The 56,637-nt window shown below is 56.0% G+C and carries 53 protein-coding genes and 2 tRNA genes (1 of these 55 only partly in view); 11 read left to right on the forward strand and 44 right to left on the reverse strand.

Features of this window, described 5'->3' with window-relative positions:
- Window positions 1-214: 214 nt before the first annotated feature.
- A complete protein-coding gene (gene uvrB / locus FYJ63_RS08890; protein WP_154545884.1) occupies window positions 215-2,374 on the reverse strand; it encodes an excinuclease ABC subunit UvrB in 2,160 nt (719 codons plus the stop codon).
- A 306-nt stretch (window positions 2,375-2,680) separates the two neighbouring features.
- On the opposite strand from uvrB, the gene FYJ63_RS08895 reads away from it, so the two are divergent.
- Window positions 2,681-3,976, forward strand: coding sequence for an ATP-binding protein (locus FYJ63_RS08895; RefSeq protein WP_154545973.1), 1,296 nt, complete (start codon window positions 2,681-2,683; stop codon window positions 3,974-3,976).
- 18 nt (window positions 3,977-3,994) lie between these two features.
- On the opposite strand, the gene coaE is transcribed toward FYJ63_RS08895, so the two are convergent.
- From coaE to rpsA, 3 genes are all read right to left on the reverse strand, one after another.
- Window positions 3,995-4,732 carry a dephospho-CoA kinase gene (gene coaE / locus FYJ63_RS08900; RefSeq protein ID WP_229770096.1) on the reverse strand — a complete coding sequence of 246 codons (738 nt, stop codon included), beginning with the start codon at window positions 4,730-4,732 and terminating at the stop codon, window positions 3,995-3,997.
- Complete coding sequence (locus tag FYJ63_RS08905; protein WP_277027950.1) at window positions 4,722-5,897, reverse strand: glycerate kinase; 1,176 nt, start codon at window positions 5,895-5,897, stop codon at window positions 4,722-4,724. The genes coaE and FYJ63_RS08905 overlap by 11 nt, the downstream gene beginning before the upstream one ends.
- Window positions 5,898-6,107: 210 nt before the next feature.
- A complete protein-coding gene (rpsA, locus tag FYJ63_RS08910) occupies window positions 6,108-7,580 on the reverse strand; it encodes a 30S ribosomal protein S1 (protein ID WP_154545886.1) in 1,473 nt (490 codons plus the stop codon).
- A gap of 265 nt (window positions 7,581-7,845) precedes the next feature.
- On the opposite strand from rpsA, the gene FYJ63_RS08915 reads away from it, so the two are divergent.
- Entirely contained in the window at window positions 7,846-9,108 is a 1,263-nt protein-coding gene (locus FYJ63_RS08915; RefSeq protein WP_154545888.1) for a dicarboxylate/amino acid:cation symporter, read from the forward strand.
- Between the two features lie 80 nt (window positions 9,109-9,188).
- Here the strand turns inward: FYJ63_RS08915 and polA are convergent, their stop codons facing one another.
- On the reverse strand, window positions 9,189-12,062 hold the full coding sequence (polA, locus tag FYJ63_RS08920; protein WP_154545890.1) for a DNA polymerase I: 2,874 nt from the start codon (window positions 12,060-12,062) through the stop codon (window positions 9,189-9,191).
- Between the two features lie 33 nt (window positions 12,063-12,095).
- Here polA and FYJ63_RS08925 point away from each other — a divergent pair, with 33 nt between their 5' ends.
- Entirely contained in the window at window positions 12,096-12,491 is a 396-nt protein-coding gene (locus FYJ63_RS08925; RefSeq protein ID WP_154545892.1) for a PaaI family thioesterase, read from the forward strand.
- Between the two features lie 42 nt (window positions 12,492-12,533).
- Here the strand turns inward: FYJ63_RS08925 and FYJ63_RS08930 are convergent, their stop codons facing one another.
- A complete protein-coding gene (locus tag FYJ63_RS08930; protein WP_154545895.1) occupies window positions 12,534-13,142 on the reverse strand; it encodes an ANTAR domain-containing response regulator in 609 nt (202 codons plus the stop codon).
- Window positions 13,143-13,237: 95 nt separating this feature from the next.
- Here FYJ63_RS08930 and FYJ63_RS08935 point away from each other — a divergent pair.
- Window positions 13,238-13,311, forward strand: a tRNA-Leu gene (locus tag FYJ63_RS08935).
- A 680-nt stretch (window positions 13,312-13,991) separates the two neighbouring features.
- On the forward strand, window positions 13,992-14,789 hold the full coding sequence (locus FYJ63_RS08940; protein WP_154545898.1) for a CAMP factor family pore-forming toxin: 798 nt from the start codon (window positions 13,992-13,994) through the stop codon (window positions 14,787-14,789).
- A 74-nt stretch (window positions 14,790-14,863) separates the two neighbouring features.
- On the opposite strand, the gene FYJ63_RS08945 is transcribed toward FYJ63_RS08940, so the two are convergent.
- The 13 genes from FYJ63_RS08945 to FYJ63_RS09005 form a co-directional block, all read right to left on the reverse strand.
- On the reverse strand, window positions 14,864-16,147 hold the full coding sequence (locus FYJ63_RS08945; RefSeq protein WP_154545900.1) for a Y-family DNA polymerase: 1,284 nt from the start codon (window positions 16,145-16,147) through the stop codon (window positions 14,864-14,866).
- Window positions 16,129-16,569, reverse strand: a complete 441-nt coding sequence (locus tag FYJ63_RS08950; RefSeq protein ID WP_287847665.1) for a LexA family protein — start codon at window positions 16,567-16,569, stop codon at window positions 16,129-16,131. The genes FYJ63_RS08945 and FYJ63_RS08950 overlap by 19 nt, the downstream gene beginning before the upstream one ends.
- Window positions 16,570-16,620: 51 nt before the next feature.
- On the reverse strand, window positions 16,621-16,845 hold the full coding sequence (locus FYJ63_RS08955) for a hypothetical protein (protein ID WP_154545903.1): 225 nt from the start codon (window positions 16,843-16,845) through the stop codon (window positions 16,621-16,623).
- Between the two features lie 330 nt (window positions 16,846-17,175).
- On the reverse strand, window positions 17,176-18,072 hold the full coding sequence (gene lgt, locus FYJ63_RS08960; protein WP_154545905.1) for a prolipoprotein diacylglyceryl transferase: 897 nt from the start codon (window positions 18,070-18,072) through the stop codon (window positions 17,176-17,178).
- A complete protein-coding gene (locus FYJ63_RS08965; protein WP_154545907.1) occupies window positions 18,073-18,933 on the reverse strand; it encodes an indole-3-glycerol phosphate synthase TrpC in 861 nt (286 codons plus the stop codon).
- The gene (gene hisI, locus FYJ63_RS08970; protein ID WP_338106900.1) at window positions 18,933-19,379 is read right to left on the reverse strand and encodes a phosphoribosyl-AMP cyclohydrolase; all 447 of its coding nucleotides are present in this window, start codon (window positions 19,377-19,379) and stop codon (window positions 18,933-18,935) included. Before hisI ends, FYJ63_RS08965 begins: the two co-directional genes overlap by 1 nt.
- 87 nt (window positions 19,380-19,466) lie before the next feature.
- Entirely contained in the window at window positions 19,467-20,258 is a 792-nt protein-coding gene (hisF, locus tag FYJ63_RS08975) for an imidazole glycerol phosphate synthase subunit HisF (RefSeq protein WP_154545909.1), read from the reverse strand.
- Window positions 20,259-20,338: 80 nt separating this feature from the next.
- The gene (locus FYJ63_RS08980) at window positions 20,339-21,964 is read right to left on the reverse strand and encodes an FKBP-type peptidyl-prolyl cis-trans isomerase (protein WP_229770097.1); all 1,626 of its coding nucleotides are present in this window, start codon (window positions 21,962-21,964) and stop codon (window positions 20,339-20,341) included.
- On the reverse strand, window positions 21,961-23,349 hold the full coding sequence (locus FYJ63_RS08985) for a proteasome accessory factor PafA2 family protein (RefSeq protein WP_154545911.1): 1,389 nt from the start codon (window positions 23,347-23,349) through the stop codon (window positions 21,961-21,963). The genes FYJ63_RS08980 and FYJ63_RS08985 overlap by 4 nt, the downstream gene beginning before the upstream one ends.
- A gap of 9 nt (window positions 23,350-23,358) precedes the next feature.
- A complete protein-coding gene (locus tag FYJ63_RS08990) occupies window positions 23,359-23,544 on the reverse strand; it encodes a ubiquitin-like protein Pup (RefSeq protein ID WP_229770098.1) in 186 nt (61 codons plus the stop codon).
- A gap of 96 nt (window positions 23,545-23,640) precedes the next feature.
- On the reverse strand, window positions 23,641-25,200 hold the full coding sequence (locus tag FYJ63_RS08995; protein ID WP_229770099.1) for a proteasome accessory factor PafA2 family protein: 1,560 nt from the start codon (window positions 25,198-25,200) through the stop codon (window positions 23,641-23,643).
- Window positions 25,197-26,843: a proteasome ATPase gene (arc, locus tag FYJ63_RS09000; protein ID WP_154545915.1), complete on the reverse strand. Its 1,647-nt coding sequence runs from the start codon at window positions 26,841-26,843 to the stop codon at window positions 25,197-25,199. Before arc ends, FYJ63_RS08995 begins: the two co-directional genes overlap by 4 nt.
- The gene (locus FYJ63_RS09005; RefSeq protein ID WP_154545917.1) at window positions 26,836-27,942 is read right to left on the reverse strand and encodes a tRNA (adenine-N1)-methyltransferase; all 1,107 of its coding nucleotides are present in this window, start codon (window positions 27,940-27,942) and stop codon (window positions 26,836-26,838) included. Before FYJ63_RS09005 ends, arc begins: the two co-directional genes overlap by 8 nt.
- 69 nt (window positions 27,943-28,011) lie before the next feature.
- Here FYJ63_RS09005 and FYJ63_RS09010 point away from each other — a divergent pair, with 69 nt between their 5' ends.
- Window positions 28,012-28,866, forward strand: a complete 855-nt coding sequence (locus tag FYJ63_RS09010; RefSeq protein WP_154545919.1) for a RecB family exonuclease — start codon at window positions 28,012-28,014, stop codon at window positions 28,864-28,866.
- A 23-nt stretch (window positions 28,867-28,889) separates the two neighbouring features.
- Window positions 28,890-29,891, forward strand: coding sequence for an aldo/keto reductase (locus FYJ63_RS09015; protein ID WP_154545921.1), 1,002 nt, complete (start codon window positions 28,890-28,892; stop codon window positions 29,889-29,891).
- On the opposite strand, the gene FYJ63_RS09020 is transcribed toward FYJ63_RS09015, so the two are convergent.
- From FYJ63_RS09020 to FYJ63_RS09045, 6 genes are all read right to left on the reverse strand, one after another.
- Entirely contained in the window at window positions 29,888-30,247 is a 360-nt protein-coding gene (locus tag FYJ63_RS09020; RefSeq protein WP_154545923.1) for a DNA primase, read from the reverse strand. The two genes, FYJ63_RS09015 and FYJ63_RS09020, sit on opposite strands and share 4 nt — an antisense overlap.
- A gap of 97 nt (window positions 30,248-30,344) precedes the next feature.
- Entirely contained in the window at window positions 30,345-31,439 is a 1,095-nt protein-coding gene (locus FYJ63_RS09025) for an NAD(P)/FAD-dependent oxidoreductase (RefSeq protein WP_287847644.1), read from the reverse strand.
- 38 nt (window positions 31,440-31,477) lie between these two features.
- Window positions 31,478-32,596 carry a bifunctional GNAT family N-acetyltransferase/nucleoside triphosphate pyrophosphohydrolase family protein gene (locus tag FYJ63_RS09030; protein ID WP_154545925.1) on the reverse strand — a complete coding sequence of 373 codons (1,119 nt, stop codon included), beginning with the start codon at window positions 32,594-32,596 and terminating at the stop codon, window positions 31,478-31,480.
- Between the two features lie 50 nt (window positions 32,597-32,646).
- Window positions 32,647-32,736: transfer RNA gene (locus tag FYJ63_RS09035), tRNA-Leu, on the reverse strand.
- Between the two features lie 61 nt (window positions 32,737-32,797).
- Window positions 32,798-33,160: a hypothetical protein gene (locus tag FYJ63_RS09040; protein ID WP_154545927.1), complete on the reverse strand. Its 363-nt coding sequence runs from the start codon at window positions 33,158-33,160 to the stop codon at window positions 32,798-32,800.
- 51 nt (window positions 33,161-33,211) lie between these two features.
- Window positions 33,212-36,055 carry a DEAD/DEAH box helicase gene (locus FYJ63_RS09045; protein ID WP_154545929.1) on the reverse strand — a complete coding sequence of 948 codons (2,844 nt, stop codon included), beginning with the start codon at window positions 36,053-36,055 and terminating at the stop codon, window positions 33,212-33,214.
- Between the two features lie 176 nt (window positions 36,056-36,231).
- Between FYJ63_RS09045 and FYJ63_RS09050 the strand changes: the two genes are divergently transcribed.
- On the forward strand, window positions 36,232-36,693 hold the full coding sequence (locus tag FYJ63_RS09050) for a tRNA (cytidine(34)-2'-O)-methyltransferase (protein WP_154545931.1): 462 nt from the start codon (window positions 36,232-36,234) through the stop codon (window positions 36,691-36,693).
- A gap of 8 nt (window positions 36,694-36,701) precedes the next feature.
- Here FYJ63_RS09050 and FYJ63_RS09055 read toward each other — a convergent pair whose 3' ends face one another.
- The 3 genes from FYJ63_RS09055 to rraA all read right to left on the reverse strand — a co-directional run bounded on the left by FYJ63_RS09055 (window position 36,702) and on the right by rraA (window position 38,180).
- Entirely contained in the window at window positions 36,702-37,109 is a 408-nt protein-coding gene (locus FYJ63_RS09055; protein WP_154545933.1) for a HepT-like ribonuclease domain-containing protein, read from the reverse strand.
- Window positions 37,110-37,117: 8 nt separating this feature from the next.
- Complete coding sequence (locus FYJ63_RS09060) at window positions 37,118-37,609, reverse strand: helix-turn-helix domain-containing protein (protein WP_154545935.1); 492 nt, start codon at window positions 37,607-37,609, stop codon at window positions 37,118-37,120.
- Window positions 37,610-37,691: 82 nt separating this feature from the next.
- Window positions 37,692-38,180, reverse strand: coding sequence for a ribonuclease E activity regulator RraA (rraA, locus tag FYJ63_RS09065; RefSeq protein ID WP_154545937.1), 489 nt, complete (start codon window positions 38,178-38,180; stop codon window positions 37,692-37,694).
- Window positions 38,181-38,630: 450 nt separating this feature from the next.
- Here rraA and FYJ63_RS11240 point away from each other — a divergent pair, with 450 nt between their 5' ends.
- Together FYJ63_RS11240 and FYJ63_RS09075 are read left to right on the forward strand one after the other, a co-directional pair.
- The gene (locus FYJ63_RS11240) at window positions 38,631-38,819 is read left to right on the forward strand and encodes a type II toxin-antitoxin system RelE/ParE family toxin (RefSeq protein ID WP_229770100.1); all 189 of its coding nucleotides are present in this window, start codon (window positions 38,631-38,633) and stop codon (window positions 38,817-38,819) included.
- A gap of 128 nt (window positions 38,820-38,947) precedes the next feature.
- On the forward strand, window positions 38,948-39,238 hold the full coding sequence (locus tag FYJ63_RS09075; protein ID WP_154545939.1) for an addiction module antidote protein: 291 nt from the start codon (window positions 38,948-38,950) through the stop codon (window positions 39,236-39,238).
- A gap of 300 nt (window positions 39,239-39,538) precedes the next feature.
- On the opposite strand, the gene FYJ63_RS09080 is transcribed toward FYJ63_RS09075, so the two are convergent.
- The 15 genes from FYJ63_RS09080 to FYJ63_RS09150 form a co-directional block, all read right to left on the reverse strand.
- Window positions 39,539-39,832 carry a type II toxin-antitoxin system RelE/ParE family toxin gene (locus FYJ63_RS09080; protein ID WP_154545941.1) on the reverse strand — a complete coding sequence of 98 codons (294 nt, stop codon included), beginning with the start codon at window positions 39,830-39,832 and terminating at the stop codon, window positions 39,539-39,541.
- Between the two features lie 6 nt (window positions 39,833-39,838).
- Window positions 39,839-40,117 carry a type II toxin-antitoxin system RelB/DinJ family antitoxin gene (locus FYJ63_RS09085; RefSeq protein WP_287847629.1) on the reverse strand — a complete coding sequence of 93 codons (279 nt, stop codon included), beginning with the start codon at window positions 40,115-40,117 and terminating at the stop codon, window positions 39,839-39,841.
- A gap of 543 nt (window positions 40,118-40,660) precedes the next feature.
- Window positions 40,661-40,822 (reverse strand): BRO-N domain-containing protein, encoded by a 162-nt coding sequence (locus tag FYJ63_RS09090; protein WP_154545944.1) that lies wholly within the window; start codon window positions 40,820-40,822, stop codon window positions 40,661-40,663.
- A 209-nt stretch (window positions 40,823-41,031) separates the two neighbouring features.
- Window positions 41,032-41,175, reverse strand: coding sequence for a hypothetical protein (locus tag FYJ63_RS09095; RefSeq protein WP_154545946.1), 144 nt, complete (start codon window positions 41,173-41,175; stop codon window positions 41,032-41,034).
- A 59-nt stretch (window positions 41,176-41,234) separates the two neighbouring features.
- Window positions 41,235-42,008: a DUF4417 domain-containing protein gene (locus FYJ63_RS09100; protein WP_154545948.1), complete on the reverse strand. Its 774-nt coding sequence runs from the start codon at window positions 42,006-42,008 to the stop codon at window positions 41,235-41,237.
- Window positions 42,009-42,090: 82 nt separating this feature from the next.
- Window positions 42,091-42,447, reverse strand: coding sequence for a hypothetical protein (locus FYJ63_RS09105; RefSeq protein ID WP_154545950.1), 357 nt, complete (start codon window positions 42,445-42,447; stop codon window positions 42,091-42,093).
- Window positions 42,444-42,818, reverse strand: a complete 375-nt coding sequence (locus FYJ63_RS09110) for a polymorphic toxin type 50 domain-containing protein (RefSeq protein ID WP_154545952.1) — start codon at window positions 42,816-42,818, stop codon at window positions 42,444-42,446. The genes FYJ63_RS09105 and FYJ63_RS09110 overlap by 4 nt, the downstream gene beginning before the upstream one ends.
- A gap of 84 nt (window positions 42,819-42,902) precedes the next feature.
- On the reverse strand, window positions 42,903-43,508 hold the full coding sequence (locus tag FYJ63_RS11245; RefSeq protein WP_229770101.1) for an ImmA/IrrE family metallo-endopeptidase: 606 nt from the start codon (window positions 43,506-43,508) through the stop codon (window positions 42,903-42,905).
- Complete coding sequence (locus FYJ63_RS09120; RefSeq protein WP_154545954.1) at window positions 43,505-43,828, reverse strand: helix-turn-helix domain-containing protein; 324 nt, start codon at window positions 43,826-43,828, stop codon at window positions 43,505-43,507. The genes FYJ63_RS11245 and FYJ63_RS09120 overlap by 4 nt, the downstream gene beginning before the upstream one ends.
- A 70-nt stretch (window positions 43,829-43,898) precedes the next feature.
- Window positions 43,899-48,956: a DEAD/DEAH box helicase gene (locus FYJ63_RS09125; RefSeq protein WP_154545956.1), complete on the reverse strand. Its 5,058-nt coding sequence runs from the start codon at window positions 48,954-48,956 to the stop codon at window positions 43,899-43,901.
- 99 nt (window positions 48,957-49,055) lie between these two features.
- Window positions 49,056-49,445 (reverse strand): hypothetical protein, encoded by a 390-nt coding sequence (locus FYJ63_RS09130; RefSeq protein ID WP_154545958.1) that lies wholly within the window; start codon window positions 49,443-49,445, stop codon window positions 49,056-49,058.
- Entirely contained in the window at window positions 49,429-49,617 is a 189-nt protein-coding gene (locus FYJ63_RS09135; RefSeq protein ID WP_154545990.1) for a hypothetical protein, read from the reverse strand. The genes FYJ63_RS09130 and FYJ63_RS09135 overlap by 17 nt, the downstream gene beginning before the upstream one ends.
- Window positions 49,618-49,684: 67 nt before the next feature.
- Window positions 49,685-50,425, reverse strand: a complete 741-nt coding sequence (locus FYJ63_RS09140) for an ABC transporter ATP-binding protein (RefSeq protein WP_154545960.1) — start codon at window positions 50,423-50,425, stop codon at window positions 49,685-49,687.
- Entirely contained in the window at window positions 50,418-52,346 is a 1,929-nt protein-coding gene (locus tag FYJ63_RS09145) for an ABC transporter permease (RefSeq protein ID WP_154545962.1), read from the reverse strand. Before FYJ63_RS09145 ends, FYJ63_RS09140 begins: the two co-directional genes overlap by 8 nt.
- Window positions 52,347-52,562: 216 nt before the next feature.
- On the reverse strand, window positions 52,563-53,681 hold the full coding sequence (locus tag FYJ63_RS09150) for a thiamine ABC transporter substrate-binding protein (RefSeq protein ID WP_154545964.1): 1,119 nt from the start codon (window positions 53,679-53,681) through the stop codon (window positions 52,563-52,565).
- A gap of 288 nt (window positions 53,682-53,969) precedes the next feature.
- Between FYJ63_RS09150 and glnA the strand changes: the two genes are divergently transcribed.
- Window positions 53,970-55,391 carry a type I glutamate--ammonia ligase gene (glnA, locus tag FYJ63_RS09155; RefSeq protein ID WP_154545966.1) on the forward strand — a complete coding sequence of 474 codons (1,422 nt, stop codon included), beginning with the start codon at window positions 53,970-53,972 and terminating at the stop codon, window positions 55,389-55,391.
- Between the two features lie 81 nt (window positions 55,392-55,472).
- Here glnA and FYJ63_RS09160 read toward each other — a convergent pair whose 3' ends face one another.
- A protein-coding gene (locus tag FYJ63_RS09160; protein WP_154545968.1) for a hypothetical protein crosses the window boundary here: on the reverse strand, window positions 55,473-56,637 show its 3' portion. It continues 197 nt past the right edge of the window; only the last 1,165 of its 1,362 coding nucleotides appear in the window; its start codon lies off the right edge, out of view; it ends in the stop codon at window positions 55,473-55,475.

The raw sequence follows: 56,637 nt of genomic DNA on the forward strand, positions 1-56,637 counted from the left end.
CTTCAGAAAAATCAGCGACGACGACATCACAGAAATGCAACACCTTCTAAACATCCGCCCCCGCGAAACCCTCGGCTGGCAAAACCCCGCCGAAGCACTCAATGTTGCACTCACCACTTGACACCGCCCTATTTCCAGTGCGCGCCTAATTCTCCTGGGTTAGGACCGAGGACACCGTTTTGGAAACCGAATCTCGGGTGTTTCTGGCGCTAATTTATCCCCCAAGAGGTTTCCCTCTCCGGATTTCCTTTTTGAGGTCTTGTATTTCGTCGCGGAGGCGCGCCGCCAGCTCGAAACGGAGCTCGGAAGCTGCCGCGTGCATTTGCTCGGAGAGCTCTTGGACCAAGGCCACAAGATCGACGACTTCCTCACCTTGCTGGTTATCCTTTACCGAACCCGCACGCGCCTCGCTGATGACCTCAAGGGCCGCGCGGGCTGCCGCTGCGTCGCGAGCCGCGGTCGTGGCGGCCTGGCTCGGTTTCTTCGTGGGCTGGCGATAGCCGGTGGCGAGAAGTTCCTCGGTGTCGATGTCCTCGCGGGCGAGCATATCCGTGACGTCTGAAATCTTCTTCTGCAAGGGCTTCGGGTCGATTCCGTGCTCCTTGTTGAACGCGAGCTGTTTTTGGCGACGCCTCTCGGTTTCGTCAATCGCCGCCCGCATCGAATCGGAGATCTCATCGGCATACATGTGAACCTCGCCGTGAACATTACGCGCAGCGCGGCCGATAGTCTGGATTAGCGACTTGGTGGAGCGGAGGAATCCCTGTTTGTCGGCGTCGAGGATTGAAACGAGCGAGACCTCGGGAAGATCGAGGCCCTCCCGGAGCAAGTTGATGCCCACTAAAACATCGAAAGTCCCTTTACGAAGCTCGCGCAGGAGTTCCACCCGCCGCAAGGTGTCCACATCCGAGTGAAGATATTCGACCTTGATGCCGCGCTCTGCGAGGTACTGGGTGAGATCTTCGGCCATGCGCTTGGTGAGTGTCGTGACGAGAACCCGCTCGTCGCGTTCCTTGCGTTTCCGAATTTCTTCCATAAGGTCATCAATCTGGCCTTCAATCGGTTTGACCACAATCTTCGGGTCAACCAGGCCGGTTGGGCGAATGATCTGTTCCACGAAACCATCGGAACGCTCTAGCTCATAGTCCCCCGGGGTGGCGGACAGATACACAGTTTGACCGATGCGCGACTGGAATTCTTTCCACTTCAGCGGACGGTTATCGAGCGCGGAGGGAAGCCGGAACCCAAAATCGACAAGATTGCGCTTGCGAGACATATCCCCTTCATACATCCCGCCAATCTGGGGCACAGTCACGTGGGATTCATCAATCACCAAGAGGAAATCATCGGGGAAATAATCAAGCAAAGTGTGCGGCGGCTCCCCCGGTTTACGCCCATCAATATGCATCGAATAGTTCTCAATCCCCGCGCACATTCCGATTTGGCGCAGCATCTCTAGGTCGTAGGTCGTTCGCATCCGCAATCGCTGTTCTTCGAGGAGTTTGTTTTCTTGGTGGAACCACTCACAGCGCTCCTCCATTTCTTTCTCGATGCCGGCAATCGCGCGTTCCATACGTTCGGGACCGGCGACATAGTGGGAGGCGGGGAAGACATAGATTTCGTCGACTTCGTGGAGAATATCACCGGTAACGGGATGCAAGAGTGCAAGAGCATCAATCTCGTCGCCGAACATCTCGATACGAACCCCGAGCTCTTCATACATGGGGATAATGTCGATGGTGTCTCCGCGCACCCGAAAGTTTCCGCGGGTGAAATCCACGTCATTGCGGTTGTATTGCATGGAGACGAATCTTCGAATGAGATTATCGCGGGGAATCTCCATGCCGCGGGAGAGGTGAATCCCGCGGGAGACGTACTCTTCGGGCGTGCCGAGGCCGTAGATGCAGCTTACCGAACTCACCACGACAACATCGCGGCGGGTCAACAGGGAATTGGTCGCCGAGTGACGCAGGCGCTCCACCTCGTCGTTTATCGAGGAGTCCTTTTCGATGTAGGTGTCCGTTTGAGGGACATAAGCCTCCGGTTGGTAATAGTCGTAGTAGGAAACGAAATATTCCACCGCGTTTTTCGGGAGTAGCTCGCGGAACTCGGCGGTGAGCTGGGCCGCGAGGGTTTTGTTTGGTTCCATCACCAAGGTCGGGCGCTGGACTTTTTCGATTAACCAAGCCGTTGTCGCGGTCTTGCCGGTTCCGGTCGCGCCGAGCAAAACGACGTCTTGTTCCCCGGCGTTGATTCGCTCGGCAAGCTCCTCGATTGCCTGGGGTTGGTCGCCGGCGGGTCGGTAGTTACTTACCACCTCAAAGGGAATCGGGTTCTCAACCAAATCGCGCGGTAGCTTCGGCTTCTCACTCATAGGGTTAATCATAGCGGGACGATGGGGGCATGCTTTGTCATCGCAAAAACTCCAGAAATTCAAAGAGAGATGTTTAAACTTGGGTCTCCACAATGATTGCTACGCAAGATTTCCGCCCCCATTCCAGGTTCCTCTCCAAAACACAGAAACAGAAAAAATGTCTACGAAACTTGACAAGTGCACAGGCGCAAACGAGTAACCAAGCTACCCCAAAATTCTATAATAAAATACCCCAATAATATATAATAGACTTCTCCAAAAATGTATAATAAGTATCGTTTCATCCCGATTTTTCAAGGAAATACTATGCTGGAAACATATCTACCTCGAGTTGCTGACGACGAGTTATCTTTCCGCCTTGAGACTTTTGACGCAGTGTTGATAGAAGGCCCGAAATGGTGCGGGAAAACCACTACTGCCCAGCAACATTCCAAGAGTGCCCTTTATCTTCAAGACCCTGAGATGCGGGAAGAGTATCTGCAAACTGCCGATGTTAAACCATCGCTTCTTTTGGCGGGAAAACAACCTCGGCTACTTGATGAATGGCAGGACGCGCCAGTACTTTGGGATGCAGTGCGAACTTCAGTCGACCGCGAAAAGAGGGAAGGACTATATATACTCACCGGTTCAACTTCCGTTGACACCTCTGCTATAAAACACAGCGGTACAGGGAGAATATCACGCATGAAAATGTATCCCATGAGCCTCGCCGAATCTGGTGAGTCCAACGGACAAATCTCCCTCAAGGCACTCTTCGATAGGGAAATTGCCGAGGTTGATTCGGCACAATCAGACCTTAAAATCGAGGAACTAGTTTTCGCAGCTTGCCGCGGGGGCTGGCCAGAAAGCCTTCGGAGGAAGAACGACCGCGCCCGATTGGCCATAGCAAAAGACTATCTGCGACAGGTCTACGAGGTGGATATTTCCACAGTTGATCGAGTAGCGCGAAACCCTACATGGGCGAGCATTTTGTTGCGTTCTTATGCACGCAATGTTTCCACTTTAGCAAAGAATAAGGCGATTTTTGAAGACGTTACAGCCAACACAGAGATGGATTCGATACTCACTATGAACTCCTATATTGAAGCCTTGGAACGCATTTTCGTCATTGAAAATCAGTCTGCTTGGACTCCGCGGATTCGCTCAGCCACGAGCATACGTTCCGGAGTGAAACGACAGTTTACCGACCCGTCTATCGCCGTGTCAGCATTAGGCGTGTCACCTGATTTTTTTTACCAAGACCTAAAAACATTCGGCTTTATTTTTGAAACACTCTGTGTAAGGGATCTGCGCGTCTATAGTTCGAGCGCAGGTGGCAAGATTTCATTCTTCCGTGACCGGTATGGTCTCGAAGCCGACGCGGTCGTTCACCTCGATGATGGACGTTACGCCCTAGTGGAATTCAAATTGGGTAGCCGTGAGATTGAAGCAGGCGCAGCTCACTTACTAAAGATTCGTGAACTCGTAAGAAAAGCAAACACAGAGGCAAAGAAGGGACTAATCAGAGAACCGGATTTACTCATCGTTCTTACCGGAGGCCGATTCGCATACACCCGTAAAGATGGTGTTCATGTAATCCCCATCGGCTGCCTTGGAGCATAAGCAGTAACTCCCCGTCTCTCAAAGAATCGGGTTCTCAACCAAATCGCGCGGCAACAAGGGCTTCTCACTCATAGGGTTAATCATAGTGGGACGACAAAGCACGCCCCCATCGTCCCAAGATTGGAGAATTTCCCAGAGTTCGCGGGCGACGTCTTCGAGGTCGGCGGGGCTACCGGTGTTTTCGACCCAGAGGTGAGCAATGGATTCGCGCTCTTCGCGGGTGGCCTGTGCCCCGATGCGGGCCCGCGCATCGGCTTCGGTCATACCGCGTTTGGCCAAGCGCTCGACTCGGGTTTCCACAGGCGCGTCCACCATGATCACGACATCGAAACGCCCGTGATTCCCGGTTTCGGTGATGAGCGGAATCTCGGCAATAAGCGTCTCCGCCAACGTCAAGCCCGCCACTACTCGATCCATCTCTTCCCACACCAGCGGGTGCAAGATACTCTCGAGGCGCGCCTTTGCGGAAGCGTCGGCAAAAACCACCCGCGCCAAAGCCGCGCGGTCCAAGACCCCGTCGCTCGCGAAAACACCAGATCCGAAAGCCTCCCGCAAAGCCGGCAAGGCCACTCCCCCGACTCCGGTCGCCTGGCGCAAAACCTCGTCGGCATCGAACCGAACCGCCCCGAGCCGCGCCAGAGCCTCCGTCAAAGCCGACTTCCCCGAGCCAATCCCTCCGCTCACGCAGACTTTCGAGGCCCGACCGATCGGCCTCGCGGGCAGGGGACGCACTAGGCGCAGCAACTCAGTCTTCAAAAGACTTCAACAAGACGTCACTAATCGCCGGATTCGCCCCGACAGTCATCAACTGCAACGCCAAAGTCACGGCGTCTTCGAGCAGCATCGGAGCCTTCTCCATTGCGGTTTTATCCCCCGACATGGTCTGGTGCATAATCGGAACAATCGCGGTGAAGCCATCTTGGAGCAGAATCTCGTGGCCAATCCCGAGTTTGGCGGTAAAAGCAATCACCGGAATGTCCTTGGAACGGCCCAGTTGCGCCACTCCCCACGGGGTCTTCCCGCGCTGCGTTTGACGATCCAACTGGCCTTCACCGGTCAAAACCAGGTCAGCCCCCTCCATCGCTTCATTGAGGTGAGTGGCTTCTGCCACCACCTCGAAACCGCGTCGATTCTCTGCACCAAGAGCCAAGAACGCCGCACCCATGCCGCCAGCCGCACCGGCGCCCTCTTCATCAACGAGCTTCTTCCCTGTGGTTTCCTCAAGCAAGCGCCCCCAGTTCTTCAAACAGCGGTCGAGCTTACCGAGCTGCAGGGGTTTTGCGCCCTTCTGGGGCCCGAAACTTGCTGAAGCCCCACTCGGGCCGGTCAGGGGGTTGCGCACGTCATTGGCGGCAATAATCTTCACCGTCTTCAACCGCGGATCGAGTCCGGACAAGTCGAGTTTCACCGCGCTCGGAAGCACCGAAACTTTCGGGTCAAGTTCTTTACCGGATTCATCAAAGAGCTTCGCGCCGAGGTTGTGCATCATCCCCCAGCCGCCGTCATTGGTCGCAGAGCCACCCAAACCGACAACAATGGTTTCCGGCTTCAAATCTAGGGCCGCCTTCAGGAGCATCCCCACGCCCTCGGTGTTGGACTCCATAATGTTTCTCTCCAGCATCCCGATATACATGATTCCGGCGGCTTCGGCCGTGTCGAGCACCACCATCTTCTGGGAGGGAATCCAGGTAAATTCGGCCTCGCGTTCGCGACCGAGAGCATCCACTACCGGACACTTCTTGACCTCGCCCCCGTAGGCTTCCAACATGACTTCGGCGGTGCCTTCTCCGCCGTCGGCCACGGGGACACTGACGCACTCGGCATCCGGGAAGATGGCTTCCACGCCGCGGTGCATGGCGGCAGCCGCCTCCTGAGCGGTCAGGGATCCTTTGAATGAGTCTGGGGCGATAACGATCTTCACTTTGGTGAGCCTTTCTTCATCAAGAGTCTGTGGGATTCGACCAGGTTACTTTGTCGAGATTACCCGTGTCTCAGTCACCATTTCAGGATAGTTGAGAAACGAAGAAAAATCTTAAAAAAGGAGCGGGAACATTGTGTTCCCGCTCCCTATTTAAGCATGCTCGCTCCCAAGTTGATTCCTTCGGGAGGAAATCCTTGGTTGAACCGCCGGTTACTTGTCTTCTGCGAGCTTGTCGCGCAACGCGGCCAAAGCCTCGTCGTCAGCCAAGGTGCCCTCGTGAGAGTCCTCTTCTTCGGTCGTCGAGGAGTAGGAGGTCTGCTCCGCTTCGCCTGCGGCAATCGCGGCTTCCTTGTCGAGCTCCTGGGCCTTCGCGACCTGCTCCTTGTGAGCCTCGAAGCGAGACTGAGCCGCCGCATAAGCGGTCTCCCAAGCAGCGCGCTGTTCCTCGTAGCCTTCCATCCACTCGTTCGTTTCCGGATCGAAACCTTCGGGGTACTTGTAGTTGCCGTTTTCATCGTATTCGGCCTGCATCCCGTACAGCGAGGGATCGAAGTCATCAAAGTTGATGTCCACGCCTTCGTTAGCCTGCTTCAGCGACAGCGAAATCCGGCGACGCTCGAGGTCAATATCGATGACCTTGACGAAGATTTCGTCGCCAATCTTGGCAACTTGCTCGGGCACCTCGACGTGGCGGGCGGCCAGCTCGGAGACGTGAACCAGGCCTTCGATGCCGTCTTCGACACGGACAAAGACACCGAAGGGTACGAGTTTCGTGACCTTGCCGGGGACAATCTGGCCGATTTTGTGGGTGCGCGCGAAAGTCTGCCAAGGATCTTCCTGGGTGGCCTTCAAGGACAGGGACACGCGCTCGCGGTCAAAGTCAACATCGAGAACTTCGACGGTGACCTCCTGGCCGACCTGGACAACCTCGGACGGGTGGTCAATGTGCTTCCAGGACAGTTCGGAAACGTGGACGAGGCCGTCTACGCCACCGAGATCCACGAAAGCGCCAAAGTTGACGATAGAAGACACGACGCCCTTGCGGACCTGACCCTTTTGCAGGGTGGAAAGGAAGGTGGTGCGAACCTCGGACTGGGTCTGTTCGAGGTAGGCGCGACGCGACAGCACCACGTTGTTGCGGTTCTTGTCGAGTTCAATAATCTTGGTTTCGAGTTCACGGCCAATGTAGGGGGCGAGGTCACGCACGCGGCGCATTTCCACCAAGGAGGCCGGCAGGAATCCGCGCAAACCGATGTCGAGAATCAGACCGCCCTTGACGACTTCGATAACGGTACCGGTAACGACACCGTCTTCGGCCTTGATCTTCTCCACATCGCCCCAAGCGCGCTCGTATTGAGCCCGCTTCTTGGACAGCAGCAAACGGCCTTCTTTGTCCTCTTTTTGGAGAACGAGAGCCTCGATTTCGTCACCAACTTTGACCTCTTCATCCGGGTCAACGTCGTGCTTAATGGAAAGCTCCCGGGAGAGAATCACACCTTCGGTTTTGTAACCGATGTCGAGAAGAACTTCGTCGCGGTCAACCTTAACAACGGTGCCGGACACCAAATCGCCATCATTGAAATATTTGATGGTCTTGTCGATTTCTTTGAGTAGGTCCTCGGTCGAGCCGATGTCATTGACGGCTACCTGAGGAACGGTAGTAGGAACAGTAGTAGTGGTCATTGAGTTGGTGACTCCAATGGGTCAAATAGTAGGGATATTTACTTCGGCGTCGCCCCACCCAACATGCGTTTAAGCGAGGAAACACAAAAAATAATCTTACTTTAACCCCGCGGATTTCGCCAAATTCGAACTCGTTTACCGGATTGGCAGAGTATGGAGCCGTTTTAAGGCTCGAGTCTTCAACAAGTCGTTATCCCCAAGAGACGCTCTATTCCTCGGGAGCCGAAATGCTGAATCTAATAATATCGGTGGTTTAATAGCGCCTATGCAATCTATTATCACCTTTTTCAAAAAGGGCGGCATTCTTCTTGCCGTCATCCTTGCCATCGTCTTAGCGCTCATTTGTGGACAGTTCTTCCCCGTTCCCCTCGTGCGCGCTTTCGCGACCTTCAACGCGGTGTTCAGCCAGTTCCTGGGATTCTGTATTCCGCTCATCATTATCGGTCTCGTCACTCCGGCCATTGCTGACCTCGGCTCGGGTTCAGCAAAGTGGCTTGGCATCACGGCGCTAATCGCCTATGCCTCCACCCTGTATTCCGGTTTCTTGACCTACGGCGTCTCGATGGCAGCCTTGCCAACGTTCCTACACCAGGGAGGTCTGGCCAATATTGAGGATCCTTCGAAGTCTAACTTGGCTTCCTATTTCACCATCGAAATGCCCGCACCCATCTCCGTCATGGGAGCGTTGATTCTCTCTTTCATCTTGGGTATCGGGCTTTCGATGGTTTCTCGCGGGGTACTCCGCCGCGGTTTCGTGGAGTTCCGCGCGATTATCATCAAGTTGATTGAGAAGGTCATCATCCCGTTGCTCCCGATTCACATCTTCGGCATTTTCTTGAATATGACCGAATCCGGAGCGGTCGGCCAGGTCATTATCGTGCTTTTGACGGTGGTTATTCTGGTTCTCGTTCTTGAGGTCGTCATTTTGCTGACCCAATATCTCGTCGGGGCTTTGGCTTATGGAGTGAACCCGTTCAAGGCCTTGTGGACCATGCTGCCGGCCTACCTGACGGCTCTCGGGACCTCTTCTTCCGCCGCGACGATTCCGGTGACCTTGAAGCAGGTCAAGAAGCTGGGCGTGCCCGATGCGGTGGCTTCCTTCACGGTGCCGCTGTGCGCGACGATTCACCTCGCTGGTTCTACTTCGAAGATTACGGCTTTCGCTTTGGCGATTATGATTACTTCGGGGATTCCGATTGATCCGATTCAGTTCATGGGCTTCATCTTCATGCTCGGCGTGACGATGGTGGCGGCTCCCGGTGTTCCCGGCGGCGCGATTATGGCGGCAACCGGCATCTTGGCTTCCATGCTAGGATTCAATGATTCCCAGGTAGCTTTGATGATTGCCTCCTACATTGCTTTGGACTCCTTCGGAACCGCCACGAACGTTACGGGTGACGGCGCGATTTCTCTCATCATGGCTCGCCTTAGTGGCGGGAAATTCAGCGAGCGGGACCAGAAGATTGCCTCTAGCTTTGCCTCCGAGTCCTCCTTCGATTCCGAGGCCTACCTCGCCGACGTGAAGTAGGCGCAGTCGGCGGGTCAGACCTCTCCGGTGTAGTGACCGCAGGGAACGAAACCGGAAGGGTCTGACCCTGCGGCCGGCCTTTAATGCGCGGCCTTCCGCCAGTTAGCTCCCACCCCGACCGAGACTTCGAGGGGAACCTTCAAAGTCACTACCGTGGTCATGGCTTCGGTGACAAGCCCGGTCAGTGTCTCTTCCTCCCGCGGAGCCACCTCAAAGATGAGTTCATCGTGAACCTGCAGGAGCATCCGCGACTTCAACTTCGCCTCGCGCAAAGCTGCCTCGACTTTCAGCATGGCGTGTTTCATGAGGTCAGCGGCTGAACCCTGAATCGGCGCATTCAGCGCCGCGCGTCTCGCGTTCTCTGCCACCTGCCGGTTTGATGACCGCAAATCGGGAAGATAGCGTCGTCTGCCCCACATGGTCTCGGTATAGCCGACCCGCCGCGCTTGGTTCACGATGTGCTCCAGATAGTCCCGCACCTGACCGAACCGCGAAAAGTACGTCTCCATCAGGTGTTTGGCTTCCTTTTGGGGGATGCGGAGCTGTCCGGCGAGCCCGAAAGCACTCAGCCCATAAGCCAGGCCGTAAGAAGTGGCCTTCACGTGGGACCGTTGGGTGGGAGTGACGTCCTTCGGGTCAATGCCATAAACGAGAGCGGCCACACTGCGGTGGAGATCCTCTCCGGAGTTGAAGGCCGCAATCAGCCCCTCATCTTCGGAAAGGTGGGCCATAATCCGCATTTCAATCTGAGAGTAGTCGGCGGTCATGAGGTTCTCAAACGGCGGCTCGGCCGCGAAAGCCTCCCGAATCCGCGACCCGTCCTGGGTGCGGGCGGGAATGTTTTGGAGGTTCGGGTCGATACTAGACAGCCTTCCCGTGGAGGCCACAGTTTGCCCGAAAGTCGTGTGAATTCGCCCATCCGCTGCAATCTTTTCCTCGAGATTCCGGACAATCTGGAGGAGTTTGATGCGGTCACGGAAATACAGCAAGGCCTCTAGGAACGGGTGGGGATTATAGAGCGCCAGTTCCTCGAGGGCTTTCGCGTCCGTGGTGTAGCCGGTTTTGAGTTTCCGCGTCGGGGGAAGCTGGAGCTGGTTGAACAGGACATCTTGAAGCTGCTTTGGGGAAGAGAGATTCACTTCCCTTCCAATGGCGTTATAAGCGGCCTGCTGGGTTTTTTCTACCTCCGACTCCAGTTCCTTGTCGAAGTTCTCCAAAACCGCCCGATCTATCGCGATTCCCACGGATTCCATTCTTTCCAGAAGATATGAAAGGGGAATCTCTAGGTCGAGCAGGTGATTGACCTGGTTGTAGTAGAGTTTTTCTTCCAAAATCGGAATCATATAAACGAGCGCCAACGCATACTTCGCCTGGTTGATGAGGGTTTGAGGCAGCGGCAAGGCCTCGGCGGCAGTAGCGTCATCAAGCCCCAGGTCAAAGGTCATCTGTTCATTAATTTTTCCCACGGCCGAGGGCTTTTCATCTATTGACCACCCCAAAAGACGATCCGTGACGGAAGCGAACTTCACCCTCGGCTTGTCCGGATCGACCAGATAGTCGAGGAGATTCGCGTCCTGGAAATTTTTTCCGAGCTCCCAACCGTAGGCTCTCAAAGCGTGTCTCAAAGCCTTGGCATCGTAGACCACCTTGGTTTTTGATTCGTCAGCAAAGAAATCCTTCAGGGTGTTTTCCGCTTCGGGACTCAATATTTCCGGACTCACCAAGACGGCTTCCTCTGGTCGTTTCGCCAACAAAAGCCAGTCGATATGCGGGCTCGTGACCCCGATTCTCCCCACGGCCCACACGCCGAACGCAGGTCCTTTTTCCGCTCTGGCCTTTGTAGAATCCGTAGAAGTTTCCTCGCCGCTACCGACTTCCAGCCACTTCGAGAAATCCGCGGGAGAGAAATCCCGCTCTAACTGGTGGATTACGGGATTCGGTTCCACCCCGTAGCCATAAGCCTCGGTGGCCAGGGGCGACTCAACTCCGGTTTCTTCCCCTGTTCCCGCGGCTCCGGTATCGGTTCCAGCCGGAACTTTGTCAATCGCGGAGGCGGTGGCACCTTTAGCAGTGCGTTTACCCAACTGGGAAAAAATCTGGCGACGCATTTCCTTGAACTCGAGTTCCTCGCAAATTGCGTCAACGGCCGCTTCATCGAAGCCGGTCCACTCCAAGTCAGCCAGCGTTACCGGAAGGTGGAGGTCGCGGCGCAGTTGATTGAGCTGCCGGTTCCGTTTCACATCCTCCACATGGGCCCGCAAGTTTTCCCCGCGTTTACCTTTAATCTCTTCTCTCCGCGCCAAAATCTCTTCGAGACTTCCGTATTCATTAATCCAACCGGCAGCAATCTTGTCCCCCACCAAAGGCACCCCGGGAAGATTGTCCGCTTTCTCCCCCACGAGCGCCGCGATTTCAGGATACTGAGCGGGCCAAACATCATATTTTTCTTTCACTGCCTCCGGCGTCATCCGAGAAGTCTGGGAGATAGTCCGTCCCGGATAGAGCACGGTGATGTTTTCGTCAACAAGCTGGAAAGTGTCTCGGTCCCCCGAGGACACCAGGACTTTCATCCCCCGATTTTCGCCCTTCGTTGCCAGCGTGGCGAGAATATCGTCGGCTTCCACGTTATCCATCGTGAGCCACTTAATCTTCAGGGCATCCAGGAATCTTTGGATGAGTTCCACCTGGCCAATAAACTCCTCGGGAGTGTCCGAGCGTCCGCCCTTGTAATCAGGATAGATATCAGTTCTAAAGGAGTGTCGAGAGAGGTCAAAGGCCGCGCCGATGTGAGTGGGTTTCTCCTTTCGAATCATCGTCAGGAGCATGGAGAGGAATCCGTGAACCGCGTTCGTGTAGACTCCAGTTGTGGTTCGGAAATTTTCTGGCGGGCGGGAAAAAAACGCCCGAAACGCCAAGGAATGACCGTCCAATACCAGCAATCGATTTTCACTCATAACTCAAGGCTATCAGGAACCTAGGAGGTAAAAATGGATGAAGAAAATATTGGCGAGGCCATAGCGAAGATGGGCATTACTTTTCCTGAGATTACCGCCGAACACGCCGTCGGAATAATGCCGGTGGAAGGCAACACTCAGCCCTTTGGGATTCTGCATGGAGGAGCTGCCGCCTTGCTCGCAGAAACAGTGGCTTCCTTCGCGGCTTATAAATGGGCGCAGCGCTCCGGCAAATCGGCAGTTGGCGCGCACCTAGACATTACACATATCAAGCCGGGACTCAGTGGCAATATTGTTTGCACAGTAGATGCGATTCACCTGGGACGCCGCACGGCAGTGTATAGCTTTCAAAATGTCAGCGAGGATAGCGGCAAGATTATCTCAGCTGGGGTCATGAGCTGTGCCATTGTCGACCACCCTGAACAGTAAAACGGCTTTTTCCAGTGATCCAAGCGTGAAATCAGATTGGAACTAATCGCCTAGCTGGTCGATGACGGCTTCCGCGACTTCCCGCATTGAGAGACGACGATCCATGGAAGTCTTTTGAATCCAGCGGAAGGCCTCGGGCTCCGCGAGATCCATTTTTTCCATCAACAGTCCCTTGGCGCGGTCCACCTGCTTACGTGTCACGAGACGATCTTGCAGGTCAGCAATCGAGTCTTCCAGGGAAAGCATTTCTTGGTGACGAGACAGCGCAACTTCCACCGCGGGAAGGAGGTCTTTTGCCGCAAAGGGCTTTACCAGGTAAGCCATAGTGCCGGCATCTTTAGCGCGTTCAATAAGTTCCTTGTCGGAAAAGGCCGTCAACATGACGATGGCGCAGGGAGCCTCTTTCATGATTTTTTCCGCGGCGGAAATTCCATCAAGCCGTGGCATCTTGATATCCATAACGATGAGATCCGGCTCATGCTCGATAGCCAGGTTCACAGCTTCTTCCCCGTCTCCGGCTTCTCCCACAATTTCGAAACCATTCTCCTTCAAGGTTTCGACAATGTCGAGACGAATCAAAGCCTCATCTTCAGCCACTATGGCGCGACGATTTTCGGTTGAATTACTAGCGTTAAGACCAGAGTTCGTCATCGTTTCACATACCCCTTTGGATGTTATGTTTTGTTTTTTCTTCGTCTATACTTTAGTATAAATGTCGTCTTTCGGCATGTACTTTGCCAAAGATTGCCCTGGTAGCCCAATTGGTAGAGGCGGTCGGCTCAAACCCGGCTTGTTGTGAGTTCGAATCTCACCCGGGGTACTTCGGAATTTTTGGCGCTCACAAGGTGAGCGCCAAAAATTTTCCAAAGTACCCCAGCAGTGTGGAGCCGTCAAAAAACGGTCCAGTGGACCGTTTTAGGTGAAACTCCTCTAAGCGCGCTGGCGCGCTCATGGTACCCTAAGCGGCGAAGCGGAATAGCGACGGTTCGGGTTAGGAGCGTGCACGAATGTACGGCCTAGACCCGTCAAGCCTTGTATCCCGAAAACTCAAAACGCCAAGACCTGCGCAAACACTTAAACGCTCCAGGGACAAACCTCGGCAAAACCGGCCAGGCCGTACATTCGTGCACACTTCCGTGGGTGCCGCGCGGGTTCCGCTCCCTCTCCGCAAGCTTTTTACCGGCTCGAGGACAAGGGTAATATCGTTACCTAACTCGGGCGATTTTGGGTATCGCTGCCACTATTTCCACTAATGGTCAAAATCACCCGAGTTACCTCAAGACCCCCTACTGTGCCAAGTCTTTTTCCAGGCCAGACTCGCCCAAAAAACCGGATTATTCCCAAATGTATTTACAAATTCACAGTCAATTTTCAGATTTAGCCCAGTAATCTTTATGCTTGAACTGTTCGATGAATGGAAGCAACGAGGATGGTTCAGTTCCGAACACAAGACACTGATCACTCACAAAAAATACAGACCTAAGTGAAAGGGACTCTCTCATGAACAAGAAGTTTGTTGGTTTCGCACTGGCAGCAACTCTCGCTATTCCCGGCGCTATCGCCCCTACTGCCGCATTTGCTGCGAGCGAACCGACTACCGGCGAAGTCACTATCGTTCAGGACGGTACGATTACCCCAACCGAAGCAAAAGCCTACATTGCCGATATCAACTCGACCATAGAAACCTTGAAGCAGGCCAAGGCCAACGAGCCGCAGGCTGACTGGTCCGCCGAGTTCAACCGCTTGTTCGCCACCGCCTCGGAACTGACCCAGTCCCTCGCGGTTATCGCCAACCACGGAGCTAGCCTGGCCAACGCAGATCTCACGCTCGCTCGCGCCCACCTCATCGTGGAGATCGGTGTCACTATTGACAAATCCGTGAATAACCTCCAGTACAAGATCGAAAAGACCCACGTGGAACTCGGTTTTGCGGTAACCCGCGCGATTCTTCGTGTGTCCAACATCGGCGCCACTACCGCCCAGTTGAACGACTCCATTACGGACTTGCAGAATACCTACAACCGCGTGTCTACCTACCGGGACCTGCTCTCCACCGACCGCGCCACCATCTACGTGAAGAGCCACCTCAACAAGGCCATCTGGAACACCCGTTTCGAGCGCGACAAGAACATCCTCGGCAAGAAGGATTTCTGGACCTACAACGCTTTGAACAAGGAAATCACCAAGGCTGTCGGCGTGTGGTTCCGCGCCAAGTCCACCGTTGCTGACTGTGATGCCGCGATTGCGGCTCTGAATGCGGCCTACGCTAAAGCCTACGCCGCACCCAACGCTAAGTAACTCCAAGTTAGGTTCCAATAATTGTTTCCCCGTTTCATCGGGGAAACATTTTTTAACCTCCCGCTAATAATCGGTTACCCCACCACCGCGAGTTCGGACCAATGCGTGGTTCCACGATTGGAAAGCATCTCGCGTTTCATGGTCCAGTCCGGAGGAGCGGCAAGTCCCGCGAGACCGAGGCCGAGCGAGCCTTCCCCGACGGAGGCATTCACCTTGTCAATCAGTCGCCCGAGGCGCCCCGCGTTCGGGTCGGGGGCAAAAATCGGCAGGGGCGTGGCGGTTTCACCAAGGGAGAGGTCACTTAAACAGATTCCGGCGCGAACATAGGCGCAGTTTGAGTCCACTTGTGGAAGTAAAACAGCCGTAGCCGCACGCAACACCACGACCGGATCATCCGTTCGCGGTGTAAGCGCGACCGCCCCGAAAATTCTCGAGAAAGGCTCCTTATACCAGGCGGTCGAAGCGAAGGCCCACAAGGCTCCAGCCACCGTGTTTTGGCGACGCATCCGGCGCGTGACTTTCTGGGCATAGATTGACATGACCTGGTGCATTTCTGTCGTTGAGCTAACCGGAGTCGAAAAGGACCTTGAATACATGATTTGATGCTGGCGATCCACATCGCGTTCCTCAATCTCTATACACGGAATTCCGCGCAATTCCAAGGCAGTTTGTTGCAAGTTCACATTAAACCGCCGCCGAATCAGCGCCGGATCCGCCTCGCGCAACTGTCGGGCATTCTCGATTCCCAAAGCTGCCAGCCGCTTGGCGAAGCGTCTCCCCACTCCCCACAGTTCCGAAACCTCGGTTGCCTCTAAGATGGCATCAACCTGTGCCGGAACGTAGCAATCCAGCGAAGCCACCCCGCCCAGACCAGGCGAATGTTTTGCCCCGTGAGAGGCGAGTTTCGCTAGAGTCCGCGTCGGGGCAATCCCGATCGAGACCGGTACTCCGAGGTCGCGCCAGACCCGGCGGCGCATCTCGCGAGCAGTCTCGTCAATCTCTCGCGGGCTGCCGTAGAGTCCCACGAAGGCTTCATCAATGGAGTAGACCTCGACATGAGCGGAAAAATCACGAAGAATCGCCATGATTCGCGCCGAAATTGAGCCGTAGAGCTCGTAGTTGCTAGACCGCGCCACCACCCCGCGAGACTCGGCAAAAGCTCGAATCTGGAACCAGGGCATCCCCATCTTGATTCCGAGTGCCTTGGCTTCCCTTGAGCGCGCCACCACGCAACCATCGTTGTTTGACAGCACCACTACGGGGCGCCCATATAGGTCGGGGTGAAAAATCCGCTCACAGGCGGCGAAACAGGAATCCACGTCCACTAAAGCAAAGCGCCTTACAGCCGGTGTAGGCATCTTGTCACCACACCCCAAATCGACAGTTCATGGGGGTAAAGCACCGGATAAGCGGAATTCTCGGGATGTAGCTCGGGGCCTCTAGTCCCAAAACGCAAGCGTTTTACCGTAAGTTCCCCGTCGATAACGGCGATAACCACGCTACCTTCGCCAGGTTCCAGCGAGCGATCCACAATGAGCTCATCACCATCGCTGATTCCGGCGCCAATCATGGAATCCCCCGCCACGCGCACGACAAAAGTCGCCGGCTTATTGCGGATGAGATGTTCGTTTAGGTCAATATCACCATCGAAATAATCCTGCGCTGGAGAAGGCCAACCCGCGGGCACTAAATCCGGCGCTACTGGCAGAGCGAACTTCGCAGTTGTTTCCCTGATTGCCTGGGGCAACGAGACACTTCCAAAAGAGATAGATTCGAACACGTGTTCGATTTTATCACTTCGAGCGTCCCACCCCAAGCGATTTGCGAAAAACTACATCGCGGGAACGAGATCCAGCCCCAGGTAGTCCAAGGCGCGCTTTTGGCGAGGACCGGTGGTCTTTAGATCCTGCAGGGCAGACTGCACCAGAGGATCCCCCGCGAAGTCCTCGAACCAGGGCCGAGCCACCTCGGGGAGGCTATTTTGGTTCACAATATTCTTGGCGACACGATGGAAGTTGCGGTCGAACAACGACCAGGTTTTCGTTAGGTTATTCATCTTCTTCTCCTTCTTCTTCTGGAGGGCTGACACCTGGGTTGTGCCTGGAACCCTCCGCGCAAATCGGAGTATTTCTCCGTTTGACGCTTGGCGCTTTAGTGACACTCACCAAAACGCCGACGTTTTACTGTGACTTTTTGCAAAGTCTCCAAGTTCAAAATCCTTTGAAGAACCTCTCGCTTGGTTGCCTTCTTAGCTCTGACACATTCATTGTAACCGGCTAAGAAAACCAAACACAATATAAAACAAAAATTTTACAAGAATTATTCCCAAAACGCAAGTTTATTAAATACGCGTTAAAATTCAGAGAGAAAAATGAAAATTAGTCAGTTAATTTTCCGGTACCGTTTCATCTAAATTTTTCACTGGCAACTTGCTCGGTAGCTCCCACTTGCGCGCCGCGATGAGAAGCCCTGCCCCAAAAACAACTCCTGCTCCCGCCACAATCTGGAACCACCGCACGCCACCCACGGTGTATTGGTAGTCAATGCGCACAAATTCGAGTAAAAACCGCCCCAGAGAATACAGCAAGAAATACAGCGCCGTGAGCTCCCAGGCATAAAGATTTTCGCGGGACTCCCGCACCCGCTCGTAAAGCAAAATCACTCCGAGAGCAAAAAGATTCCAGATAATCTCGTAGAGGAAAGTCGGATGGAACAAAGTCCCGCTGGCGGTTCCAGCCGGAAGGTTCTCCGGGGCTATCTCCAGCCCCCACGGCAGGGTGGTGGCAGAGCCGTAGACTTCTTGGTTGAAATAGTTCCCCAAGCGCCCCAGGGCTTGGGCCACGAGAACCGTGGGCGCTACCGCGTCAATAAAAACCCCGACCGGTAAGCCTCGACGCCGCATCATGACCACCATCGTCAAAACTCCGGCAATCAGCCCGCCATAGATCGCCAAGCCGCCTTGCCAAATCGCGAAAGGCTGCCACCAGGGAATCCCCGGCCCGAAATAATCCCCCGGATAGGACAGCACCGCCATCGCGCGCGCGCCGAGAATCCCGAAAACACACACGTAGAGCCCCACATCCCACAACAGGTTAGGATCCCCGCCGCGTTTCTTCCAGCGCCGTGATGACCAGAGAATCGCCACAATCATGCCGGTAATAATCCACAGGGCATACCAGCGAATCGTGAGCGGTCCCAAAGAAAGCGCAATTGGTGAGGGCGGTGAAGGAATCGCGAGGGGCAACAAGCGGGTCGCCGCAAGGCTGGCCAAGAGAGTTGGCATTTAGGCTTCGCCTTCTTTCTCATCGGTGTGATGACGGTATCGAGAAGCACGATCGGGGCGCAGCGCCGGATGCTGGGCCGCGGAGGTCATTTTTCGAAGCAAGGAGCGCGGATCTGGGGAGCGAACCAGCGACTCGCCGACCAAGACGGCATCGGCTCCCACCCGCGCATAGTCAAACACGTCCCGCGGCCCGCGCACCCCAGACTCAGCCACTACGGTGATATCGGGAGGAATCACGTCAATAATCTGTTCGCACATGGAGCGATCCACCGCGCCGGTTTCGCGATCTCTAGCATTAATGCCGATGATGCGGGCGCCAGCCTGGATTGCTTGCCTCGCCTCGAGACGGGAATGACACTCCACGAGGGCTTCCATTCCGAGCGACTGGGTTCTCTCCACCAGGAGGTCCAGCACTATCGGCTCCAACAGCGCCGCCATGAGGAGCACCATGTCGGCTCCGAGCGCGCGAGATTCGTGAATCTGGTAGGGGGTGACGACGTATTCTTTTCGCAGCAGCGGCACCTCGACGGCGCGGCGCACCGCCCGAAAATCATCTAAGGTTCCCAGATAGTTGGGGGTTTCCGTCACGACAGAAATCGCCACCGATCCGCCCGCCACATATTCGCGAGCCAGCTCTCCGGGGTCTTCAATCGGGTCGAGGAATCCGGCGGTGGGAGTGCGGCGTTTAATCTCTCCCATCACTGCCACAAATCCGGGATGGGAATGCAGGGCTGCGGCCCCATTCTTCGGGCTGGGGGCTTTCCGCGCCTTTTCTTTCAGTTCCTCAAGGGGCATGGTGGTTTGACGAAGGGACACTTCTGCCTGGGTTTGCTTATAAATCTCCGCATAGGTCAACACCATCAGGAAGCCTCCCCCGCTTCCTCGGACTCCGCCGCGTTCGTTTTCTCGGCCAAATTCTCGGCCAAATTCTCGGCCAATCCCTGCGCGCGGACCCCAAAAAACGCCGGCTCGACTTTTCCGCCGGCATCGAAACAGGAAAATGTTCCCGTGTGACAGGCCACGCCTATCTGTTCGACCTGGAGTAACAGCGCATCCCCATCGCAGTCGATTTCGATGCCGCGCAACAATTGGAAGTGTCCGGAAGTGTCGCCTTTGCGCCAATATTCCTGGCGAGATCGAGACCAAAAAGTGACGCGCCCCTCTTTCAGGGTGCGCGCCAAGGCTTCATCGTCCATATAGCCAACCATCAAAACCCGTCCGCTGGTGGCGTCTTGGATTACCGCGCACACCAGCCCATTAGCGTCACGCTTCAGGCGTGAGGACACGGCGTCGGGCAATTGAATCACGAGATTATACTGCCACGTAGACCCCTATGTTCACCAAATCGAGTGAGTTTTTTGCCCGCTCTCAAAAACCCAACAACCCATTTTCGGCTAGCGAACGGCGAAGCCGGCGTCACCAAGGGCTTGTTTGACCTCGGCGAGGGAAACTTCCCCAAAGTGGAATACCGAGGCTCCCAAGACGGCATCCGCACCTGCTCGCGCCGCTTCTACGAAGTGTGCAGCCGTGCCCGCACCGCCCGAAGCGATGAGAGGAACCGGACAGATTTCCCGAACCATCCCCAACATTTCGAGGTCAAAGCCGTTTTTCGTACCATCGGCATCCATCGAGTTCAGCAAGACCTCTCCGGCTCCCAAATCGGTGGCTTTCCGAATCCACTCCAAGAGGTCGATGCCGGTGGATTGTTTGCCGCCGTGGGTCGTGACTTCAAATCCTGACGGGGTCTCCACCCCCTCGCGAACTCTCCTCGCATCTGCTGACAAGACGAGGATCTGGACTCCGAACCGTTTCGCGATTTCTTCAATCAGCTCCGGGCGCGCAATCGCAGCCGTGTTCACTCCCACTTTGTCGGCGCCCGCGTGGAGAAGCCGGTCTACGTCTTCTAGACTCCGCACCCCTCCCCCCACCGTCAGAGGCACAAAAACCTCGGCAGCGCAACGCTCGACAATGCCAGTCATCGTGGCGCGGCCTTCTTGGGAAGCGGAAACATCCAGGAAAGTGATCTCGTCCGCGCCACTCTCGCTATAGCAAGCAGCCAGCTCAACGGGATCTCCGGCGTCCCTCAAGTTTTCAAAGTTCACCCCTTTGACCACCCGACCGGCATTCACATCGAGACAGGGAATCACGCGAATCGTCAAAGTATCTTCCGCAAAACGTTGGGACATTCTTGTTCCTTTCAGGGTTCGGGCTCTCTCGAAGTTAAATCTCATCTCTTCTGAGTCTCGGAGTGAAGCGCTTTTCTTCCTCACAAAGTGGCAGCCGGTTTCGGTTTGCTGGGATCCCAGGCGGCCAAGACATCAATCATCAAGATGGTGGCCTGGTTTCCCGCTCCTTGTGCCGGCGGAACCTGGACGACAATCCGCGACCCAATCTTTTGGTCGGTAATGGCTCGCATCACGCCGGACTGCAAAGTGCCGTCGAGCCGGAGTTTCACGGGTTCTTCCCAATGGTCTTTTAGTAGCGCCGGCGGGTTGGAGAAGGAATACTCAAGGTATCTCACCAAGACGGTCTGTCCCACGGAGACGGTGGCGCCTTTCCCGTCCAGCAAGGTGTCAACCCGAAAATCACCGGTAAATTCGCCGGAAACGCTTGGAGTCAAGACCTCGTTTTCCTCGCTAATACCAATCCCAGATTCTGGCGGGAGGGACTGCATGGTTCCGGAAAGTTCCGTGGGAATCACGTCAATCACTCCGATTTCCATCCGTGAGGTGCCTTTGTCCTTTACCGGCTGTTTCAAAAGGTATCGAGACCCTTCGGTGGCGTTTTGCACCGTGTTATAGACCTCCGACCCGAGAACTTCGGGAGACAACTTCCCCACCAAGACGGAGTCATCCCCGCCGGCTGAAAGTAGCTTCCCGTCCAGACCGGAAAACACGGTGATCCGCAGCGCCACGGTTCTTCCGACAGTAACCTTTTTCCCCGTTCCTTTCAGGAGAATCTGGGTGGAGGCCTTGTCCAGGGGCAGCGGTTCGGAAAGGCTCAATACCGGCTGGGCTCCGACCGCGCCGAGGACCTCAATATGTGAGCGTTGGGGGTCGTTAGCAACCACTCGCGTTTGGAACCACAGCACGAGAACGAGCGCGGCAATCGCGAGGAAAGCCAGAATTCCCAAAGTCAGCAAAATGGGCACTTTGCGGGTCTTGGACAGTGGCTTCGGGAGGCGGGGTTTATCCCGCAGCTTCGCGGCACGACGTCGACCCACGGTAAGGCGAGTGGTGGGAGCGTGTTTCAGCGCCGCGGCCGAGGTCGATGGGTCAGAGGTTTTCGGCAAGGTGCCATTCTTTTTGGCGGCCTCGGTAGACACGGGCTTCTCCGCTGTCGGCTCAGTGGCTACCGCCTCGTTCTCAACGGCTGCTTTCTCCATCCGCGAAGCTTCCACCCGCACTGGGCGGGGAGGCGCCACTTCAGTCGGCGGTGTTGGCTGAGCCTCGAGGGGGCTCAGCGAGGCAGTCTCCGTTCGAGAAGGTTCGGGAGACGTTTGTGCTCGCGGTGGGAGCGAGCCGGCCCCGTGGCGTTTTTCGCGGCGAGTGAGCCGTCTGGGTTGCTCGGTAACCGGTTGGGTCCGCTCTTGCTCGGCAGCGCGGGTCATCTTCTGGAAAGACTCAAAGTCATTGAACCCATTTTCGTGCAGCCACTTGGTGAAAAGATCGGCTGCCCCCGGGCTCACCCCCGACAGTTGCGAGGCGGTCTCACCACTCGCTTCCCCGCTTCCCGCGGCGGTTAAACCGCTTCCCGCGTCGAGTTTTTGGGCGGCTAACTTTGCCCTCCGGCGCGGGGAATCCGCCAAGTCTCGGTGAGGGCGCGGGCGCGGGACATCGTCCACCGGACCCGCGGCCCGATGGGAGTTACGTCGCGTCGGATTCTCGTTCAAACTGTCTCCATCGTTCCCATCAGTTTAGCTACCTCCTCGGACTTCGTCGCGAAGGGATCCGAAAGTGTCACGGTTCCCAGCCCCGATTCCGGTAGCCGTAGGTGCGTCCAATCCGCCTGGAGGTCAACGCGTTGCTCCCGCGCTTTTCCAATGAGGTCTCCGCGAAGTAGCGCCCGCGTATTGGCTGGTGGGGTGGTTTTCGCTGTTGTAACCGCTGCGGGGGCGCTGAGTCGGCGCGCCAAACCGCGTTCCTCCAGTTTTAGCCCCGCCACGAGGTCGTGATAGGCCAAATCGAGTCTCGCAAGTTTCGAGTCCCCCCATTCGAGCCCTTGCCGACTTCGCAGTCCCTCCAGTAGTAACCTCTTGGTCGGCCAATCCAACACTCCCACCAGCCGCTCCAGGTCCCCGCTCCCGAGCGCCTCGAGACACTCGCCCCATTCTCGCAAAACTTCACGGTAATCGGCGCTCAAGTCGGCGGCCTCGAAGGCCCGACTCAGCCTCTCCCAAAACACCCTCTGAATCTCAAGAGCGGTCCGGCGCGAACCATCGGCCAGTTCCAAGGGCGTGCCCTCGTGTGGCGAGTCTTGAGAAATCCCCTGGAGCGCCGCTATTGGCGAAGTCAAAGTCAGGTCCGTGAAATCCAGCCCCGCCTCGAGCGCCCCGAGCAGAAGATTCATGGTAGCGATCTTGAAGCGGGTCGGAGTCTCTAAAACATTGGAATCTCCCACAATCACGTGGAGCCGCCGATACAGTTTCGCATCCGCGTGGGGCTCATCTCGCGTATTCACCAAGGGGCGAGTCGAGGTCGTGGCGGCAGACACCGTGTCATCGATCTGAAAAGCCCGACCCGAGAGGCAAAACTTTGTTTCCCCTTTAATCTTCAGCAGCGCCCCTGACCCCGTCACGACCTGACGGGTCACCAAGAAGGCAACGAGAGACTCCACCAAATCCCGAAATTTTCCGGAGCGATACAACAGATAGTTCTCGTGGCACCCGCAGGAGTTCCCCGCCGAATCCAGGTTGTTTTTGAACAGGTGAACCTGGGTGGGAGTGCCTAAATCCGCCGACAAGCGGGCCGAAGCCTCCGTGGCCATGTCGCGAAGAATCTCCGCTCCGGCGCGATCTTGAGCCAAAATATCGCTCAAATCTTGGCATTCCGCCGTGGCGTACTCCGGATGCGAACCCACATCGAGATAGAGCCGCCCCCCGTTTTCCAAGAAAACCGAAGTGGATTGGGTTCGGTTTAAAACCCCCGCGAATAGGGCCCGACCTGCCGTGTCGGCGTCTGTAGTGGGGGTACCATGCGGGCCGACCGCGAGAATCCCATACTCGGTTTCAATCCCGAAAATGCGCGGAGCGAGGCGATCTAGATGAGGCGAGGTCATGGCGGTTCCTTATTCACCGCCCTCTTGGACAAAGCCCTGGACGAAACTCTGGGCATCTTGAGCGACCAGGTCCTCGATTTCGTCTAGCAAGTCATCCAAACCCAGGGGAACCTGGGACTGGGTGGTAGAGCTGGCCATGGTCGCGCCTGTCGCGGGCGTGTCCCCCGCGGGCCGGTTAATCTGTGATTGTTCCATTCTTTCCTCCATATCTACTCTAGAGTCTCTCCCCCTTGGCCACTAGCTTGGTCGCCAGATTTGTCACTAGCTTGGTCTCTAGCGGGGCGAACGTCACTAACGACGCTCTCCCCCAACAGTTTCTGCAAGGGTAGCGGCGGGTTCGCCAAGGGTCAGCCGACGCCACTGTCCTGAGTCGTCCACTACCAGGCTATCCCACGAGGCCGCTATCAGGTCTTTTCGAGACTTGACGGCTTGGCCTCTCACAGTTGCTCTAGTGGAATCGGGAGGTTCCACCGTCGCAATAATCACCGCGCAGCGCCCCACGACTTCCTCTAGATAACCCTGGAGTTTATCCACCGGAGAGTGGCCTTTGCGAAGGTCAGCCCACTGAATATCCAAGGCCGCCAGTTTCGGATCCTCCCATCCGCCGCGAAGTCTAGAAGCCAGCTTGGCGAGTAAAGCCCGTTTCGCCACCCATTCCACGCGTCCTTCGGCTTCTCCCCCGTTGAGCATCTTTGCGGTTTCTATCCAGGTAGCGACGTCTTTCAGGGCTTCATCAGCGAGTTCAGTCTCGGGGAATTCAGCCAAAAACTCGCCGGTGCGCTCGGCCGCCTCGAGCTGCCAGGCGACACTTGACCGCTCTCGGCCATCATTGCAAGGGAGTTTCGTTTCAAAATCAATATCGCGCGAGATCTGCCACACGGCCTCGACCGGATCACTCGTGAAGAACAGGCCTTGGAGAGGGAACTCGCGGTGGTATTTGGTGGCGATTTCCAGCGCCGCCAACCAGGCTCGAGTGGAAGCCACTTTCGCCAAGATCGAACCCTGAAAACGGTTCGCATCCCCATTGATGACGTGGAAACGACGCCACTGGCTGCCCGCGTGGGGTTCGTCACGAGTATTGACAATCGGACGGTTGAAGGTCGTTTGCAACCCCACCAAATCCGCGATGAAATCGGCGCGTTGGGAAATCTGGAACCCGGGCTTTTCACTCTTCTGGCCAAGTCCGACCCTTCCCGCGCCACAGATAACCGGTCTCGTCGCCAAGAACGGCACCAGGTAGTCGCGCAGAGTCTCGAAAGGAATCGCCCGCGCTACCTGGTAGTTCTCGTGGCTACCGTAAGACGACCCTTTAGAGTCCGTGTTGTTCTTGTAGAGAAGCACATCGTGGCCCATTTTCGCGGCTCGCTCCATCGCCACGCGGGCAAGGTGTTCCCCCGCCACATCCCAGGTCACCGCCTCCAGGGAAGTCAAAACCTCCGGCGAAGAATACTCGGGATGGGCGTGGTCAACGTAGAAACGTCCCCCGTTAGTCATGACTACATTCGTCATCATCGGGCTGGAGAGATCGCCTAGCTCGCCGCGGTCAACTGCGGTTCCCTCCACGGGTCGGTCGGTGTCTCCGCTGGGAGCAAAGGCATGGGGGTCATCTGTCAACAGGGAAGGGTGGGCGCTGGCTCGTTCCAGGTGGGTTCCCCGTAAATCCTGCAAGGGGTTTTCCCCCGCCCAATCCCAGGCAATCGCCCGGCCATCGGGTCGCAAGGTGGACTGCCAGGCCCGCACTGCCTTCGCGGTAGCCACCGCTAAAGCTGGAGAGGAGAAACGCGACTCCACGGGAGAGGCCGGCATGACCCCGAATTCGGTTTCCAAACCGATGACGTGGGGCTGATTCAAGAGGATACCTCACTTCCGTTGGATGAATACGGGCGGGATGCTTTTCCCGCGCTCAAAGTCGGGTCGTGAAAAACTGTCTGGATTTGGCCTTGGATCCCTAGTTCGCGGGTGAGTTTCTCCGGAGGTTGCATCAGGGTCAAGGCTCTCGCCTGGTCAACAGTTTGTCTAATCGCCTGGTCAAGGTCGCTCATCGTGATTCCCAGACCTTTTCCGGACAGTTCCCGCAAAATCGCCAGATGTTTCGTCAGGCTAGCCAGAGAAACGAGGAGCGCTCCGGTGACGACATCGGAGAAATACACCTCTGACAAGCGCTTTGACCCCGCTAAATCCAAGTACTTCACGGTGCAGAGATAGGTGGCTGGGGTGGGGGTAAACAGGCGGTTCACCGCCGTTTCCGTGAGGTTCACCGCGAGAATCGTGGGGCTGCCCGCCTCTTTGAGTTCGCGTTCATCAAAGGGGATGGCGGGACTCAAGTGGTGTGACAAGATCTGTCTTCCTGCGGAAGCATCGGGGCGTCCCACCCGAATTTTTAGGTCGAAACGCCCCGGTCGCAAAATCGCCGGATCAATCATGTCCTCACGGTTGGAGGCCCCAATCACGACAACGTTACGGAGTTCCTCCAGACCGTCCATTTCGGTGAGAAGTTGGGGGACGAGGAAATTTTCGACATCGCTCGACACACCGCTCCCTCGCGTCCGAAACAGGGCCTCCATCTCATCAAAAAACACCACGACCGGTCGGTTTCCTGCCGAGAGTTCCCTGGCGCGGTCAAAAATATCGCGAATCTCTCGTTCCGTTTCCCCCACGAATTTACTGAGTAGCTCGGGACCTTTCACGGAGAGAAACACCGAGGGGTTTTCGCCTCCGCTCAAAGAGGTGGCCACAGCCTTCGCGAGCATGGTTTTCCCGCATCCGGGCGGACCGTAAAGCAGGATACCGCGCGGCGGCTTCAGGCTGTATCTGGAATATAGCTCCGGATGGTTATACGGCAGTTCCACGGCGTTTCGCAAAGTGGCGATTTCGTCTTCCAAACCGCCAATGTCGTGGTAGGACACTTGGGGACTTTCCGGAGCCAAGGCTTGCTCCACTCCGGCGCGTTCCCACAGTTCCAACCCCCACTGGTTTTTCACGTCGACTCGAATCGTGTCTCCGCTTTTGACCGTGTTTTGAAGCGCCGCCGTGAGGTTCACCACGAGTTCGTTTCCACTAGCCAGCTTCACGACCCCGCGTCCGTCTTTCACTTCCGTAAGCACCCCGATGGTTCCGACCGCTCTGGGCGTGGCGGGGGCGAGTGCCACCAGATTGTCGTTTATCCACAAGCCGTCCCCGGGTTTCAGGTCTTGGAGCCCCTGGTTATCAGACATTGCAATGCGAAGTTGCCTGCCCTCGGAAACCACCTCGGCCTCAGTCTGGCTCGCTTTCGGGTCTTCGCCCGCGGACTCAGCGGCGTCTTGATGAAACCCCTCGAAAACCGCAAAATGCAGCGGCGGTTGGCTGACTTGGAGGATGGTCTCGCGCATCTGTTCTAGCTGCATTTTCGCCTCACGCAAGGCCATCTTCAGCCGGTCGTGTTGCGCCTCGAGGGAAACCAGTTCGCGCTGCAAATCCGCCAGGTCTTCGGAACTGTCGGGGAGGTCACTCATCAGTAGTCGCCTCTCGAGTTGCCGCCTCATCTGGGCCTGAACTCGCGGCCTGTGCCTGTTCCTCGCTCGAAATCGCCTCGAGATCGAGGTGAATACCCAAGAGCTCTGCTTTCGCCACGGCATCTCGCGTGATGCGCCGCAGTTTCCGCTCGGAAATGGCCCGCGGTTTTTCGTACTCCAGGCTCTCGTCTTCCCACAGGGCGTCGCGAGAATCGAGTTCACCCAGAGGCTGTTCGCTGTGGCGAATCGACTGCTGACCATCCGCCAACCGACGGGCGGTAAAGATAAAACCGGTGTGGGCAATCATGCGGTGGTCGGGACGAACCGCGAGACCATCAACGTGCCAGGGACGCACCAAGGACTCCCAAGAGCGAAGCGCCGTGAACCCCCCAAAATTCCTGAGGTCTTGTCCTAGTCGCGCCAACTGTGTCGCGGTGGTGATATAGCAGGTCAAAACCCCGCCCGGGGCGAGAACGCGCTGGATTTCTGCCAGGTGCTCCCAAGGGAGAAGCATATCCAACACAACGCGGTCCACCGATTTATCGGCCAAGCCCCGCAAGCCCTCGGAGAGGTCACCGAGCCGGAGCTCCCACCACGGAACATCTCCGGAAAACCACATTTCCACATTCGCCCGTGCAATCTTCGCGAAGTCTTCGCGGACCTCGAAACTGATGACTTTACCGCGCGGGCCGACTGCCGCGAGGAGGCTCATCGTCATCGCTCCGGAACCGGCTCCGGCCTCCACCACGGTGGCTCCGGGGAAAATATCACCCTCCATGACAATCTGGGCGGCGTCTTTGGGATAGAGAATCTGGGCGCCGCGAGGCATCGAAAGGTGGTAGTCCACCAGCAGGGGGCGCAGCGCGGTGAAGCGGTGTTCACCTTTTTCCGCCGGAATAACACTGCCTTCGGGTTTCCCGATGATGTCAACGTGCCGGATGGCTCCTTGATGACATTGAAAATAGCCCTTTTCCTGCAGGAGCTCCGTGTGCATCCGCCCTTTTTCATCGGTCAGTTGCACCCATTCGCCGGCGCGCAGGGCTCCCCGCCGCCGTGCTTGGCCACCTGGAAGATTCGTCTCTGTGCGTGTTTCACCCATAGGGCTAATCTTAATGGCTCACTCGAGTTAGCGGAATTTTGGGTTGGAGATGGGTGATAATCTCGAAGCATGAGTGAATCCAGACCGCCCGCCCTCTCCGCTAGTTCCGCCAAGAGTTTCTTGCAGTGTCCGCTACAGTTCCGGCTGCGCTTTGTCGATAAAATTCCCGAGCCTCGAAACGCGGCCATGCTGAAAGGAACCCTGGTTCATAAAGTCTTGGAGGACATGTTCGACCTGCCCCGCCCAGAGCGTCACTCCGAGCGTGTGATTGCGACTGTGGAAAAGGAGTGGGAGGAAGTTGCCGCCAGGACCGACATGCTGGAAGTCACTTTGCAAGACACCTCCCCCGAAGAGCTGATTCGTCAGGCCAAAGAACTGTTGACGGCGTATTTTGAGCTCGAGGATCCGCGAAATCTCGAACCGAGCGGGCGGGAACTCGGGGTGGAAACCGTGCTGCCTTCGGGGCTTCGGCTGCGCGGATTCATCGACCGGGTCGAAACCGCGCCGAACGGGGCAGTGCGGATTATCGACTACAAAACCGGCAAAGCCCCCGATATGCGTTTCACTTCCGAGTTCGTTTTCCAGATGCGGATGTATGCCCTGCTGTACCGAGAAACCCATCGGGTTCTCCCGAGGCGAACCCAGTTGTTGTTCTTGGGCGGGGGTAACCCGCAAGTGCTCACTTTTGACCCGACAAATGAGGACGCGAACCAGTTTGCGGAAGAAATCTTGGAGATCTGGTTGGAGATTGCGAATCGAATCGAGTCCGGACGCTTCGAAACCAAGACTTCGCGCCTGTGCGACTGGTGTTATTTCCAAAATATCTGTCCGGCTTTCGGCGGGACACCCCCCGAGGTTCCGCCCGAAAAACTCGCCTACATGTCCCAGATTGGCCCCTCCCCTAGTGGCAACCGCAATTCCTGACGGTTGTGAGATAGCGTGAAACTATGGAATTGAGACGTTTAGGTAACACGGGCCTACAGGTTTCCGCCCTCGGTTTGGGGACTCTGACCTGGGGTAGAGACACGTTGGAAGCGGAATGTGCCGCCCAGCTCGAAGCCTTCATTGAAGCCGGTGGGAACCTTCTCGACACCTCCCCAACCTATGGGGAAGGCGAAGCCCAGAAAGTCCTGGGCTCGCTCTTGGGGACGGGAGGAAACCGGATAGCGAGACGTGAAGACCTGGTCATCGTCTCGAAATCCGGAGTGAACCGCCGCGGGGAGAGAACCTTCGTGGAAGCCTCCCGCTCGGCGATGTTGGCGAGCCTCGACGACACCTTGCGTGAGCTCGGGACCGACTATGTGGACCTCTGGATGGTTCAGGTTCCCGATCCCGAGACCAACTTCGACGTAGTTTTGGCAACGCTCAGTGCCGCCTACCGATCCGGTAAAGCCCGCTACGTGGGGCTTTCCAACCACGCCTCCTGGCAGGTCGCCTACGGGGCGGCGCGGCTCGGAAACACTGTCGGGGGCGGAATCGCTGATTCCGGATTGGGACTGCCGGGGTTGGCCGCGGTGACTAATGAATACTCCTTGTTGAACCGCGAGTTGGAACGCGAAATCCTCCCCGCCGCCACTGCCTTAGGCGTGGGAGTCTTGGGCTGGTCGGCGCTGGGGCGCGGGGTCTTGACCGGCAAATACCGCAACTCGACTCCACCGGATTCTCGCGGTGCTTCTCTTCACCTCCAGGGGTTCGTGAAGCCGTATCTCACTTCGGAAAAGCGCCGGATTGTCGAGTCTGTGGCGACCGCGGCCGAAGGATTGCACGAATCGGTTTTGGCGGTTTCCCTGGCTTGGGTGCTGTCTCGCCCGGGGTTGTCGAGCGCGATTGTGGGGGCACGAACCGGAGACCAACTGGTCCAGATTTTGCGCTCTGTGGAAACGAAACTGCCTCGCCAAGTGGCGACAGCCTTGAATGAGGTGTCTGACCCGATTAATCCGTTGAACTAATCATCGGAGTGGAGGTCGAAATCCTCGAGATCGTCTTCGCCGAGATAATCGTCCTCGTCATCGTCGTCATCAAAGTCGTCCTCGTCTTCGAGGTCATCCTCTAATTCATCCTCGTCCAGGCCATCATCCGATTCCTCGTCCAAGTCATCGTCGTCGAGGATGTCGAAAGGAAGCTCGGCGCCGGTCATGGTGAACAGGGTGTCATCGTAAGTGAAGAAGGAGTCGCGCAACTTGTTTTCCGCATCGAGTAAAACCTCGGAATCTTCGACTTCGCCCTCTAAGGACACGGCGATTTCGAGGTGGCGTTCCAAGGCGGCAATGAGGTTATCTAGGGCATGACGAGGGTCTTTACTCATGACCTCAAGTCTAGCGCCCCAAAACTCTTTTCGCAGTTCAATCGCGAATGGTTTCTTGTGTCCTGTTCGCTCTATCCCCGCAACTGCCGACTGAAGCCTAGGGAAGGTGGAGTTGTCCGCGCACCATCGTCACCATCAGGTCATTGCCCTTGATTTCCGCGGTTTCATCGGGTCCCACGATTTGAGGCTCCCCGTTCGCGCCGGTGAGTTGGGAGGCACCGCCTTCCATTCCGAGCGGCAACACAATCCACATTTTTCCGGGCGTGTAGGTCGTAGTGGGCTCGTTTCCAGCGATTTCGGCCTTTATATTTGCCACCACGACTCGCGCGTGTGCCCGAGCTGCGTCCGCGCGTTTCGACTCGGCCACGTTGGTGATGTCGCCGACCGCATAGACATGGGGAACACCTTTGACCCGCATGTATTCATCAACCGCAATCTGGCCTTTCTCGTTTAGTTTGTCGCCGTAGTTGGCGCGCAAATATCCGGAGGCCGTCTGGGCTCCGTAGCAGAGGAACCACATATCGGCATCGATTCCAACCCCGCTATGGGTTTCGACGTGGAAGGGACGCAGTTCACCGATATCGGTGGGGGGAACATAAGCCAAGGGGGAGCCCAAGATGAGTTTCACTCCGGCGTCTTCCAGCTCTTTGGTCAAAACGTCGCGCAATTCTTCGGCGTATTCATCCGAACCCAAAATATGGGGGGCGCGGTCAACCATAATGATTTCCGCTTCCGGAAAGTTCGAAACCAGTTCACCGGCGAATTCGATGCCGACAGTTCCTGCTCCGACCAGCAGGATTCGCTTCGCTTGGGCCAGGTTCTCCCGCGTTTCTTCCAGCCGTTTCTTCGCGATAGAGGCGGTGGGAATGTTGTGTTTTGCCGGATAGGGATAGGTCGTTCCGGTCGCCAAAACGAGATAGTCAGCCTCAATCGGGTCATGATTGGCGAGATAAACCGTGGTTCCCTCCACGCGGGTGGCTTCCCCGTGAACCACCTTCCCGTTTTTCAAAAGACGAGAATAGGGCATGAAAATCGTGTGGGACCAGATTCCGTCAACTGCGGCGCGCAAAGCAGCAGCGTGGTGGACGAATTGATCTTTTTGCTCTACCAGAGTGACTTCCGCAACATCGTCTAATCCTCCAGCGACGGTGATGCCTCCGTAGCCACCACCGACAACTGTGACACGAACCACAATCTCTCCTCCGTATGTTAGGACTTTACTCCCATATCCTACCTTGAGGGAGCAACATTTTTATCCAAAGCGCGTTTGATATTCGGATTGAAGAAGCCGGGGCCTTTGAGAACTTTGCCGTCATCTCGATAAATGGGCTTGCCGTCTTCCCCTAGTTTCGACATATTCGAGGCCTGGACTTCGCGCAGGACCGCGGGGAGGCTGATACCCGCTTCCAGAGCCATTCCGTAAACCACGTAGGTAAGATCTGCCAGCGCGTCAGCGACCTCTACGATGTCGCGCGCGCCCTCGTCTTCCGTCTGGAGTTTCCGAATCGCGCCCTGGATGGTCTCATAGGCCTTTTCCCCGTAAAGGGCGCGGACGAGCTCGGAGGTCTCTTCGAGAACCAGAGACAGCCGCATGTGCATCCGCTCGTTTTCGATGTTCGGGCCGTCAGTCACCACCGGCAGGTTATAGGTTTCGTGGAACTGGCGCACGAGCGCCTCGGGGTCGCGCGGATTCGGGTTCATTCCAATCATTTCCGTGTCTTCCCAGGTTCCTTTGGGTTCAAAGGAATCTCCTTTGAGAATACTGCCAATAACCAAGTCGTCGCGAGCCCCGCGACGCAGCCCTAAACCGCGCACCACCCCGCCGAAGCTAAAACCACATTTCCAAGCAACTTTTCGAGAAGCCAAGTTGTCCGGTCGAGCCTCCCAAGTAACGCAGTCAAAACCGAGTTCATTAAAAGCAGTCTGGATCGCGAGGCGTACGGCGCGAGTCATGAGACCTTGTCCTCTCCAGGACTGGTCAATACAGAATCCGATATCCGCCACTTTGTCTATGCGATTACGCAAAGCAATTGTTCCAGCGAAGTGCTTTCCGGCTTCGTCATTTACCCGAATCACCCAACTGGAGCCCCCCTCAGCCCAAATCTTCGGAGTGATGTTTTCCACAAAGAATTTGGCATCGTCAGGTCCATAAGGAATGGGAACAGTCGTAAACCGCTGAATCTCCGGATCCTGGCAGGCGGACGCAATGTCGTGAATATCCTCAGCGCGGGGCACGTCGAGACTGAGGTTTCCCTCACTTACCGCAAAGGGCTCGTGGGCGCCAATGCCGCTATCCTTTGCTGAAGTCGCCACCGAAGTAGCAATCCCCTCGACGAAATTCTGTCCCATAGCGCTACCATCCTTTGTAGATACCAAAAAAGCCCGGGAGCTCCGGGCTTTGGTGCGAGGAAAGGGACTTGAACCCTCACGACCGTTTAATTAGTCACTAGCACCTCAAGCTAGCGCGTCTACCATTCCGCCACCCTCGCAAGTGCGAAAACGCATATCAAATTTAGCGGGTTAGTCGGTCGATTTCAAACTGAACCGTTTTTAGGCGGTTTCCTCGAACTGCCACACCTCGATCATGGCCGCGGCGGGAGTGAGGAAAAACGCATTTTCATCCACATCGTCTTTACCGGTGGGGCTGGCTTTCACGAGAACATAGCCGCTGGCAAGTTTGATGCCGATAGTGGCCGGATCTGTAGCAGATTCCGCCGAAAGAGTCCCGTCGGAACGCAGGAAGGCGACCGTTTTCGCACTCCCCCGCATCACCTCGGAAACTTCGGCATTACCGGAATACACCCCGATTACGATGAGTCCCGAACCCACAAGCGGATCGCCGCGAACCAAGGATTTCGCGCGAACTGCCGCCCGCTGGTAATAGTTACGCCCCTCTAAAATGTCATCATTCATAGCTTGTATTCTGTCACCTTTCTCGCCTCCACGTTCGGCGTTTCGCGATCTTTAGTCGAGCAGCGAACGCAGTTCTTCCAGGGTAATCTGCGGGTGAACCTCCCGATTCTCTTGCGGGCTCAAAACGGAATCGATTAGTTCCCGCTTTTTTTCTTGGAGAGCCAAAACTCGCTCCTCGATAGTGTTGGCCGCCACCAACCGGTAGACATTCACGGCGCGGGTTTGTCCGAGGCGATGCGCGCGGTCGATGGCTTGGGCCTCCACCGCCGGATTCCACCACGGGTCACACAAGAAAACATAATCCGCTTCCGTGAGGTTCAACCCAAAGCCGCCTGCTTTCAAGGAAATCAGGAACACTCGGTTGGGCCCGTCCTGGAAATCAGCAATCTGCTTCTCGCGGTCCCGACTCGTCCCGTCCAGGTACGAATAGGGCGTGCCGACAGTATCGAGTTGTTGACGAAGCACCTTCAAGAAGGAAGTGAACTGGGAAAACACCAGGATTTTGCGTTGTTGAGAAGCGAGGTCTGAAAGCGCCCCCATGAGATAGGTGATCTTGGAGCCGTCCTCGGGGATTTCGGGATTGATGAGTCTCGCGCTTAGCGACAATTGCCGCAGTCGAGTGAGCGCGGTGAGAATGTTGAGCCGCGGCGCCTTCGGGTCGGCGGCCTCTAGGCGCGCTGCCGTCAAATATTTGTCGTAGAGACCTTGCTGGGTGGGTTCCAACTCCAAGGTGATCTGTTGTTCAATCTTGGGCGGGAGGTCACTTGCGACGGCCTCTTTGGTGCGTCGCAAAAGGAAAGGCCACACTTTCCTCCCAAGTGCTTGCCTCGTGGCGGCGCGCTCCGACAGGGCGTCTTGAGAGAGCCGTCGCTCAAATACCGGCAGAGGCGGGAGAAGTTGGGGAACCGTCAACGCCAAGATGGACCAGAGGTCTTTTTCGCGGTTCTCCACCGGCGTTCCGGTGAGTGCAAAAGCCCACCTGGAACGAAGGCGGGTGAGGGCTTTGTGGGTGGCGGTGGCGGGGTTTTTGACGGCTTGGGCTTCATCAAGGATGATTCCGGAAAACTCTAGAGTTTCCCAAAAATCCATGTCTATCCGCGCCAAAGTATAGGTCGTCACCACCAGGTCGGCTCCGAGAACTTCGCGGGTTTTCTTTTTGAGTTCATCTGCCGTTTTTCCGATTGTGGTGGCTTGCACCACGACGCGAAGGCTCGGAAACCATTGCGCGGCTTGCTGCTGCCACGTAGACAAGAGGCTCGCCGGCACCACCGCGAGGATTGGCTCCGAGTTTTCGGGTTGGGAAGCCACCACTGCCAGCATCTGCAAAGTCTTGCCTAGACCCATGTCATCAGCCAATATACCCCCGAGACCGGCGTGGGCTCGGGCATAGAGCCACTGGAACCCGTCTTCTTGATAGGGTCGCCACGTGCCCTCGGGAAGTGTCGGCAAGGGCGCGGGCTTCGGATCGAGGAGCGCCGCGGCCTGGGCTTTCCACTGAGGGCTCAGTTGGCGGGTCGTCGCGAGAGCGGAGAGGGATTCCACCAGGCCTAGTTGGGGAAGTCCGACATTCCATCCGGTTCCACCTTCGAAATCGGTCAGACCGAGTTCGGAAAATTCCTGGAGGATTTGTTGCAGTTCGCGGTTTTGGGAGGAAAACAAATCCACCCAATTTCCGGCGGGAGTCTGCCACCATCGGTCGTGGCGTCCCCAGGCGGGAAGAAAATCCGCGCTCCGGAGGCGCTCCCCGCCGAGATTCAGGGCGATGTCAAGGTGGTAGCCTCCGGAGGCGGCGTCGGTAATTTCGAGATTGATGTCGGGGATTTCGCTGTAGATGGCGAGTTTGTCCAAGTCTTCATCAATGGTTATCCGCCCGCTCGATCCGCTGTTGACCCGCGCCACCAACTCCCGCAGCCGAGAGAGCTCCCAGACCGGAAATGACCGGCTGAAAAACTGTTCAGCCTCGACTTTTACCATCCCGAGACTCTTCCCGAGCTCTCCAAAGAGGTCTCTCTCGAGTTGGCCGGCGGTGGCGGCATCGAGGGGGTAGGTGGTAGTGTCCCCGCCTTTGGTGGTGCGGCTGACGTTCCAGCGGAAATCCATCAAGCGGGAGTCTTTTCGGTTTGGCTCGAGGATTCCCTCCAGGTGGCTTTCTTGGAAACTGTGGTTTTCGGCCAGATGCCTAGCTTCGGGGGTGAGAATCTGGCGCAGAGCCGGCCGCTCCGCCCACTGGGCCCAAAAAATGGCGGTGTCTGCGAGGGGGATGCGAATGCCCTCGGGCGGGAGAAGTTTTAGCCGCTGAAGAGTCTCGCGCGGAAAAGACGGAACCACTTTGAACTCGGGGAAAGGGGAGGTTTCCGCGGGGGCTGGGATGCCTGGAGCGGCTAGGGCATCTGGAATGCCTGGGGTGTCTGGAGTGCCTGGGGTTTCTGGAGTGGCGGCTAGTTTGAGCTCCAACCCCTCCGAGTTAGAGATGATGTCTAGGTGATAAGAGACTTGGTCTCGAGGGACGAGGATTCTATCGCCTTGGGGGTCAGCAAAAATTTCCACTCCGGTCTCGTAGCATTCCCGCAAGGCGGTCGGGCTGGCAGTTTGCAGCGTGACGGCGGCTTGCAGGTCTGAAATCTGTAGGGAGCCACCGCGCGAAAACCGTTCAAACAGATTCTTTAGGGCCGCCAAATGGGTGGGGTTCAATCCGGCAGTTACGGAAACCCAGCGAGAGGTGAGATCTCGCCAAGTGGCCCGCTTTGGGGACCATTCAAGTTTTGAGTCCAAGCGCAGCGGCACGATGAGCCCCTTATCGAGTTTGAGAGCCAGCGGCTGATTCTCCGGATCGATTGGGGCTTCCACCAGCAGTTTTGCCAGTTGCTCTTCCCAATCTTTCTCAAAGTTGCTCATCCGGGCAATTTTACCAGCCCTTTCCTTACTTCGCTGGGCGGCAGTTCTTCAGCAAATTTGCTACGCCACTTGGGGTCAGACCCTTCTGGCTCCACTTCGTTACGCCAGAGAGGTCCGACCCCGTGGCTTCGCGCACAGCCGGTCCAGCACCAATTAGAGTGTAGAATCAAAAGGCTATGTTGCATCTCATCTTCTTTGAACCCCGCATCGCCGGCAACACCGGCGCCGCGATTCGCTTGGCCGCTTGCACCGGCTCCACCCTTCACGTGGTGGAACCAACCGTCTTCGATTTCGAGGACACGAAGCTCAAACGCGCGGGCCTGGACTATCACGACCTCGCTCACCTCGAGCGACACCCCAATTTGGATGACTGCCTAGCCGCGATTCCCGGGAAGATTTACGCCTTCTCGGGGCATACGGATGTCATGCTCCCGTCAATCACGTTCGAAGACGGCGACGGGCTCATGTTCGGGCCGGAAGACACGGGGCTTCCGGTGGAGGTCATGGACGATCCGCGGGTGACTTCGCGGGTCCGGATTCCGATGCTCGAGGGACGCCGTTCCCTAAACCTCGCGATTTCCGCGGCGGTCGGCCTCTACTATGCCTGGGGTCAACTCGGCTACCCTCGCGGGGTCTAAGCGAATCGTCAAGGGTTGTCTTCCTGCAGCTTTGAGATTAGTAGCGGAATATCAACTTTCAGGGCGAACCACAATTTCTCGTAATCTGCTGTCCCATAGGCGTGTGCAATCACGTTTCGCATTTGATAAATTTCACGCCAAGGCACATCCGGGCGAGTTTCTTTGAAATCAGAATGGATTTTCCGACTGGACTCGGTCAGGATTTCTATCGTCCTTTCGGCAAGCTTCCGAAGACGCCTTCCCGAGTCATCATCGGCAAAGAATGCCTCCTCCCCCTGAGAGACTATGTACTCGGCATCGAGGGCTTGTTCCTGGATTTCTTCAAGCCGCCTCACAGTATCCTCCGGCTTGTAAGTTCTGTTTGATTTCTCAAAGCCGTGAAGGGCATAATACTCGTCTTGAACTGGGGTTTTCATTAAGCCACCTACCCAAAGGACTCCAATTCAACCGCGTCACGCAGCGCGTCTTGAAGTTTCTCCCGATTTCGCGAGCTTTCCATCACAATGTCGACAGAAACACCCAAAAGGTCTTGCAGTTGCAATATCAAGCTAGTTATCCCCAAAAGACCGATACTGATTTCGGGACCAATCAAGAAATCAATATCAGATTCAACAGTGTCTTCCCCTCGGGCTACCGACCCGAATACGCGCGCGTTTTCGATTTTGGCTTGTCGGAGAATCTCTAGAACCTTCTCATGGTGACGTTTTAGCGTTTGCGAGGGGCGTTCCTGTAACGCAGCGAACAGCCTCTGTTCCATTTTTGGGGTCAGGGCTCTCGCGCCACTTTCAATCGCGGAAATAACCGGCTGAGAGGTATTGATCTTTTCAGCCAGCTCAGCCTGACTTAGTCCTAAAGCGGTTCGCTTAAGTGCTACGCGTCGCGCGGGGCTGTATTCCTGCCATTCATCCGGTTCCATAATTTGATTATATCGATTAGTGATATATTCCGCAAAGGAATATTTATTTTTCGAAAACGAGTTTAGTTTCGATCCCCGTGGCTCAGTTTTCGGGAAGGAGGACTACCCCGTCGAGGTCGGCGTGGAGGATGTCGCCGGGTTTCCAGATGATACCGCCGAAGCTCAGCGGTATGTCCTTCTCCCCCGCGCTGTCTTTAGCGGATTTCGCCGGAGTGGTTCCAAGCGCCTTACAGCCGAGGGGAAGCGCACCGATGGCTGCTGAGTCGCGGATGGCCCCGTTGACGATAATCCCCGCCCAGTTGTTCTTCACGGCCGCCCCGGCAATCAGGTCTCCACAGAGAGCCGTCGCGAGATCCCCTTCCCCGTCAATGACGAGCACCCGTCCTTCGCCGGGAGAGTTCAGGGTCGCCTTAACTAGGCCATTATCGAGGTGGCAGCGGATTGTCGCGATTGGGCCCGCGAAGGACTTGTTTCCGCCAAAGTCGCGCATCTGCAGCGTGCTCACGCGAAGGTCTTTTCCGTATTCATCCACGAGGTCGGCAGTGGGTTTAGCAACAACTGGTTCGGTCATGGTTATCCCCTTCATTAAACGTTTCCCGATTTGCTAACTTAATCCTAGCGTAGCCAAACGCTCCCGCGCAGCGGACGGGTCAGCACAGCCGGCGTAGCGAAACCCCTGCGTAACCGCAGCCCCCCCCAGCCAGCACCACAATTCCCGATCGATCCACCTCCCACCATGAAGCTTTTAGAAGCATTAAACCGCCTGGACTGGTTCGTTTTACCCTTGCTCGGAATCATGATTTTCGAGATTTTCATCCGCGGTTGGCCACGTCATGGTTCCGATTATGCTCTTGCACCTTGTTGCAGCTCTTGATGTGTTCCCTCCTCGCCTCCCGCCTCGCCAGCACTGCCCCCGCGGAAACTTCTTGAAACTCGGCGCCAGGCCGACCTTCCCTTTCGCACTCAAAATCAGTAAAACACAACTCTTGAACATTTGTAGCCTAAAGGCTACAATTTCTCTGTGGAGATAATCACGACAGATGAGTTCGATGCTTGGATTGCGAAGCTGCGCGATCGTCAGGGGCGACTTCGAATCCTTCATGGGATTCGGAAATGCGAAGCACACAACACCATGGTCGGAGATTTGAAACCTGTCGGCGAAGGCGTGACCGAGATGCGCTTTCACTTCGGGCCTGGCTATCGGGTCTAGTACACAACGCACCAAGAACTGACTGTGTTACTGCTTATCGGGGGCGATAAATCGACGCAGGAAAAAGACATCGAAAAAGCCAAACGCCTCGCGCGAGAATTCTGGAAACAAATGGAGGAGGAATCAAAATGACCTTGAAAACAAACAACTTTGACGTAAGCAAATACCTCGACACCCCGGAGGATATTCGAGATTACCTGGCTATCGCCCTCGAAGACGGCGATGAGCTAGCCTTGCAACTCGCACTGGGCGACATCGCGCGAGCCAAAGGCATGAGTAAAATTGCCGCTGAAACCGGACTTAACCGCGAATCCCTCTATAAGTCACTGTCAGCCAAAGGCAACCCCTCCTTCGCCACCATCAGCAAAGTCGCCGCAGCCCTCGGTCTGAAACTCACCTTCCAACCGGTTCAAGCGTAGCCGGCGCACCAAGCGAAGCCGATGAGGTCAGACCTCTCTGGTGTAGTTGCGTAAGCAACGTAGCCAGAAGGGTCTTACCCCCAACGGCGCAGTAACTCGGGAGGCAAAGCAGTCCTAAACCTCGTCTTCGATGACGAGTTCCGGGAGGGCGACTACCAGGTCCAAGGTGCGCATCGAGACCGTGACGAGGCGCGGGACGAGGGTGGCGATTACAGGCCGCGTCGCCCACTTAGTGAAATTTAGGCATTGTAAAGCTCCGGATCACAAAAACCGGAAACACCTATAAAAGCGAATAGTCAATTAACGTCGAAAAATCGCATCATGGGTTCCAGTGCGCTGGAAAACAGCCATTCCATTTCCGGTCTTCCAGACCACCAGCCAGTCCCCCGCATTGGCCACATGACACTCGAAACTACCACGCCATCTTCCGCCAAGCGTGTGCATATTGTGGCGTCGCTTTAATTCGTCAGCAGCTTCGAGGTTGTCTTCCAGCACAAGGCTGATCACTTGACGAAGTGGTGCAGTATCAACACGTTTACGCTTTAACCGCTTCACATCTTTCTTGAAATTGCTGGTGTAGTCGGCTTTCAACATTTCGTACTAAATCCCAAGGCTGGCAAACATCTCATCCGCCGAATCAAACCGAGCCTTTCCACCATCGATAATCGCTTCAGCCTCAGCGATAGATGCCTTCGATTCCTCATTTGGTTCCGGATAGGAAAGCGTCAGCGGAATCCGCCGTTCCCGGACCATCTGTTTCCAAAAAGCGCGTGTAACGGAAGAAAGATCGAAACCAAAATCCTCCGCGATTTTCGCAGCCTCCGACTTAGTTTCCTTGTCGACCCTGACCGTCACCGAGCCATCCGTTATTGTTGACACAACGACCCCCTTTCATCCCACATTTAAATAGTAACGTCTTACGAACATATTTTCAATAGTTAGACTAGACCCTCGATTAGGACCATTTCATCAGTTTATGCCCCCGCATAGTCTAGCTTTCGGGTTCGGTGTGTAGCCGGTGGGTCAGGCCCCTTCCAGCTACATTCCCTTCGGTCATTACGCCGTCGGGTCCGACCCGGGTGGCTACGCTCCAACGCAAGAGGCTCCCGCCTGTAAGACTTTAATTAGCACCAATCTCATGTTCATTCCCGCCGGGATTCAACTCAGCAGCATTCTTGGAGGTAATGACAGGTTTTCCGATCTTCGCTTCCAAACTCTTACGCACTTCACCAGCAATCGAACCGCCCTGCCTCGCGATTGCATGGTTTTCAGAGAAAGATTCCGGTTCAACTGCAACGGAATCGATTGGATGATGCGTAACAGTTGCTCCGTGTTGGCCACGTCGGTCAGGCGTTTCTTGCCGTCGGTGGCGGTCATTTTCAACTGTACGATTTCTTCGTACAGTTGGGTCGCACCTTCCGCCTATATTTTACGCTTGAGGTCACTCCAATATCGCCGCGGATTGTCCGCCTCGGCGAGCGCCCCAACCACATCAACCACGGAAAACAGCCATTCCTCCCGCGTTTCATCCCATGCGGTTCGGATGCGCTGATTGTCAAACAGTTGAATGGAATCTTCACCCATCGCAGTCCCTTTCGACTCTTAAACAAGCCTAACAACCACCCCGGGACGAAAAATTCGCTTCGCCGCCACCCGGATAGTAGCCAACCAAGTCGCTGTGTCGCTAGGTGGCGTAGCCGGCGGGGTCAGACCTCTTTGGCATAGTGAGCAACGCGAACGGAGCCAAAAGGGTCTGACCCCACCGGCGCAGTAACTCGGGAGGCGAAGCAGCCCTAAACCTCGTCTTCGATGACGAGTTCCGGGAGGGCGGCTACCAGGTCCAAGATGCGCATCGAGACCGTGACGAGGCGCGGGACGAGGGCGGCGATATAGGCCGCGTCGCCCACTTCGCGGCAGTAATCATTGGGGTCGTTCACAATGCCGCTGGCCTTGCACGAAATTTAGACACTATCCCCGGATTGAAAGCGTGAGCCAGTTATAGCCGCACCCCAGAGCGTCTCCAAGTGTCGGGTTCATACATGAAGACGTTGGCTTCTCCAACGAGTTCCCTGTCAAGGTGCAAGTGCTTTACATTTCCATAGATAAGAAGATTCTTCGGGTGTTTTTCTTCTAGCAAATACTGAATCTCGCAACGCACCCGTGAACGACTCCAATCATCGTGGTTCATTCCATGAATGCTTAAGAAGATGGACGACTCGAGCGGCAAACCTGCAGTCGACCAATCTTCAGTGCCTGGCCCATTCCATCTTGAGCTGCCAATGACCTTGACTCCTTCATGTTGCAGCCAAGCGCCGATCTGGAAGTTCCTTCCCGCATTCGTAATTTGTTGGTAAAGTTGTAAATTCTCATGAGTGCTGAAATCACTCATGATTGCCCCGCCGTATCTTTGTATTATCGGCAGGTACTTTCTCGGCTTGTTCCATAACTGTTGAAATTTATAGTCATCCTCAAAGAAGTGAACCCACGTCTCTTTGTCAGGTTTTCTTGACGAAACCGCTTCACTGAAGGAAATGATTTGCAACGGCACGTCACAACATGGTTGAAGAAGAGGGATCCCATAGGGGCGCACAGTTGGCACGCCATCTAGCATGAAATTGTTCAGGTTGTCGCCCCTAATATCAGAAGCTGGCTTGCGGGTGAATCCTCTTTTCACGGGTAACTTGACCCAGTTCTCCTGCCTGAACTCTTTGATAGGCAGTCTGGTCAGCATATTTGCCGCAAGGGAGACTTCTTGACATAAACTAGCCATGTTCTTCCTTTCGTGAGTTAGCTTTCAGATTGGTGAACACGCGGTGCTGGCGACTCTTGGCGGGGTACCAGCGCCGCATAGTTTAATCACCGCGGGCTTCTTCTGAAACGTTTCCGTCATAAACAGTAACATTCTCAGTCAAATCAACGATTCGGGTTGGGAAATTCCAGTATCCGATTTCAAGATAATTGTTCACGTTCCATCTTCCTGGATTTATAACCTTTGTCACATCGAATCCCATGGCGTTAAATTCGATGTATCCAGGACCTTGAAACTCAGTCCCGTCAACTCCTTCGTTATCGCTTTCATAATCAGTGACCCATTTACCTTCATACTTGTCACCTTCAGAGAAAACGAAAAGATAGGTACTATTCTTGTGTTTATGAACATAGCTTGACAAAATCAGCGTGGTAGTTTTCTCTAGCTCATTGAACATCATTTTTCTTCCTTCGGGTAATTGCCATCTGGTGCTGCAGGAACAAGATGTGTCCCTGTTTTTGAATATCTAATCATTCCGAACATAGTCAATTTTTCCTCCCCAGTGTTTATATCGACCCAGTAACCAATGAACTCTCCAAAATTTACGACCTCATTGTTGTTACCTTTCCATGTTCCTTGGTCAGCATACTCGTTGATGAGTTCTTGCGCGTGCTCTATTGTGATAAACAAGAAAGAACGACCCGTCTTATCAGCTTCAGGTTGATAGTGTCGCATCTGCTTGTCGCGATTTATCTTAGTGGTAAAACCTTTACTGGTTATGTGGATTCCGGGCGGCGTGGTGTCATAGTCTTCACTGAAACCTTTTCCCATCAATTCACCTTCCTTAAGTAGCTTTCAGACTTACTAGTTAGATTCCTGCGACTCTTGGCGGGGTTCAGGAATAAGAAAACAGTACTACGATATTTCCCTTAAATCCAATCTATTTTTTGCTTTGAGATTCTCCTGAATAAAGAAAGCTTCAATAATACGGAATTCGTAGTCTTTAATCTCATATTTCCCTTTATATACGCGATTAATACGACGACACATTTCCCAAGCACAAGAAGCGGTAACCCCACAGAAGCCCATCACATCCTGGGGACTGACTGGAGAAAATAAAATTCTGGCAATAATATCGGGCATAAGGAGGTAACTGGCAAAGAAATTAGCTTCCTGTTCTTCTCGCACATAGGACTCATTACTGCAGGAGTGGTTGAGGATGATATGTCCCAACTCATGGGCAAGCGTGAATGTTAGGCGTTCCCTACTGTCGCTACCTTTGAGAAATACCATCCAGGCGTAGCCCACAGGAAGGGAAATCTTTACCGTGTAACCTCCACCGTCGCCACACGACGGTTGCAACCAGGGGGAAACCTTGTCTGGATTGTAGCGATAGACATCGACCCCCAATTTACCTGCCAGTTCCCAAGGATCTAGCGGATAGCCCAAACCGTAATCCTCGACAACATCAGCGACGACAACCTTGATTTCTTCGTACCTTTTGCTCGAAAGTTGAATCATTCAGACACCCCCATGAGAACCCGCACAATTTCGACTTTTTGTTCTTTACTCAATAACTTGCCGTTTCTAGCCACCAGGTCAACAAGAACTTCGCCAGTAGGCACCTCAGAAACCCGCACCCCACCTACAAGCCATTGCAGAGTGACACCAAGTTCTTGAGCGATCCGGTTAGCGGTTACAAGATGCGGTTCTCTCTCCCCCTTCAAATACCGACTCATTGCCGCTTCGGTAACCCCAATTTGGGCGGCAAGCTCCCTTTGACTCATACCCCTATCAGACATAATTGACCGGAGACGTTCGGAAAAAGAATTATTTGTCATGATACGAAATTATCATTTCGGTAAGTCTTTCTTTTTTGGTTGTCTCGGCGTGTCGCAAAATTCTTCCAGATTATCCTTCGTCTTCGATGGCGAGTTCCGGGAGGGCGGCTACCAGGTCCAAGATGCGCATCGAGACCGTGACGAGGCGCGGGACGAGGGCGGCGATATAGGCCGCGTCGCCTACCTCGCGGCAGTAATCATTGGGGTCGTTCACAATGCCGCTGGCCTTATCGGTCGTGATGCGGTAGCGGTCCACCATCCACTCCAGCGGGGAGCGCCCACCGACCTTGTAGTCATTCGCGAGTTCCGGAATGCCGGTAAACGTGAGCCAATCGTTGTATTTCAGCCGCGAATAGTCGTTGACTTTCTTGCCGTCCTCGCCCGGGCGTTTGGCCCAGGCAAGTTTCTCCACGTGATACTTTTGCCAGGGATCAGTCGGCGTGCCGGTGGCCCAATTGGGCTTCACGCCCGGGTAGGCCTCAAGGGTTTCATAGTTCACGTGCAGGTCGGCGAGTTCCCTCCCGGTAAGGGCATAGGCGCGGAAGTCCGCGACCTTGGGAATGCGCGGCAGCATTTTCTTGAGGTCCGCCTCGTATTTCTCGCGGTATTCGCCGTGGTGTAACAGGGCGTAAACATAGAAGAAAATCTCTTCTTTCGAAAGCTTCGGGTCTTTGTAGTGTTCCCGGTAAGCGGCGAGGGTCGCGTCAGTGATATTGTCGCGGCGCTTATAACCGCCGATGACTTTCGGCACTTGGGAGGCTATGGGCCGGTCAAAGTCGAAACGCCCGGAGAAACTTTCCGGGGTGGGTTCCGGGGACACTTCCTCGAGGTTATCAAACAGGGTCCCCTCACTGGTTTTCACCGCCAGAGGTTCCCAAGTGTAGAGGGGGAAGATTTGCGAGGTTCCGACAACGTGAAGGTCAGGAAGTTTATCGAGAATCAGGCCGGCACCTTCTTTTACGCTGTCTTGGTCAATAGCAAACGCCAGATTCGACTGCTCCGGGGTCGGGAAAATCTGGGGCAACTGATAAGGGCGGTGATTGAGTTGTTGGTCAAAGTACACCGCTTCTTTACAGAACGGTCGGTAAATCGATGTCTGTAATTCTTCCGGTTTGAAAGCAAACTTGCGCCCATTCTTGAAATGCGTTTCCAAGGAACTTGACCAGGAGACTTTGGTGGCATCAAAGTCCTGGTTACCCTCATCAACCTGTTGGTTGTAGTTTTCAATCATGCGCGACATATTGTTCGCCACTGCATCGCGCAAGAAGTTATAACACCACGCATCGCGATTTGTCTGTAAACCAGCGGAATATAACCGGAACATTGCCGGGGTATTGTCTTTGCCTTTGGTTTTCTTGTCGCCGAGAGCCTGATATTCGAGGTAGTGCGCATCGCGCTGGGCCAGCCAATCTCCAAACTCATTGGGGGTAATTTGACTGAACGTGGTGCCGGTGATGTCTTTTTCCGCGTCCAAAACATCGAGCTTTTCCTGGCGGGCGAGGTAATCATCCACCTCGGCATAGTGGATATTGGCCGCGCCTTCGTGTCCCTTGGTTTTCACCAGGACAGTAATGGCCACTCCGGTGCGCGAGCCACTGCCAAAAATCTTGCCGCCTTCTTGACGGGAACGTTCCCCTTGGGTGCGCTGATTGCCCTTCAGGTTATAAATATAGATGTCCGAGAACTCCTCCTGCCAAGTCAAACGCACCCCATCGGCGGTGTTTCCATCAATGAAACTGCTGTTGGAGACAAAGGCAATCACGCCTTCCTCGCCAATGCGGTCTGTCGCCCAACGCAAGGCCCGGAAATAAGAATCATAGAGGCTGTTCTTATTAGTGCCGGTCGACCGCGCCACATAGGTGTCCTCGATGCGCTTATCGAGACGCGGATACTTGAGGTTTTGGTTATTGTCATTCGCCGAAGATTGCCCGGCCGAATACGGCGGATTCATCACCACCACCCGTATCGGCGTTTCCTTCTGTCGCTGGGCCCGCGCGAGGTTCGCCTCAAAGATCCCGGCATCGGCGTCGATTTTGTCATCCGACTCGTGCATCTGGAACGTGTCGGTGAGGCTGATTCCTGGGAACTCCACGTAGCCCTCGGAAAAGCCCTGGGAAGCCCTGACCTCGTGGAAAACCTGCTCAATATTGATCGACGCAATGTAGTAAGACAGCAACACGATCTCGTTGGCGAAAATCTCGTTCCGGTACTTAAACTCGAGGTCATCGGGGCGAATCAAACCCGATTGCAACAAGCGAGTCACAAATGTCCCCGTGCCCAGGAACGGCTCCACGAGAGAAACGCCCCGGTCGGACAGGGTCTTGCCGAAGTGTTCCCGAAGCGCCGCGTCGGCCGAGCGCAAAATGTAATCCACTACCGGAGTCGGGGTGAACACGATCCCGAGCCGATCCGACATCCCCTTGAAAGCCTTGGTGAAGAAGCGGTCATAGAGCGTTCGCATAATCTCTTGCTTGCCGGCGATATTGTCAATCGAGCGGATTTTCCCGGTCATCGTCTCATAGAACTCCGCCAGCCCCTCGCGCTCCTTATCAAACATCGTCCACTCGCCAAGTTTCGTCAAAATCCCCTGCATGGCACGGCTTACCGGGTTCTGGGCGGTGAAATCCGAATCGGGGAACATGGCGTCGAAAAGCGGCTTGGTGATGAGGTGCTGGGCGAGCATCTCGACGGCCTGACGGGCATCAATGTTGGGATTGAGTGTCGCCTGGAGTGACTCCACGAAAGCGGCGAATTCGTCTTGGATATTCGTGGTTTCCAAGAGGCCCTCGATGAGCTCAATATAGTTCGTGGCGATTGTGGCAATGTCCTTGGACCAGTCGTCCCAGTAGAGCCGGTTGCCGACCTTCTTGACGATTTTCGAGAAAATCGCCTCTTTGAACTCCGCGGCGTTGTAAATCAACGGCAAGACACCCTGCACGCCCACGCCGGAACCATCGGGGCCACCAGCGCCACCGTCATCACCGGGCGGTTCATCCCCGCCACCGGCCGCGCCCTCCAGAAGAGGCTGCGATTTCTGGGGATGCAAATCCACCACGTCGATGAGGATGTTTTCGGGATATTCCTTGTTGAGTTCGATGGAGTTGATGGTGTTGTCGAAACGGTCATCGTGGGCGCGAATCGCGGAAAGCACCTGCCAGACGACCTGGAAACGCTCGTTCTTGTCGAGGGCTGTCTTCGGGTCCTCGCCAATCGGCACCGCCACAGGCAGGATAATATAGCCAAACTCTTTGCCCTCCGCGCGGCGCATCACGCGACCCACGGCCTGAATCACATCCACCCGCGATTTGCGCGGGTTCAAGAACAACACCGCGTCCATAGTTGGCACGTCCACGCCCTCCGAAAGACAGCGCGCGTTGGTCAAGATATGGCACACCGGGTTCCCCGGGGTCTCATCCTTCGGCGGGTCTTTCAACCAGTTCAACTCGGTGTCGCGCTTGATTGCGTTCATGGAACCGTCAACGTGGCGGCAATGCACCGTGAGGTTATCGGTGAGGTCCTCATTCGTGAGGTCACGAAGGAAAGTGTTGGCCAGTTGCGGGAAATCATTCGTGATGCGCTTGGAAGTCTTGATGTCCTTGGCGAAAGCCACCGCCCGGCGAATCGGCTCGGTGTCGTTGCCGTATGACACGTCCGTGAAGCCGTTCTTTCGCTTGGCCAGCGCGTTCCAACATCCTACGAGTTTCGCCGTATCCGTGAGGGGTAACTCCGCGAGCTGCGACATATCTTGATAAATCGGCTGGACCTGGTCTTCCGGGACGGCAAGGACCACGACCTTGTAATCCGTGAGCAGCCCTTGATCCACCGCCGCGCCAAAACCGAGGCGATGAAACACTGGCCCAAAGATGGCTTCATCGTCCATCGAGACCAAAACCACGTCTTTTTCCTTCGCCATGTTCTTGGCGCTGTCGTTATAGATTTTCGGCGTCGCCGTCATATAGAGCCGCTTGTCAGCGCGGATATAGGCGTTGTCGTGAATCCGGACGAAAGCCGACTTGTCTTCCCCCGCCAGGGTCTTGCCGGTCGTGCGGTGGGCCTCGTCACAGATAATCAAGTCAAAATCAGACAACTGGGAGCCCGCCAGCTCTTGGGCCTGGTGAACCACGTCGATCGACTGGTAGGTGGCGAAAACGACCTGGAGACCCTCGAGGGGGCGCGAGGTGAGTGAAGTGGCAAGCTTTTCCGGGTCGGTCGTTGGTGGAATCGGGAGATCCACCGCGGAATAACTTACCAGGTCGTCGGGGTTCTTCTTTTTGCGACCCACTTCTGTGTCGGAACACACACTCCACGGCGTGAACTTGAGCTGGCACTCGAGCGCCCATTCGAGCATCGTCTGGCTCATTAGGGCCAGGGATGGCACCATGAACAACACGCGGGCGTTTTCCTCTCGATCCTTGGCGAAACGCTCGGCGATTTGAAGGGAAGTGAAGGTTTTCCCGGTTCCACAGGCCATGACGAGCTTTCCCCGGTCATGGGTTTTGAAACCCTCCATCACGTCGGTGATGGCGCGAACCTGGTGGTCGCGCGGGGTCTTGCGCGGGCGAGTTTCCGGGGGCGTGTCCGAATCAACAATGAAAGTCGACCAGTCAACGTTTGAGGCCCTAAGGCGCTCCATATCGATGCGGGTCAAGGGCGGGTTCGTGTCAAGGATTTCTGCCTCGGCTTCCTCCGACCATTCCCCCTCGGTAGTATCAATGAAAAGGCGCTCCACGAAAACCCGCTTGGAGGAAGCAGCCAGGAAGGAATCGATGTTCTCCTTCTTGATTTTGGTGCCTTCGGCATAAAACTTGCATTGAATTGCAACCGCCGGAGTGTCCTTGGTGACCTCGCCGTTTTCCGGCATGGAAACGCTCGGAATCGCGACCAGGTCAATGCCATGGTCTTTCCTGTCATCCCTGCCGGGCCATTCGTTCCAGTAAAACACCTTGGCGAAACGCTCACGATAAACATTGTCGCGCTCGAGGAAAGCCTTAGTGAGCTGCTCGAGGAGGCTTCCCTTCATGCGACTCGAGTCGCTCTCGGCGCTGTATCTTGTGAGCAGTTCCTCAAGAGCGCGAGCATTCTCGGCCATGGAACGCGCGGAATCAATGGAAAAATTCGCCTCAGGCATCGGTGTTTCCCCTTCGAATCGACTGTTCCAATCCTAGCAACGCCGGTGCGGCGCGGCGGGGAACTCGCGGGTTTGGTTTGGTATTCGCTATGCCAAAAGTTATGCCTTGGCGAGTTGGGAAACACGTCCCTTGGTGATGCCGAGCATGGCCGCGATATCAGCAACCTTCACGCCTTCACCACGGAGTCGCACCACCAGCGTCGACTGAGTTTTTCGCGACTTCTCGGCCGCCACCTGTGCCGCCTCCTGGTCGCTGCGATACGCGGCAATATCGGCAGCGAAAGCACGCGGAAGAACCAGGTTTACCTCCATAGATTCCGGGTTTGGCAAGGTCTCATCCTCGGCGCACATCTTCAACACGTCCTCGGCCATCATCTTTACCTCGGCCAGATCGCGACCCTGGGTGTAAAAAGTGCGATCCCCTACCGGAACCTCAGCGGCCCACCATTTGCCCGAACGGTTCAACTTCACATCAATCATCACTCTCACTACTTTCCTTTTCCGCATCTTTCAAAATACCTCGAGCAGTCATCTCGTTGATTTCCGTATGTCTGGGGACAATCAAAGTCCTCCCGCCAATCCTCACCTTGGTGTGATTACCACCCTCGACAAGCTCAAAGGTCAGCCCCTTTTCACTCGCGATTTTACGCAGTCGTTTCAAGAGGTCATTTCTTCGCACTATTTAGTATAGAGCGACTAAACCAATCTGTAAATGGCCACTATACTGATTACACCCGGAGGAACTTGGCGATTTCGGGGGTGGGCGGATTCGCGCGGAGATCAGCGAGCTGCCCCCGCGCGAGGATTTTGCCTTTGTCCATCACCCCAACAGTGTCAGCGACGAGCTCGGCCTCGGCCTGGTCGTGGGTGACATAGAGCGCCGTCGTGCCTTCCGCGCGGAGAATGTCGCGGATGTCGGCGGCGAGTTCGTATTTCAACTGTTCATCAAGGGCTGATAAAGGCTCATCCAGGAGCAAGAGCCGCGGCGCCGGAGCGAGAGCGCGGGCCAGCGCCACGCGACCAGCCTGTCCCCCGGAGAGTGTCCCCACCTCGCGGTTCTCGAATCCTTCCAGGTGAACGAGTTCCAACATTTCCGCGACGCGGGCCTCCCGCTTAACCCGAGACGGTTTCGGGCGCAACATCTCTAGCCCATAAGCGACATTGCGGCCCACGTTCCGACCGGAGAAGAGTTCCCCGTCTTGGAAAAGCATCGCGAAGCCCCTCCGGTGGACCGGGACTCCTGAGAGATCTTCGCCGTCCCAGGTGAGGGTTCCGGTGGTGGGGCAAAGAAGCCCGCTGATGACCTGGAGCAATGTCGACTTCCCGCAACCGGAGGGACCCAGCAGGACGGTGACGGATCCCGGCTCGAGAGAGAGGTTTACTGAATCCAAAACCGGAACCGGAGCCAATGCGCGGGAGGCGGGAGGATAGGCGAAACTTACGCCTTTGATTTCGAGGCCTTTAACCATTTGTTGACTCCTTAAAGATTTGGTCGCTACGCCTTGGGGTCAGACCCTTCTGGTTACACTCGCTTCGCTCATTACACCAGAGAGGTCTGACCCGCAGGCTTCGCGCCCCAGGAAAACCGACCCGCAGGCTTCGCGCCCCAGGAAAACCGACCCGCAGGCTTCGCTGGCTCCGCTCCGACCCGTCGACTTTGCTCGAGAGTAGCCACCGGGTCGGTACCTGACGGCGTAGCGCAGCGTAGCCGGAAGTGGCCTGACCCAGGTGGCGTAGCGAGACCCCGCCAGATACACTCTCCGCGAGGAACATCGCCAGCGCGCAAAGCCCTGCCAATAACACCGAAGCCGCCGACGACGCGCCTTGAGCAACAATCTCCGGCTTCGAAGACAGCGCGAAAATCGCCACCGGCAAGGTCGGACTCAAAGGTCTCGCCAAGAAGCTTGTGGCCCCGAATTCACCTAGCGCAATCGCGAAAGCGAAACCTGCCCCGACCCCGCTGACCCGAAACAACACCGGAAACTCTAAAGTCCAGAACACCCGCAAAGGCGAGGCTCCCAAAGTCGCCGCCGCGTCGAGCATCCGCGGTCGAATCGCTCGCATTGTCGGCAAAACAGAGCGCAACACCAGTGGCAGAGCCACAATCGAAGCCACCCCGCCCAAGAAAAACGCATTGGCGCTCATCGAAAACGGTGGTGCTTGCAAAGTTATCAACATCCCGAATCCGACGGTGACGGCGCTCACTCCTTGGGGGGAAGCCATCAAGACATCTAGGAATTCTTGAGTGCGACGCCAAAGCGGGGAGTGGACTCGCCGCGATAAAACTACCGCCACCGACAAGCCCATAGCCAAAGTAATCAACGTTGAAATCAACCCGACCAAGAGCGAATACCCTGCCGCCTCCAAGGCCGTCCCGGGAAGGCTCGCCACCAATCCGGGCCGTCCCAGAGCAGCGAAGTTATCTAAGGTCCACTCGCCTCCCCGCCTCAGCGACGCCACCACGAGCCCCGCCAACGGCACCACAACAAGCAAAAATCCGAAGCCAAACAACACCAGAGCCACCCAGTCTTCGCGGCCAATCGCCCGTGGCGCCACCTCGCGAAGTTCACCGGCGGCGCGCTCGAAACGAGCCCGCGCCAGCGAGTTTATCCCGAGCGCCACCAAGACAATCAGAATCTGGATGATGGACAAAACGGCCGCCCCGGGAAGGTTCAAATAGGCCGCGGTTTCAAGATAGATTTCCACCTCGAGAGTCGTAACTTTCACTCCCCCGAGAACCCTCACCAGCCCGTAGGAGGTGATGCAATACAAAAATACCAGGGAGCCAGCAGCCAGGATGGAGGGCAACAACCGCGGTAAAGTCACCGTCAGAAATGCCCGCGCCGGCGTGGCTCCGAGAACCCGAGCCGCCCACACGACCCGCGGGTCGAGGCGAACCCAGGCATTGCCGACCACGCGCGCCACCAGGGAAAAGTTGAAAAACACCATCCCGAGAACAATCGCCGTGCGGGTGCCTTCGAGCCCCAGGAATCCCAAAGGTCCCGAGGCAGCCAGGAGATTTTGGAAAGCCACCCCCACGACCACGGAAGGCAAAACAAACGGCACCCCGAGCAAAGCCCGAAACACACGTCGCCCCGGCAACCGCAAACCGTAGAGAACCCATGCGCCCGCGACTCCAAGCACCACCGAAAACATTGTTCCGGCCAGCCCCATCGCGAGGGTCCAAAACAACACTGACCAGGTGCGTCCCCTCCCGAGAATTTCCCGCCAGGCTTCCCCGAAACTCAGCGAACCGGGCAAGACTCCCCCGCTAATCCCGAGCCAAATCAACTTCACAGTCGGAAGGAGAAAAAACAGTCCCCAGAATCCCAGCGGCACGGCCACAGCCAGCGCCAACAGAATCCTGGGGACTGTTTTCTCCGACTTCATGTTGATTTTCCTATTTCTCACCCAATAACAGCCCCTGGAGGGGGCTCCAAGTTCTGCTGGACTAGAAATTCATGGATTTTCCGGATTAATACCACCGGTGGTCTCTGTAACCCGTGCGATTTTGGCCATCGCTGCCGCTATTTCCACTGAATGCCGAAATCGCACGGGTTACAGACAAGACACCGACTATAAACACCCGGTTTTATCCCACCGCTCCTAGCCCATAATCTCGGTCCAAGAACGAACCCAATTTTCGCGGTTTTCGCTCACCTTCACCGGATCCAAAGACTGCGCCTGTCCGGAGGGAGCCCCGAATTTCGCCAAGGGCTCGGGCAGTGTCACGGAATCCAACACCGGATACATGTAGTTGTTTTCTGTGAGATCCTTCTGGGCGGTTTCCTCGGTCAAGAACTTCACCAAAGCCGCAGCCCCTTCGGGATTCTTCGCGTTGGCAAGCACCGCGGCATATTCGGTCTGGCTGTAGCAGGTCGCCGGCACATTGCCGATAGTAGACGCATCTCCCGCTTCGTTTACGGCCCAAGCCGGAGAGGATGCGTAGGAAACCATAATCGGGAAGGCTGCCGACTTGTTTTCGTTACCGCCCGCAGTGAAGTCGGCATTGAAGGCCGTGTCCCAAGAATCCACAACTTTCACGCCGTTGGCCTTTAATGACTTCCAGTATTCTTGCCAACCGGCTTCGCCCTTCGCATTCACCGTTGCGAGCATGAAAGCCAGTCCGGGAGTGGAAGTCTGGGGGGACTCGACCACGGTCAGGCCCTTGTAGGGCGCGGCTGCCAAGTCATCAAAACTCGCCGGTGGGTTCAGCCCCTTGTCCTTGAAATAGGCAATGTCATAGTTCACGCAAACTTCGCCCTGGTCCACGGGCACGAGTTGCTTCTCTTCCCCGCGGATTTTCTCCACGCTCGGCGCAAGTTTCTCGCTGAAATCGGCTAGAGCGCCGGCTTTCACGGCATCTTGAGCCGTGTTGTTATCCATTCCGAAAACCGCATCCCCGAGCGGAGCGTCCTTGGTCAAGACGACCTTGTTGGTCATCTCCACCCCGTCGCCGCTCTTGACGACATTGAGTTTATAGCCGGATTCTTTTTCGAAAGCCGCTTTGGTTTCGTCACTCAACGGGAAAGAGTCGTAGGCCACCAGCGTCACGGTGCCGTTGCTGCTCCCCTCGCTGGCGGAGGGGGACGCAGTTTTACTTGCCGGTGTGGATGAGGTACATCCGGCCAAGGCCAAAGCGGCACTCAAAACAATGCCGCCGGTAACTAACCCCGCGCCAACGTGGCGGGAGCGTCCTTTAGACAACCCCAAGTTTTCAAACATAAATCTGCTCCTTATTTCCAGAGCGGGGGAAAAGACCGCGGTTTAGATGCGTTCTCGAGATCGACTCGACTTCCTTGGCGGCATTATCCGCCCAGGTTCGAGGGTCTGCCCGCAGCGTCTCAAAGCCGCTACCGACACTCTCAGCGAATTTCGCTCCCCTGTCGTTTTCCTAGTATAACCCGCTACTGGCTGGGACGTTACTCGGAGCCCGATTTGGAGAGCAAAGTCCCCAATCGGTAAAATCTCTAACAATAATGCTGTAATTCTTTTACCTTGCAGGAGGCATAAATGTTTAGCAATTCAAGCCAAGTTATTAATTTCGTGAAAGAAAAAAACATCCGTTTCATCGATGTGCGTTTTTCCGACCTTTACGGAACGATGCAGCACATGACGATTCCGACCAATATGCTGGAAGACACTCTCGAAAACGGAATGATGTTCGATGGGTCATCCATCAAGGGCTTCACGGAAGTTCACGAGTCGGATATGAAACTCATACCCGACCCAACGGCCGCCTTTGTTGACCCGTTCCGCAAAGAGCCGACCCTGGTGCTGTACTCTTCCATCGTTGACCCCTTCACCAACGAGCCCTTCAGTCGCGACCCTCGCGGCGTGTGCCAAAAAGCCGAGGCTTATCTTAAATCCACGGGGATTGCCGATACCTGTTTCTTAGCTCCCGAACCGGAGTTTTACCTCTTTGATTCCATCCAGTATCGCGCCGATCCCCACGACACCTTCGTGAAAATCATTTCCGATGAAGCGTCTTGGACCGCCGGAGACTATGAGGAAGGGCACAACCTGGGGGATAAAATTCCTTTTCAACAAGGGTATGCTCCGGTTTCCCCGATGGATAAGAACGCCGACATCCGCGACGCCATTGTTCGGGCCCTCCAAGAAACCGGCTTCGAGATTGAGCGCGCCCACCACGAGGTTGGCTCGGCCGGTCAACAAGAAATCAACTACACCTACTCAACTTTGCTCCACGCCGCCGATAACCTCACCGTGTTTAAATACATTGTGAAGAACAAAGCTATCGAGCTCGGTAAGACCGTGACTTTCATGCCGAAGCCGCTGTGTGGCCAGGCTGGCTCGGGAATGCACTGCCATGTTTCGCTGTGGAAAGACGGGGATCCCCTGTTCTACGGCGAGTCCGGCTACGGCGGTTTGAGCGACATGGCTCGCTGGTTCATCGGCGGGGTGTTGCGTCACGCGGCCGCCATCTTGCCGTTCACGAATCCCTCCATCAACTCCTACCGGCGTTTGGTGCCCGGTTTCGAGGCGCCGGTGAACTTGGTTTATTCCGCGCGAAACCGCAGCGCCTGCCTACGGATTCCGATTACGGGGACTTCACCAAAGGCCAAACGCATCGAGTACCGTGTCCCCGACCCGTCGGCGAACCCGTATTTGGCGTTCCCCGCGATCTTGATGGCGGGCCTCGACGGGGTCAGGAACCGCATCGAACCCGCCGATCCCATCGACAAGGATCTCTACGAGCTCCCACCCGAGGAATACCGCGACATTGAAAAATTGCCGCCGTCTTTGGATTTGGCGCTCAAAGCTCTGGAAGAGGACAACGAGTTCCTCACTGAAGGAGATGTCTTCACGACAGATCTCCTCGAGACCTGGATCTCCCAGAAGCGCGCCGATGAAGTCCAGCAGCTCTTCATCCACCCGCACCCCTTCGAGTTCGAGATGTACTACAACTGCTAAAACGAGGCTCAGCCGGCGGATCAGACCTCTCCGGCATAAAACGAAGCCGGCGGGTCAGACCCAACGGCGTAATCAAATCGGTCACTTCTTGGGCTTCATCGCCCAAGGTGCCACCATCAACATCACCCCGATAATCGCAGCGAAACTCAAGGCCACGACATCATTGGCGGAGACTCCGTTGACGAAAATCCGCAGAATCACCAGTCCCAAAATCAGCAACCCCACGGCGCTAATCATATTGGCGGGAGTGAGCCCCGGGATTCCGAGGTTCAGATTCAAGGATTGTTGAAGTTTCGCGGCAAAACCCGAAGCCGCAGCGGCCTGGCTCATCACAATCGGATCCTCGCCTTGACTGGGGCCAATCCCGAGTTGACCGGCTTTCGGAGCCGGATCTTGGGGCGTCAGGGGGGTGGGGACTCCCGCCACCATGGAGGCGTCCGGTCCGGCGGTTTGGGCGCGCGGGTTGGTTCCCGCTGGTTGTGACTTCCCCTCCACAGCGGGAGCTGACTGGGCCTGTTGGGCAGCAGCTTGCTGGGCGGCTTGCACCTGCTGGCGCGCCGCCGTTTCAGGGCGAACCGCCGCGGTGGGGTCACCAAGAGGCACCGGGGTTCCAGGAGGAGCCGACTTTCCGGCGGTCGCCGCCGCGCCGGCAGCATTTTGTTGCGCCCCCTCAGCGCGCAAGGTGGCGGCACCGGCAGCCGGCTGATTAGCCCCCGCAGTCTGGTTCGCCGCCCCATCGGTCGCGGCGCTGGTAGCGGCCTGGGCATGGCTCGCAATATTGGCAGCCGTAGCCGCCGCGTTCGGGGCCGCCCCCGCGGGCTGACCCGCCGCTTGCCCTCCGGCAGTACCTGCGGCAGTTTGAGCAGCGGCGGCGCCTTGACCGGCAACAGTCGCGCCTCCAGCCTGTGCTGCAGCAAACAGCGCCCCGCCTTGCCCCGGAGGAATAATTTGGCCCTGTCCCGAAGAAGTGTTCACGGTTCCCGTCCCCGGTGCCACCGTGGATTGGGAAAAAGATTGCAGCATCCGCGCCATAGCTCCGGTGGAGCCGGCTCCTTGCTGACTTTGAGCAGCCATGCCTTGCCAAGATCCTGACGAAGACAGCGCGGTATCAAGCCGCGCAGAGGCAGCGGCAGTGTTGGGAAGAAGCTGGGTAGCGAGCATCGAACCTCCAGGGGTGGCGGGGGCAGGTTTGGCTGCCGCCCCCGCGGTGGATTGCGCCGATTGCAAACCCGCTGCCATCATTCCC

The organism is Mobiluncus porci, from assembly GCF_009695935.1.
GTDB lineage: Bacteria > Actinomycetota > Actinomycetes > Actinomycetales > Actinomycetaceae > Mobiluncus > Mobiluncus porci.

Excerpts from the sequence above, each read along its gene's own strand:
- FYJ63_RS09105 (WP_154545950.1), bottom strand. The coding sequence starts at position 42,447 with ATGATGTTCAATGAGCTAGAGAAAACTACCACGCTGATTTTGTCAAGC.
- FYJ63_RS09150 (WP_154545964.1), bottom strand. The coding sequence starts at position 53,681 with ATGTTTGAAAACTTGGGGTTGTCTAAAGGACGCTCCCGCCACGTTGGC.
- FYJ63_RS11245 (WP_229770101.1), bottom strand. The coding sequence starts at position 43,508 with ATGATTCAACTTTCGAGCAAAAGGTACGAAGAAATCAAGGTTGTCGTC.
- FYJ63_RS08985 (WP_154545911.1), bottom strand. The coding sequence starts at position 23,349 with ATGACCTCGCCTCATCTAGATCGCCTCGCTCCGCGCATTTTCGGGATT.
- rpsA (WP_154545886.1), bottom strand. The coding sequence starts at position 7,580 with ATGACCACTACTACTGTTCCTACTACCGTTCCTCAGGTAGCCGTCAAT.
- FYJ63_RS09050 (WP_154545931.1), top strand. The coding sequence starts at position 36,232 with ATGTTGCATCTCATCTTCTTTGAACCCCGCATCGCCGGCAACACCGGC.
- glnA (WP_154545966.1), top strand. The coding sequence starts at position 53,970 with ATGTTTAGCAATTCAAGCCAAGTTATTAATTTCGTGAAAGAAAAAAAC.
- FYJ63_RS09125 (WP_154545956.1), bottom strand. The coding sequence starts at position 48,956 with ATGCCTGAGGCGAATTTTTCCATTGATTCCGCGCGTTCCATGGCCGAG.
- FYJ63_RS09080 (WP_154545941.1), bottom strand. The coding sequence starts at position 39,832 with ATGTTGAAAGCCGACTACACCAGCAATTTCAAGAAAGATGTGAAGCGG.
- lgt (WP_154545905.1), bottom strand. The coding sequence starts at position 18,072 with ATGCCAACTCTCTTGGCCAGCCTTGCGGCGACCCGCTTGTTGCCCCTC.
- FYJ63_RS08955 (WP_154545903.1), bottom strand. The coding sequence starts at position 16,845 with ATGAATAACCTAACGAAAACCTGGTCGTTGTTCGACCGCAACTTCCAT.
- FYJ63_RS08990 (WP_229770098.1), bottom strand. The coding sequence starts at position 23,544 with ATGGAACAATCACAGATTAACCGGCCCGCGGGGGACACGCCCGCGACA.
- FYJ63_RS08925 (WP_154545892.1), top strand. The coding sequence starts at position 12,096 with ATGGATGAAGAAAATATTGGCGAGGCCATAGCGAAGATGGGCATTACT.
- uvrB (WP_154545884.1), bottom strand. The coding sequence starts at position 2,374 with ATGAGTGAGAAGCCGAAGCTACCGCGCGATTTGGTTGAGAACCCGATT.
- FYJ63_RS08930 (WP_154545895.1), bottom strand. The coding sequence starts at position 13,142 with ATGACGAACTCTGGTCTTAACGCTAGTAATTCAACCGAAAATCGTCGC.
- FYJ63_RS09045 (WP_154545929.1), bottom strand. The coding sequence starts at position 36,055 with ATGAGCAACTTTGAGAAAGATTGGGAAGAGCAACTGGCAAAACTGCTG.
- FYJ63_RS09090 (WP_154545944.1), bottom strand. The coding sequence starts at position 40,822 with ATGGGTGAAGATTCCATTCAACTGTTTGACAATCAGCGCATCCGAACC.
- FYJ63_RS09140 (WP_154545960.1), bottom strand. The coding sequence starts at position 50,425 with ATGGTTAAAGGCCTCGAAATCAAAGGCGTAAGTTTCGCCTATCCTCCC.
- FYJ63_RS09075 (WP_154545939.1), top strand. The coding sequence starts at position 38,948 with ATGACCTTGAAAACAAACAACTTTGACGTAAGCAAATACCTCGACACC.
- FYJ63_RS09010 (WP_154545919.1), top strand. The coding sequence starts at position 28,012 with ATGAGTGAATCCAGACCGCCCGCCCTCTCCGCTAGTTCCGCCAAGAGT.
- FYJ63_RS08940 (WP_154545898.1), top strand. The coding sequence starts at position 13,992 with ATGAACAAGAAGTTTGTTGGTTTCGCACTGGCAGCAACTCTCGCTATT.
- FYJ63_RS09110 (WP_154545952.1), bottom strand. The coding sequence starts at position 42,818 with ATGGGAAAAGGTTTCAGTGAAGACTATGACACCACGCCGCCCGGAATC.
- FYJ63_RS09100 (WP_154545948.1), bottom strand. The coding sequence starts at position 42,008 with ATGGCTAGTTTATGTCAAGAAGTCTCCCTTGCGGCAAATATGCTGACC.
- FYJ63_RS09030 (WP_154545925.1), bottom strand. The coding sequence starts at position 32,596 with ATGGGACAGAATTTCGTCGAGGGGATTGCTACTTCGGTGGCGACTTCA.
- arc (WP_154545915.1), bottom strand. The coding sequence starts at position 26,843 with ATGAGTGACCTCCCCGACAGTTCCGAAGACCTGGCGGATTTGCAGCGC.
- FYJ63_RS09060 (WP_154545935.1), bottom strand. The coding sequence starts at position 37,609 with ATGGAACCGGATGAATGGCAGGAATACAGCCCCGCGCGACGCGTAGCA.
- FYJ63_RS08915 (WP_154545888.1), top strand. The coding sequence starts at position 7,846 with ATGCAATCTATTATCACCTTTTTCAAAAAGGGCGGCATTCTTCTTGCC.
- rraA (WP_154545937.1), bottom strand. The coding sequence starts at position 38,180 with ATGACCGAACCAGTTGTTGCTAAACCCACTGCCGACCTCGTGGATGAA.
- FYJ63_RS09015 (WP_154545921.1), top strand. The coding sequence starts at position 28,890 with ATGGAATTGAGACGTTTAGGTAACACGGGCCTACAGGTTTCCGCCCTC.
- FYJ63_RS09005 (WP_154545917.1), bottom strand. The coding sequence starts at position 27,942 with ATGGGTGAAACACGCACAGAGACGAATCTTCCAGGTGGCCAAGCACGG.
- FYJ63_RS09055 (WP_154545933.1), bottom strand. The coding sequence starts at position 37,109 with ATGAAAACCCCAGTTCAAGACGAGTATTATGCCCTTCACGGCTTTGAG.
- FYJ63_RS08895 (WP_154545973.1), top strand. The coding sequence starts at position 2,681 with ATGCTGGAAACATATCTACCTCGAGTTGCTGACGACGAGTTATCTTTC.
- FYJ63_RS09020 (WP_154545923.1), bottom strand. The coding sequence starts at position 30,247 with ATGAGTAAAGACCCTCGTCATGCCCTAGATAACCTCATTGCCGCCTTG.
- FYJ63_RS09040 (WP_154545927.1), bottom strand. The coding sequence starts at position 33,160 with ATGAATGATGACATTTTAGAGGGGCGTAACTATTACCAGCGGGCGGCA.
- FYJ63_RS09145 (WP_154545962.1), bottom strand. The coding sequence starts at position 52,346 with ATGAAGTCGGAGAAAACAGTCCCCAGGATTCTGTTGGCGCTGGCTGTG.
- hisF (WP_154545909.1), bottom strand. The coding sequence starts at position 20,258 with ATGTCCCAACGTTTTGCGGAAGATACTTTGACGATTCGCGTGATTCCC.
- FYJ63_RS08965 (WP_154545907.1), bottom strand. The coding sequence starts at position 18,933 with ATGGTGTTGACCTATGCGGAGATTTATAAGCAAACCCAGGCAGAAGTG.
- FYJ63_RS09120 (WP_154545954.1), bottom strand. The coding sequence starts at position 43,828 with ATGACAAATAATTCTTTTTCCGAACGTCTCCGGTCAATTATGTCTGAT.
- FYJ63_RS08945 (WP_154545900.1), bottom strand. The coding sequence starts at position 16,147 with ATGCCTACACCGGCTGTAAGGCGCTTTGCTTTAGTGGACGTGGATTCC.
- polA (WP_154545890.1), bottom strand. The coding sequence starts at position 12,062 with ATGAGTGAAAATCGATTGCTGGTATTGGACGGTCATTCCTTGGCGTTT.